This is a genomic window from Streptomyces sp. NPDC026417 (assembly GCF_055567695.1).
Genome location: NZ_JBVHPY010000002.1, coordinates 259,022 through 316,692 on the forward strand (window position 1 = coordinate 259,022; position 57,671 = coordinate 316,692).

The 57,671-nt window shown below is 72.6% G+C and carries 32 protein-coding genes and 1 pseudogene (1 of these 33 cut by a window edge); 7 read left to right on the top strand and 26 right to left on the bottom strand.

Translation table 11 applies throughout. The annotated features are described in order from the left end of the window. Positions 1-499 precede the first annotated feature (499 nt). Entirely contained in the window at positions 500-2,080 is a 1,581-nt protein-coding gene (locus tag ACZ4NT_RS03940) for a protein kinase domain-containing protein (RefSeq protein ID WP_467723191.1), read from the top strand. Positions 2,081-2,129: 49 nt separating this feature from the next. On the opposite strand, the gene ACZ4NT_RS03945 is transcribed toward ACZ4NT_RS03940, so the two are convergent. The 6 genes from ACZ4NT_RS03945 to ACZ4NT_RS03970 form a co-directional block, all read right to left on the bottom strand. Further along, complete coding sequence (locus ACZ4NT_RS03945; RefSeq protein WP_467723193.1) at positions 2,130-3,275, bottom strand: RNA polymerase sigma factor; 1,146 nt, start codon at positions 3,273-3,275, stop codon at positions 2,130-2,132. Continuing rightward, the gene (locus ACZ4NT_RS03950; protein ID WP_467723195.1) at positions 3,272-3,679 is read right to left on the bottom strand and encodes a YciI family protein; all 408 of its coding nucleotides are present in this window, start codon (positions 3,677-3,679) and stop codon (positions 3,272-3,274) included. The genes ACZ4NT_RS03945 and ACZ4NT_RS03950 overlap by 4 nt, the downstream gene beginning before the upstream one ends. Positions 3,680-3,782: 103 nt before the next feature. After that, entirely contained in the window at positions 3,783-4,280 is a 498-nt protein-coding gene (locus ACZ4NT_RS03955) for a pyridoxamine 5'-phosphate oxidase family protein (RefSeq protein WP_121409254.1), read from the bottom strand. A 151-nt stretch (positions 4,281-4,431) separates the two neighbouring features. Continuing rightward, entirely contained in the window at positions 4,432-5,382 is a 951-nt protein-coding gene (tgmB, locus tag ACZ4NT_RS03960) for an ATP-grasp ribosomal peptide maturase (protein WP_467723197.1), read from the bottom strand. Between the two features lie 11 nt (positions 5,383-5,393). Then, positions 5,394-5,588: a putative ATP-grasp-modified RiPP gene (tgmA, locus tag ACZ4NT_RS03965; protein ID WP_121409256.1), complete on the bottom strand. Its 195-nt coding sequence runs from the start codon at positions 5,586-5,588 to the stop codon at positions 5,394-5,396. 229 nt (positions 5,589-5,817) lie between these two features. Beyond that, on the bottom strand, positions 5,818-8,244 hold the full coding sequence (locus tag ACZ4NT_RS03970; protein WP_467723200.1) for a GH92 family glycosyl hydrolase: 2,427 nt from the start codon (positions 8,242-8,244) through the stop codon (positions 5,818-5,820). A 385-nt stretch (positions 8,245-8,629) separates the two neighbouring features. Here ACZ4NT_RS03970 and ACZ4NT_RS03975 point away from each other — a divergent pair. Further along, positions 8,630-9,241 (top strand): annotated as a pseudogene (locus tag ACZ4NT_RS03975) (mycothiol transferase); the annotation flags it as partial. A 71-nt stretch (positions 9,242-9,312) separates the two neighbouring features. Here the strand turns inward: ACZ4NT_RS03975 and ACZ4NT_RS03980 are convergent. The 3 genes from ACZ4NT_RS03980 to ACZ4NT_RS03990 form a co-directional block, all read right to left on the bottom strand. Then, a complete protein-coding gene (locus ACZ4NT_RS03980; RefSeq protein ID WP_121409258.1) occupies positions 9,313-10,056 on the bottom strand; it encodes an anti-sigma factor in 744 nt (247 codons plus the stop codon). Further along, complete coding sequence (gene sigK, locus ACZ4NT_RS03985; protein ID WP_121409259.1) at positions 10,053-10,619, bottom strand: ECF RNA polymerase sigma factor SigK; 567 nt, start codon at positions 10,617-10,619, stop codon at positions 10,053-10,055. Before sigK ends, ACZ4NT_RS03980 begins: the two co-directional genes overlap by 4 nt. 174 nt (positions 10,620-10,793) lie before the next feature. Beyond that, positions 10,794-11,201, bottom strand: coding sequence for an ATP-binding protein (locus ACZ4NT_RS03990; RefSeq protein WP_121409260.1), 408 nt, complete (start codon positions 11,199-11,201; stop codon positions 10,794-10,796). Between the two features lie 356 nt (positions 11,202-11,557). On the opposite strand from ACZ4NT_RS03990, the gene ACZ4NT_RS03995 reads away from it, so the two are divergent. Beyond that, positions 11,558-11,938: a hypothetical protein gene (locus tag ACZ4NT_RS03995; RefSeq protein WP_121409261.1), complete on the top strand. Its 381-nt coding sequence runs from the start codon at positions 11,558-11,560 to the stop codon at positions 11,936-11,938. 331 nt (positions 11,939-12,269) lie between these two features. Here the strand turns inward: ACZ4NT_RS03995 and ACZ4NT_RS04000 are convergent, their stop codons facing one another. The 13 genes from ACZ4NT_RS04000 to eccD form a co-directional block, all read right to left on the bottom strand. Next, entirely contained in the window at positions 12,270-12,761 is a 492-nt protein-coding gene (locus ACZ4NT_RS04000) for a hypothetical protein (protein ID WP_467723202.1), read from the bottom strand. A 332-nt stretch (positions 12,762-13,093) separates the two neighbouring features. Beyond that, positions 13,094-13,249, bottom strand: coding sequence for a hypothetical protein (locus ACZ4NT_RS04005; RefSeq protein ID WP_183117249.1), 156 nt, complete (start codon positions 13,247-13,249; stop codon positions 13,094-13,096). A gap of 329 nt (positions 13,250-13,578) precedes the next feature. Beyond that, positions 13,579-13,809 carry a DUF7489 domain-containing protein gene (locus ACZ4NT_RS04010; RefSeq protein ID WP_467723204.1) on the bottom strand — a complete coding sequence of 77 codons (231 nt, stop codon included), beginning with the start codon at positions 13,807-13,809 and terminating at the stop codon, positions 13,579-13,581. Between the two features lie 283 nt (positions 13,810-14,092). Next, positions 14,093-15,076: an aldo/keto reductase gene (locus tag ACZ4NT_RS04015; protein ID WP_467723206.1), complete on the bottom strand. Its 984-nt coding sequence runs from the start codon at positions 15,074-15,076 to the stop codon at positions 14,093-14,095. A 3,339-nt stretch (positions 15,077-18,415) separates the two neighbouring features. Next, a complete protein-coding gene (locus tag ACZ4NT_RS04020; protein WP_467723208.1) occupies positions 18,416-32,830 on the bottom strand; it encodes a WXG100-like domain-containing protein in 14,415 nt (4,804 codons plus the stop codon). Positions 32,831-32,962: 132 nt separating this feature from the next. Beyond that, positions 32,963-33,340 carry a hypothetical protein gene (locus ACZ4NT_RS04025; protein WP_121409265.1) on the bottom strand — a complete coding sequence of 126 codons (378 nt, stop codon included), beginning with the start codon at positions 33,338-33,340 and terminating at the stop codon, positions 32,963-32,965. Between the two features lie 2 nt (positions 33,341-33,342). Then, positions 33,343-33,798 carry a YbaB/EbfC family nucleoid-associated protein gene (locus ACZ4NT_RS04030; protein WP_121409508.1) on the bottom strand — a complete coding sequence of 152 codons (456 nt, stop codon included), beginning with the start codon at positions 33,796-33,798 and terminating at the stop codon, positions 33,343-33,345. Between the two features lie 223 nt (positions 33,799-34,021). Beyond that, positions 34,022-37,531 carry an AAWKG family protein gene (locus ACZ4NT_RS04035; protein ID WP_467723210.1) on the bottom strand — a complete coding sequence of 1,170 codons (3,510 nt, stop codon included), beginning with the start codon at positions 37,529-37,531 and terminating at the stop codon, positions 34,022-34,024. A gap of 123 nt (positions 37,532-37,654) precedes the next feature. Beyond that, positions 37,655-38,116: a type VII secretion system-associated protein gene (locus tag ACZ4NT_RS04040; protein ID WP_467723212.1), complete on the bottom strand. Its 462-nt coding sequence runs from the start codon at positions 38,114-38,116 to the stop codon at positions 37,655-37,657. Between the two features lie 195 nt (positions 38,117-38,311). Continuing rightward, the gene (locus ACZ4NT_RS04045; protein ID WP_121409268.1) at positions 38,312-38,620 is read right to left on the bottom strand and encodes a WXG100 family type VII secretion target; all 309 of its coding nucleotides are present in this window, start codon (positions 38,618-38,620) and stop codon (positions 38,312-38,314) included. 85 nt (positions 38,621-38,705) lie between these two features. After that, positions 38,706-39,041 (bottom strand): hypothetical protein, encoded by a 336-nt coding sequence (locus ACZ4NT_RS04050; RefSeq protein ID WP_121409269.1) that lies wholly within the window; start codon positions 39,039-39,041, stop codon positions 38,706-38,708. Between the two features lie 502 nt (positions 39,042-39,543). Continuing rightward, complete coding sequence (eccB, locus tag ACZ4NT_RS04055) at positions 39,544-41,142, bottom strand: type VII secretion protein EccB (RefSeq protein WP_467723215.1); 1,599 nt, start codon at positions 41,140-41,142, stop codon at positions 39,544-39,546. A 46-nt stretch (positions 41,143-41,188) separates the two neighbouring features. Then, on the bottom strand, positions 41,189-42,595 hold the full coding sequence (eccD, locus tag ACZ4NT_RS04060; RefSeq protein ID WP_467723217.1) for a type VII secretion integral membrane protein EccD: 1,407 nt from the start codon (positions 42,593-42,595) through the stop codon (positions 41,189-41,191). Positions 42,596-43,047: 452 nt separating this feature from the next. Between eccD and eccCa the strand changes: the two genes are divergently transcribed. Further along, positions 43,048-47,085, top strand: coding sequence for a type VII secretion protein EccCa (gene eccCa, locus ACZ4NT_RS04065; RefSeq protein WP_467723219.1), 4,038 nt, complete (start codon positions 43,048-43,050; stop codon positions 47,083-47,085). A gap of 193 nt (positions 47,086-47,278) precedes the next feature. On the opposite strand, the gene ACZ4NT_RS04070 is transcribed toward eccCa, so the two are convergent. The 4 genes from ACZ4NT_RS04070 to ACZ4NT_RS04085 form a co-directional block, all read right to left on the bottom strand. Beyond that, positions 47,279-48,541, bottom strand: coding sequence for a S8 family serine peptidase (locus ACZ4NT_RS04070; protein WP_467723220.1), 1,263 nt, complete (start codon positions 48,539-48,541; stop codon positions 47,279-47,281). Beyond that, positions 48,538-51,855, bottom strand: a complete 3,318-nt coding sequence (locus ACZ4NT_RS04075; RefSeq protein ID WP_467723222.1) for a right-handed parallel beta-helix repeat-containing protein — start codon at positions 51,853-51,855, stop codon at positions 48,538-48,540. Before ACZ4NT_RS04075 ends, ACZ4NT_RS04070 begins: the two co-directional genes overlap by 4 nt. A 140-nt stretch (positions 51,856-51,995) precedes the next feature. Further along, positions 51,996-53,279, bottom strand: a complete 1,284-nt coding sequence (locus ACZ4NT_RS04080; protein ID WP_467723224.1) for a ricin-type beta-trefoil lectin domain protein — start codon at positions 53,277-53,279, stop codon at positions 51,996-51,998. Next, positions 53,276-54,175: a type VII secretion system-associated protein gene (locus ACZ4NT_RS04085; RefSeq protein WP_467723226.1), complete on the bottom strand. Its 900-nt coding sequence runs from the start codon at positions 54,173-54,175 to the stop codon at positions 53,276-53,278. Before ACZ4NT_RS04085 ends, ACZ4NT_RS04080 begins: the two co-directional genes overlap by 4 nt. Before the next feature lie 472 nt (positions 54,176-54,647). Here ACZ4NT_RS04085 and ACZ4NT_RS04090 point away from each other — a divergent pair, with 472 nt between their 5' ends. From ACZ4NT_RS04090 to ACZ4NT_RS04100, 3 genes are all read left to right on the top strand, one after another. Next, on the top strand, positions 54,648-55,679 hold the full coding sequence (locus ACZ4NT_RS04090) for a mannose-binding protein (protein ID WP_467723228.1): 1,032 nt from the start codon (positions 54,648-54,650) through the stop codon (positions 55,677-55,679). 256 nt (positions 55,680-55,935) lie between these two features. Further along, positions 55,936-57,321 carry a ricin-type beta-trefoil lectin domain protein gene (locus tag ACZ4NT_RS04095; RefSeq protein ID WP_121409275.1) on the top strand — a complete coding sequence of 462 codons (1,386 nt, stop codon included), beginning with the start codon at positions 55,936-55,938 and terminating at the stop codon, positions 57,319-57,321. 85 nt (positions 57,322-57,406) lie between these two features. Then, positions 57,407-57,671, top strand: the 5' portion of a protein-coding gene (locus tag ACZ4NT_RS04100) for a ThuA domain-containing protein (protein ID WP_121409276.1). 1,025 nt of this gene lie beyond the right edge of the window; only the first 265 of its 1,290 coding nucleotides appear in the window; the start codon lies at positions 57,407-57,409; its stop codon lies beyond the right edge, outside the window.

The window sequence follows — 57,671 nt, forward strand, 5'->3', positions numbered from 1 at the left end:
CCCGTGCGGGAAGGGAGAAAAATACCCTTTTTCCTCCCCCCGCCCAGCCGTTGCCCTCTCCCCCGGATGGGGGGGTGGGGAGCCCCAGTCCCCCCCCCCCCCCCCCCCCCCCCCCCGCCCCGACGGGCCTGCCGGAGAAGCCGGTCAGCGGCCGGCCGCGGCCACGATGGTCCGGTGACCTCCGCCGCCGCGGCCGAGCGCATACCCGTCGTCCATCGTCGGCGCGGCTCCGGCCGGTCCGGGAGCCCTTCAGCGCGGGCGCGGCGACGGCCCGGCTCCGGTCCCCCGCGGCGGGAGCGGCCTCCGCCGAGCGCACATCGGATCACCTCACAGCGTCAACCGCTGGCCAACGCATCGTCGTCCGGGCGGGAATCGGTGCCCCGAAACGGGCGGCCGGCGAAGAACCGGCCGCCCAAATCGCTCGGTCGTTGAACACCTGCGGTCACACCCTCCGTACAACCGGGAAAGGCGAGAGACCGGTCCGTAGCGAGGGATGACCATGACCGAGGGGCAAGCCACCACGCAGGAGTTGATCGCCGGACGGTACTGGCCGCAGGAGGTCGTCCACCGGGAGGAGGGCCGGGCCGGCTGGCACGGCCAGGACGTCCGGTTCGGACGGCCGGTCTCCCTCGTGGAGTCGCGGCCGGCCGGAGGAACGGGCGCACGCCGTACGGCCGCCCGGATCCTGCGCGAGTCCGAGGCCATGCAGGCGGCCTGTCCGGGCCGGGTGGCCCCCGTCGTCGACGTCGTTGAGGAGAACGGCGTCCTGTGGACGGTCATGGAGCGGATCGACGGCAATCCCCTCAGCGACCTCCTCAGGCACGGTCCGGTCAACTACGTGCGGGCGGCCCGCATCGGGCTGGCGATCCTCGACGTCCTGGCGGCCGCCCACGGCGAGGGCATCACCCACGCCGACCTCAGTCCCGGGCAGGTGTTCGTAAGGAGGGACGGCGATGTGCTGATCGCCGGCTTCGGTCTGCTGGGGTCCGCGTCGTCCCCGCGCGTCACCGCACCGTCGTACGCCTCCCCCGAGCAGGCGCGCGGCGAGAGCACCGGACCCGCGGCGGACCTGTGGGCCCTCGGGGCGCTCCTCTACACGATGGTGGAGGGGCGGCCGCCCGTCCGGGACCGGGGGCCGGTCGAGGCGACGCTGCGGGCGGTCGACCTGCTGCCCATCCGGGCCCCGCTGAGCGCGGGACCGCTCGCCCCCGCCGTGCAGGGGCTGCTCCGCAGGGACCCCCAGGAACGTCTGCCCGAGCCGGTCGTGCGCGCCGCGCTGACCCGCATCGTGCACGAGGACCCCGAGGAGACGAAGCAGGCGGCGTCCCACCCCTGTCTGCGGGACGCGTACGCCGCCGCCTGGCGGACGGGCCGGGTGTGGGGGCGGCGGACCGTGGGCCGGCCCGTGCTGCTGGGCATGGTGGCGCTGGCCGTGGTCGGGGCCTCGCTCACCGCCCTCGCCCTGACCGGCGGCGGCCCGGACGGGAGCCCCTCCGCGTCGCGCCCCACGCCGTCCCGCCCGGCCGCCGGCGGCTCCGCCGAGGAGGAGCCGCCCTCCGCGTCGGCGTCCCCCTCGCCGTCCTCCTCCGCGCCGTCCACGCCGGCTCCCACGGCCGCGCCGGCGGGCTTCTACCGCTACAAGGCGCGGGAGGGGTTCTCGATCGATCTGCCCACCGGGTGGAAACCGCTCGACCGCGACTCCTCCGACGCGTCCTACCGCGTCACGTTCGGCGCCGACGGCGATCCCCGCACCCTGGCGATCACCTACAGCGAGCAGCTCGGGCCCGACCCCGTCCGTGTCTGGCGCGAACTGGAGCCGTCCCTGCAGCGGACGTCGGTGGACTACGAACGGGTGGGCGACATCCGCGCGGTCGACTACCGGGGCCTCGACGCGGCAGACCTCGAATGGTTCTCCGACACCGCGGGGGGCCGCTCGCGCACCCTGGGCCGCGGCTTCCTCATCGGGCCCGGCCGCGGCTTCTCCTTCCGCTGGACGACCCCGGCCGACGACTGGAACGACACCGGGAACCGGCGGGCACTGGACGTCTTCCTGCGGTCGTTCCGGGACTCCACCGGGTGAGGAACCCCGCCGCAGCCTCCGCCGCACGGCACGGGGACTGCGCCGGGGCTCACCCACGCAGTTGCTCGTTCAGCCGGGCCGCCCGACGTGTGAGGTGGTCGCGTTCGGGAAGGCTCGGCGCCGACCGGGCGGCTTCGGCGTAGAGGCGTGCCGCGGTCACCGGGTCGCCGTCCCGCTCGTGCAGATACGCCGCCACGGCGGTGTACCGCGGCAGGCCCGGGTCGAGTTCCGCCAGCGCCGCCAGCCCCGCCCTCGGGCCGTCGGCCTCGCCGACGGCGACGGCCCGGTTCAGCCGCGCCACCGGGTTGTCGGTGAGGGCGACCAACTCGTCGTACCACTCGACGATCTGCACCCAGTCCGTCTCCTCGGCGGACCGGGCGTCGGCGTGCAGCGCGGCGATGGCGGCCTGGGCCTGGAACTCGCCCAGCCGGTCGCGGGCGAGGGCCGCCTGGAGCACCTCGACGCCTTCGGCGATCAACCGGGTGTCCCACCGACCGCGGTCCTGCTCGGCGAGCGGCACCAGCCTGCCGTCGGGGCCGGTCCTGGCCGCCCGCCGTGCGTGGTGGAGCAGCATCAGCGCGAGGAGGCCCGCGACCTCCTCGTGAGGGAAACCGGCGGCCAGCCGACGCGTGAGCCGGATCGCCTCGGCGGCGAGGTCGACGTCACCGGAGTAGCCCTCGTTGAAGACCAGGTAGAGCACGCGCAGCACGGTGGCGACGTCACCGGGCCGGTCGAACCGGACGCCCGACACGGTCCGCTTGGCCCTGCTGATCCGCTGGGCCATGGTGGCCTCCGGGACGAGATAGGCCTGCGCGATCTGGCGCGTGGTCAGACCGCCGACCGCCCGCAGCGTGAGCGCCACGGCCGAGGCAGGTGTCAGGGACGGGTGCGCGCACAGGAAGTACAGCTGCAGCGTGTCGTCCACCGCGGCGGCCGGACCGGGCACCGGCTCGCCCTCGACGCGTGCCTCACGGTGCTTCCGGGAGGTCTCGGCGCGGACGGCGTCGAGGAACTTGCGCCAGGCCACCGTGACCAGCCAGGCCTTGGGATCCCGGGGCGGCCGGTCCGGCCACACGCGCACGGCTTCGACCAGGGCCTCCTGAACGGCGTCCTCCGCCGCCGCGAAATCCGCTCCGCGCCGGACGAGAACGCCGATCACCGAGGGCACCAGTTCCCGGAGCAGCGACTCGTTCACTCGGCGGCCGTGGCCTGCTCGGTGTAGAACGGGCGGACCTCCAGCCACTCGTGGATCGGCCTGCCCCCCGCCCCCGGCGCCGCGGACAACTCGGCCGCCAGCTCCAGCGCCCGTTCGTGGCTGTCGGCGTCGACGACCACCCAGCCGGCGATCAGGTCCTTGGTCTCGGCGAACGGGCCGTCGGTGACCGGCGGCCGCCCCTCGCCGTCGTAGCGGACGAACGTGCCCTCCGGGGACAGCGCCTGGCTGTCGACGAACTCACCGGTGGTCTCCAGCCGTGCGGCGAAGTCCCGCATGTACTGCACGTGTGCCGACACCTCCTCCGGCGTCCACTGCTCCATCGGGACGTCGTTGACGGCTGCGGGCGCACCCCGGTAGTGCTTGAGCAGCAGGTACTTGGCCATCGTCCACTCCTTGGTTCGGTACGCCCATTGTGGCCGCGTCCGTCCCGCGGACGGAGCCGCCACGGGGTTCTCGGCGGGCCCCGGACGGACGAACTCGCCGTGCTCAGGCGCCTTCCCGCTCGGCCCGCCGCCGGGCCAGCTCCTCCACCGCGCTGGGCAGCGTCGTCTCGAAGTCGATGAGCTTCGCCCACGTCGGGGTCACGACGATCCGGACCATGCCGTCGTACAGCGAACGCACCTCCGCCTCCCAGTGGACCCGCTGCTCGGGCGTCATCTCGTAGGTGGTGTTCGCCTCCAGGTACTCGTCCGGGATGCCGTCGACCACGTCCAGCTCGGCCCGGCCGCGGACGAGCAGGATCTTCGGGGGGTGCACCTCGGTGTCGATCGTGAGGGCGACCGCGGGATTCTCGCGCAGCGCCGGGAGCTTCGGGGCGTTCTTCGCGGTGCACATGACGATCTCCGAGCCGTTCCAGCTGAACGCGATCGGGACGTTGCGGGGAGTGCCGTCCTTGGCGACGTAGGCCAGCCTGGTCAGGTCGCGCGCCAGCAGTTCCCGGCTGAGCGGGCGGTTCAGGATCTCGGCGATCTCGTTCGGTTCCATGGGGGTCCTCCCGGGGTTCTGCGGCGGGCCCGCGGCGGCCGTCCGCCGTCGCGCCGCCCGTCGCGGCCGCTGCTGCCCCCTGGGACGGAGCCGGTTCCCCGTTCTCGACACCGGACCCGAACTCATCTTTTTCCGGCGGCGACAGCGCCGTTCAGACCGGACGGGTGTCACTCCCGGGTCTTCGGTACGCCAGCCAGAGTGCGACCGCCTCGGCGATCGGCTGGCCGGTCTCCAGTTCGACGAAGCCGAACTGCCCGCCCTGGTTGCACTCCAGGAACCACCACAGGCCCTCGTCGTCCTCCGCGAAGTCGAAGGCCGCGTAGGCGAGCCCGGTGAACGCCATGTACTCCTGGACCGACCTGGCGACCCGATCGGGCACGGCGGTGGTCTCCCAGAGGTGACCGGTGTCGCCGTAGCGGCCGTCGATCTGGCCGGGGGCCGCGGTCTTCCGGGCCGCGAACAGGCGCGCCCCGACACAGGTGAGCCGGATGTCGGCCCGCTTGGGAACGTAGCGCTGGAGCAGCGCGGGGCCCGCCGCGACGCCGGAGAAGTCCGTGCCCGGTCCGATCAGCGTGGTCGGCAGGGAGACGTAGGGATCACCGGGCGGCGGCCCCGAGGCGGACTTCACCACCACCTCCCGGTACTCCTCCACGAACTGCTGCGCCACCCGCGGGGCGGTGGTGACGATCGTGGGCGGCACGGCGAAGCCGCTGAGGTGGGCGACGCGCAGCTGCCAGGGTTTGTGCCGGGCCTGTTCGGCACTGCTCGGATGGTTCATCCAGCGGGTGACCGCCGAGTACAGCATGCCGAAGAGCGCCTGCCGGGTCTCGGCGGTGAGCCACGGCGAGGCCTGGGAGGCGTGGGCGGCCGGCTCACCCGGGCGCCGGACCCAGACCGAACGCAGGCCCGTCATGCTGAGCACATGGCCGTTCACCGACAGGTGGCCCTCGAAGTCACCGTGGGCGTAGTCGGCGGACAGGACCGCCTTGTCGGGGAGGTCCGCGGGGTCGAGGCGCACCACCGGGACACCGCGCGTGTTCAGCTCGGCCACCACCATGTCGGCGGTGACATCCTGCTCGGCGGTGAGGACCAGGACCGTCATCCGGCGGTCCGTCAGTCGTCGAAGTGCGTCTGCGAACCGGCGGTGGAGGTGGTGGTGCCCGCGGCCATGAGGAGGGCGCGGTCACTCACCGCCGGGCGGCCGTCCGGCAGCACATTCAGCTGCAGGGAGGAGTCGAAGTGGTAGGGGGGCAGGGCGGCCGCCGGTTGCCCTGTGGGCAGGGCGTAGTTGAGCGTGAACGGTCGCACGAAGAACCTCCCGCGGTCTGACGATGCCTCTGCACACCGGTACGTGTATCCCCTGTAAGGAATTCATCACTTTCCGACACATGAGCGTGAAGGCCGTCACATCGTGGGCTCGTGACGCACACCTTGCGGCGGCCTTCCCCACGTCAACGCCGCAGCGGCCGGGGAGAGTTCCCGCGTGAGGCTGCGGCTCCATGAGAACACCGTGAGTGTCCGCACGGAGCCGCAGAGGTCACCTGGGAAGGCCCGCGGGGTCGGTTCCCCAGGTGGTGTTCGGCTGCGCGGCGAGGCGGTAGTCGAGCCTGCCGCCCCCGGTCACCAGACGCGAGTCCGTCCACGAACGGGTCGTGGTCCGTCCGTCGAGGCGGACGGCGTCGACGTACGGGTGTGCGGCGTCGGCGTCGGGTGCGCTGATGGTGATGCCGGTCCCGCCGGGACGGTCGATCACCGCCGTCGGGAAGAGCGGGGTGCCCAGCAGCAGGGCGCCGCTGCCCGGCGTCTGCGGGTACAGGCCCAGGGCGGAGAAGACGTACCAGGCGGACATGGTGCCCAGGTCGTCGTTGCCCGGCAGACCGGCGGGACCCGTGCCGTACACCGTGTCGAGGATCTGCCGTACGGTCGCCTGGGTCTTCCAGGGCTGCCCGAGGGCGTTGTACAGCCACGGCGCGTGGATGCCGGGTTCGTTGGTGGGGTCGTAGCGCAGCGGGTCGCCGCCGCGCACGGACCACCCGCCGTCCGCCGTGTGGAAGAAGCCGTCGAGACGGGCCGCGGCCACGTCCCTGCCGCCCATCGCGTCGGCCAGTCCCTGGACGTCCTGCGGCACCATCCAGGTGTACGTGGCACTGGTGCCCTGCGCGAAGCCGCGGTCGCTGCCGGGGCCGAACGGTGTCACCCAGGAGCCGTCCAGGTTGCGGGCCTGGACGTATCCGGCGCCGGGGGTGGCGGCGGGGTTGAAGACGTTGCGCCAGTAGGCGCCCCGCTCGGCGAAGGCGTCCGCCTCCTCGTCGCGGCCGAGCAGCCGCGCCCACTTCGCCAGCGCCGAGTCGGCGACCGCGTCCTCCAGGGTCTCGGCGGCTCCGCCCCAGCAGTGGCAGACGTCCTGGGCCGCGTAATGGGAGCTCAGGTACTGGGCGAGGTTGGGCCGCTGGCCCACGCACTGCCCGGGGCAGCCCGCGTCGGAGAGTCCGTCGGGGTGCGGCACGGTGGCCTGCCGTGCCAGTGACGCGAACGCGCCCTCGTGGTCGAAGTTGCGCACTCCCATCGCGTAGAAGGTGGCCAGGGTGGCCGCCGACGGGTCGCCCGTCATGACGTGGGTGGCGCCGTTGACGTGCACCCAGCGGTCCCACACACCGCCGTTCTGCCGGGCGAAGTTGAAGAGGGACTGGGCGAAGTCGCCCGCGATCCGGGGCTTCAGCAGGGCGAGCAGCTGGATCTGGGCCCGGTACTGGTCCCAGCCGGAGAAGTTGCTGTACTGGGCCCGCTGGCCCGGGGCGAGACGGTGCACCGCGCCGTCCATGCCGGAGTAGCGGCCGTCGGCGTCACTGATGAGGTTCGGCTGCATGAGGGAGTGGTAGAGCGCGGTGTAGAAGGTGGCCCGCCGGGCGGTGCTGCCGCCCGCGATGCGCACCGTGCTCAGTTCGCGGTCCCAGGCGTCGGCGCCCGCGCGCGCCACATCGGCCACGCCGGCCCGCGGAGGTATCTCACCGCGCAGGTTCGCCTCGGCGCCGCCGGGACTGACGTAGGAGATGCCGATCCGCATCCGGACATCGTTGTCAACGTGGGTGTCGAAACCGACGTAGCCACCGGAGCCGCGGCCCGCGCGGTCCGCTCCCGTGGCATATCCCTCGCCTCCGGAGGCGAGGGTCGAGCCGGCCGAGAGCGTGCCGTCCTTCCAGGTGCCGACGGAGGAGAAGGAGCGGTCGAACGAGGCGCTGAAGTACAGCTTGTAGTAGCTCTTGCGGTTGTTGGTCCCGCCGTTGGCCCGGCGGCCACACGCTCCGGTGAGGACCCAGCCGGTCACCTTGCGGTGCGCGGTGTCGATGTCGACGTGCGCGTCCTCGCTGCCGTTGAGGGAGTTGGAGACCCGGAAGAGCAGATTCGCGGGACGGTCGTCGGGGAAGGTGAAGTCGGCGACGCCCGCCCGTGTGGTGACCGCCAGGTCCGCACGCGCGCCGGTGTCGAGGCCGAGCGTGTAGCGCCCGGGTACGGCCTTCTCGTCGGCGTGCGCGAAGTCGGCCGCGTAGACGGCGTCCTTGGTGTCCGCCGACGGCGAGGAGGTCACGTCGCCCACGAACGGCATGATCGGGACGTCTCCGGCGGCGCCGGGGTTGCAGCCGGCGCCGTTGACGTGGGTGAGGCTGAGCCCGCGGATCCGGGTGGTGTCGTACTGGTAGCCGTTGGCGGCCCCGGTGCTGGTCTGGTCGCCGGTGGTGCTGGTCGGCGACCAGGCGATCATGCCGTGGGGAAGGGTGGCTCCCGGGTAGGTGTTGCCGCCGTTGGCCGACCCGATCAGCGGGTCGACGAGCGAGACCGGCCTCTCGGCCGGGCGGGCCGCGGCGTGGGCGGGGGACGGGACGGCCAGAGCCAGTGCGCTGGTCACGACGAGGGCGGCGGATCGGGTACAGAACCGTCTCGCCGTGCGCAGCCTTGGTGGGCGCATGTGCGGTGTCGCCTTCCGACGGGTGGAGCGGGGCAGGACAGGTCGAACGGGGCTGCACCCGACGGCTTTTCGGGCGGCGGCCCGACGCGAGGATAGAAGGCTCCCCGGGGCGCGGGAAGGGACGGACGCGTCGGGACGATGACAGGGGGGTGAACGGTGCGGCGGGGGCCGCCCTTGTCGCGGCGGCACGCGCTTGCGGGCCCCCGGCGGGCGCCTGGGTCGCGGCGGGCGGCATGCTCGGGCGGGGGCCGGTCCCGGCGGGCGCCCGGTCGGGCGGGGGCACTTGCGGCCGTCGCCGGGGGCGGATGGGGCTCCGCGACGGCGTCGCCCTGGTGTGAGGGCGGTCCCACGACGTACCACTCCGGCAAGACGGGGGGCCGCGACAGTGACCCCGGTCAGAGGACGTTCCCGCGACAGGTCGCTGCGGCCGGACCGCGGCCCCACGGAGGCGCTGCGGTCGGACGGCGCCGCTACGACAAGTGGCCTGGCCGCTGGTACGTCCGGCGAGGGCATCGACAACCGCTCACACCCGCGAGCCACCTGCGCCGACGACGCCACGCCAGGAACGCCACCCGCGCACCGGCCCGCGCGCGGGCGGGGACGGAGGACGTGCGAGGGCCTGGACGACGAACAGGCCGCCGTCGCGTCCGTGCCGCCGTCCGGTTTCACGTTGACCGGCCTGGTCCCGTACATGGCGGAGGTGGAGGGGAACTGGTTCCGCCGCGTGTTCGCCGGAGAACGGGCCCCGCCCGTCTGCGCCCTGCAGGCCGACGTCGATGCCCCCGACGGCGGCTTCGACGTGTCTGCGGGCGCCTCCCTGAGCGACGCCCTCACCATCTGGCACGAGGAGATCGCCCGCGCCCGCGAGCACTGCGTCGACCGTGCTCCGACCGATACGGGCCGCTTCAGGGAGCAGGACGTCAGCCTCCGCTGGATCCACGTCCGCATGATCGGGGTATACGCCCGCCACAACGGCCACGCCGACCCGGTCCGGGAACGCATCGACGGCAGCACCGGCGTGCAGGTCCGGATCAGGCCGAGTCCGCCCTGCCGTGGCCGCGGAGTTCGTCACGTTCGAGAAGTGAGGGAGACGATGCCCAGAGGTTTCGTGGTGGGCTGTTCCGAGCCACCGGAGGGCTCCACCGTGATTCCGACGGCAACCGCGCCGGCAAGGGGACCTTCGAGGACGCGTGCGGCTCGCTTTCCTTCGCCGTGCAGGAGACCGGCGGGGCGCAGTGCGCCCGTGTCGGCGGCGTACCAGAGTTCGTAGACCTTGTTCCCGGTCAGGGCCGGCAGGTCCCGGGCGGTGAAGAGGGCACTGCCTTGATCCCGTGAGACGACCACCGCGGCTACGGCCCCGTCGGCCAGTTCCGCCGTGTGCAGCGTTGCGTCGGGGGCGGTGACGACGCTGGTGAGAGTGCGGTTGGTGGACTGTGCTCGGTCGGCTCGGGCTCGGGCGTCCTGGGCCTGGGAGTGCTGCCAGAGGGCGACGCCGCCGAGGGCGGAGACGGCGGCGATGCTCGCGGCGAGAACGAGGTTCAGGGCCCGGCGGCGTACCGTGCGCGCCCGGTGGCGGGGACGGTCCTGGGAAACGCGGGTGAGGGCGTCCAGGGTGCTCGCTCTCACGTGAGGCGCCACGGGCATCGCATGCATGCCGGCAATGGCGGCGGTGGCCTCCTGCAGCAGGGCGGCTTCGTGGCGGCACGTCTCGCAGCCGGCCAGATGGTTTTCGAAGGCGGCTTCCTCGGCCGGAGACAGCGCGTGCAGGACGTACGCCCCGAGCGCCAGGTGCGGATCGTCCCGGGGTGTCATGTCTTTCCTTCCAGGCAGGCACGCAACTGCCTCAGGCCTGTGCGCATACGGGACTTCACGGTGCCCGCAGGGGTTCCCAGCGCCTCGGCGACCTCCAGATGGGTCAGGCCCTGGTAGTAGGCGAGTACCAGGGGAACACGCTGGAGCCGGGCCAGGGAGGCCAGGCAGTGGTAGGTGCGCCGCTGCTCATCGTGGGTCAGGACGGTCTCGGCGACCTCGTCGAAGTCCCGCTCCGCGAGGAAGGCGGAGGCGCGCTGTTCACGCTCTTTACTGGCCTGGGCGGAGCGCACCCGGTCCACGGCACGGCGGTGGGCGAGGGTGAGCACGTAGGCTTTGGCCGTCCCTCGCCGGGGGTCGTAGCGGTCCGCGGTGCGCCAGACTTCGATCATGACGTCCTGAGTGACTTCCTCTGCCTGGGCTGCATCGCGCAGAATGCGGCAGGCCAGTCCCATGACGGTCCCGCTGAAGGCGTCGTAGATCCCCGCGAAGGCCTCCCTGTCTCCTTCGGCCACACGAGGCAGCAGTTCCTCTGCTCGTGTGCCGGGCTCTGAGCGGCGCAACAACGTCGGCTCCTCTTGTGCGTCGTGCTGCGGTCCGGGCTGCGCCCGCAGCGTGCCGGGTTCCGCGGTCCACTCTGGTGCCGGCTGCTCCACGGCGCAGGGCGGAACAGGTGTGCGGGTGACGTCGGCGGTCCGGGAACGGGGCCCGTGGCCGTGCGGAGGCCATGACGACACGGCTTACCCCGTCTCCGGGCCGAGCAGGACGTGCACCGTCTTGCCCCCGAGTGCGGGCACGATCCGCACCTGCCCGCCGAGTCGCCCGACGATCTCCAGACCGAAGCCGCCGTGATCGCCCGCGCCTGCCCGTGCGTGAAGATCCGGGAGCTCTTCGCTCTGGTCCGCAACGGCGATGTCCAGCCGTCCGTCCTGGACGGTGAGAGTCAGCGAACACGAGCCCCGGGTGTGCCGGACCGCATTGGTGATCAGCTCCGAGACGATGAGTACGGCGTCCGCGACACGATACGGCTGGTCAGCGGCTCTCAGCCACCGTTCGGTGATGCGGCGGGCCACAGCCGGTGCGTGCCGGCCGCAGGGCAGGGATACGGTGTGCCGCTGCGTGACAGGCGGCGAGGCGATCGTGGACATGTCCGCCCCCTCCGGGGCCTCAGAACTGGTCTTTCCTCTGTGCAGGTGATTCGTAGCCGGCGGCCGGACGGATGCCGTGCCGGTACGGAATCTGACCCTGGCCGGCAGTCCCGCCCCGGGCGGCTTCACTTCACGGATGCCGCACAGGGCACACCCCCGCCCACGAGATGACAGGGCGCGTTTCTTCCCGCGGTGTCATCCGCGGCCTCGTCGGCTCCGAATCCCTCATGTCCGACACAACTAGGCAGCCACCGCAGCTCGTGTCACCCATCTGCCGCATCACCTTGCGGCCGTTCACGGCAGGACAGGCACCTTCTTCGTTGTGTTCGCCATGCTCTGGCAAGGAGATTCGAGCGATGACAGTATCCATGCGTGTCCGACGACTGGTGGCGGGAACCGCGGCCACGGGACTGCTGGCCGGAGGTGCCGCGCTCGGCATGTCCACCACGGCCAACGCGGCCCCCGCCCCCTCCTCCGTCTCCACCGCGGTCGCCGACCATCACGGCCACCACGACAAGTGCACGTGGGCGAAGGGGCACTGGGAGAAGAAGTGGGTCAAGGGCCACTGGGAGAAGCGACAGGTCCACCACAAGACCTGGCACCACGGCCACCACGACAAGCACGGCACCTGGCACCAGGGTTCCTGGGAGCACCACTACACCTACAAGTGGGTCTACGTTCCCGGCCACTGGGATCACCACTGGGTCAAGGGCCACTGGGACTGCAAGCACCACTGAGCCCCACGTGAGATGAGGGCCGGGGCCGCCTGAGGCTCCGGCCCTCACCCATGCTCCGGCAGGCATCCTGCGGGCCGCCTTCCGGCCGATCGGGCCGTCGCCGATGCCCCGGATGCCGCCTGCGACCCGACCGCGCAGGTCGGGGTTGCGGCTCCCCGGTCAGTCCGGTGCCTCGGATGAGGCGGCCGACTCGGAATCGCCGGCCGGCGTGGCTCGCTCGATGGTGCCCTGGGTCGCGGCCCGGCTCGCCAGCAGGTTCAGGGGAAGACCTGGCCGATCTCGATCCACTATGGTTTCCCCCGTTCGGCCGATGAGGTACCGGCCCTCACCCTCACGCAGGTGCGGCGCTGCCACCCGCAGGGCGGCGGAGCAGGTGCAGACAGACGACCGAGGCGACGACGGTCCGCCGTTCGGAGACGTCCAGGAGCAGATTCATTTCGACCAGGTACCGCTGCAGTCCGAGCCACGGGTCAGCGGTGGTCACCGTGACCCGGCCGAGCGGCTCGGGCACCGGGTTCCCTTTCGGATCGGCCTCGGCCAGAAGCCACTCGTGGGACAGATGGCCCTGCCGCGAAAGGAGAATATGACGTCCTCGTCGTGCGCGAAGGGTCAGTCGTCGGGTCTTCATGAAGCCACGCGCAACGGCGCTGCCGGTCTCCACGCCCGCGCTGTCGGTGAAGCGGAACTGCACTGGTCCGAAGGGGCCGAATCGGGGACGCCTGTCGATACGGACGATGCACTCGCCGGACGTGTCGGCGAGGAGGGAGTGAGTGTCGTCGGCATGCGTGACCTGGGCGGTCAGGCTCCCCTCCACCGTGGACACGGACAGGGCAGGACCCACGTACCGGCGCCATCGTGAACGCGCCGGCTGCCGCACCACGACGGTATCCGGTGCGAACAGTCCGCGTTCCGCGACCGGTCTTCCCTCCCCCACCCCGACTCCCCCTCGACCGAGTACGTCCACTGTGACCGCCGAAACCGAGTGTCACCACCGGATTGGCCCAGCCGGGCTGCGATGCAACACAGGGCTGTGCTCGGTGGATGCCCGGTCGAGCAGAGGGCTGACCTGTCCCGGCGAGCCGCCGAACTCACCTGTCAACGCTCAGCAGTGCCCGCTGAACTGGGCTTGTGCCGGTAGGTGTTGCGGCGTGGAGATCAGCGTCGCCTCCTGAAGTAGCCCCTGCGGTGCAGCTTGTGGATGATCCATGGCGCAAGGGCGATCCATACGGCCAGGAACGTCCACTTGAGCCACGGAGGTCCGTCCGGCCTGCTGTCCTGGGCCAGCCCAGTCGCCACCACGAGCAAGGTCATGCTCCACCGGTGCCCGGCCTACGGAGACCCAGACCAGGGGTCCGGCATGCCGCTGCCGGCAGGCAACAGGTCAGGAAGCCTCAATGACGCCCATGTCCACTGTCGGACCCTGCCCGTACCGTGCATGCAGGCTCTGGACACACGACAGGCAAAAGGGAGCGCGAGTGGACGAGTGGGTCCGAGTGGATCGATGAGCACCAGGCAAACCTTCAGCGTCTGCGTGAAGCCTGCGGCGAGTCCTGAGGGCGGCGACGCCGATCTCTGTCATCGCCCCACGTATCCGTGAGGGCTTGGCGGAGTGGGGCCGGTCGGTCGGCGCCTGGTCATGGTCAGCGGGGTGATGCCTTGGCCGGGTCGCCACCCGGCTCCTTGGCGATGCGATCGCCGACCGCGATCGACTTCCACAACCCGCGGTCGATGCGCACCTTGATGCCCCGACCGTCCACGCACCTCACCTTGACGACGTGGTACAGGTTCGCGCCGTCGAGCATGCCCCGCGACTTGTCCTCGACGATGCCCTCCCAGGCATCGCCCGGTCCTGGTTTGCGAGATTTGAACATGCCGCAAGCCTACGGATTTCGACTCGCGTGCTGCAGTGTCGAGAGGCACAGGTACCGCAGTACAGGTGTCGCCCGAAAGGCCGGACAAATGTCCTGAGCAGGGCAACGGCGAAAGGGCGGACGCGCCGCCGCCCGCTGGGCTCAGACGCGGGAGTCGGCCCGGCGCCACCCGGCGGCCACCGTCGAGCCGGACGTCCTCCGCGTCGGCGACGACAAGGTCCCGACGGCCGCGGGCAAGGCCGCCATGGACCCGTGCCCGCCGCCCTTCACTCGGCTCCCGCCGCTACCAGCGGCCCTCCACCTCGTCCTTGATCCGCTGATCGTAGAGACGCTCGATCGCGTCGAGGGTCTCCGGTGACAGCTCCGGCATCTTCGCGGCGGCCGCGTTGGCGCGGGCCTGCTCCGGCGAGCGGGCGCCCGGGATCACCGTGGTCACACCGGGCTGCTGCACGATCCAGCGCAGCGCCAGCTGGGCCGGCGTGAAGCCTTCGGGTGCGAGGGCGGAGAACTCGGCCGCCGCCTCCACCCCGGTGGCGAAGTCGACGCCCGAGAAGGTCTCGCCCTGGTCGAAGGCCTCTCCGTGCCGGTTGAAGGTCCGGTGGTCGTTCTCGCCGAACACCGTGTCCTTCGTGTACTTGCCCGACAGAAGACCGGACGCCAGCGGGACCCGGGCGATGATGCCGACGCCCGCTTCGGCCGCGGCCGGCAGGACCTTGCGGAGCGGCTTCATGCGGAAGGGGTTGAGGATGATCTGGACACTCGCGACATGGGGCCGGGCGATCGCGGTCAGCGCCTCGTCGCACGTCTCGACACTCACCCCGTAGGCGGCGATCCGCTCCTCCTCGACCAGGGTGTCGAGGGCGTCGAACACCGCGTCGGAGGAGTACACCGCGGTCGGCGGACAGTGCAGCTGCACCAGGTCGATGCGGTCGACACCGAGGTTGCGGCGGGAACGGTCGTTCCAGGCGCGGAAGTTGTCGAGGACGTAGTTCTCCGGGATCTGGTCGACGCGGCGTCCCATCTTGGTGGCGACCAGCACGTGCAGGTCCGGCCTGCCGCGCAGGAACGTGGCGATGGTCTGCTCGCTGCGCCCGTCGCCGTACACGTCGGCCGTGTCGAAGAACGTCACGCCCGACTCCGCCGCCGCCTCCAGTACGGCCAGGGCGTCCTGATCGTCGACGTCGCCCCAGTCCGCGCCGAGCTGCCACGTGCCGAGTCCGACGACCGAAGCATGCTGTCCTGACCTGCCGAATTCACGCTCGTTCATGATGTCAGTCTGACACTTCCCCGTCCGCGTGCGGGACGGCCCTCACCGGTGCGCCGCGATGTCCGCGCACCCTACGTCGTGCCGGTCCGCTGGATGCTGTCGCCGGTGTTGCCGATCGCGATGTACGTGGCGAGGCGCCGGAAGTCGTTCATCACGCCGAACATGCTCTTGTCGGTCGGCAGGAGGGCGCGCAGGGCAGGGGCCTGCGCCAACCGGTCGTGGAACTGCTCCTTGTAGGCGTTGTAGACCCTCGCCGTGTAGCCGGGCTCCTTCGCCGCGTTCGTCCGGTGGTCGTTGGTGAGCGCGATGGAGGCGAGGTCCATCAGGTAGCAGTCGATGAGGTCGGTGACGTCCTGGGGCCTGGCCCCCTCCTCGCCCGCCTGCGCGTCCGCCGCCAGCACCGTGGCCAGGTCCACGACGATGTCGCGGTAGATGCCGTGCCGGATCGTGTGCGGGAAGGCCGCCATCACGTGGTCCTCCTGACCGGCACCCTCGGTGTTCATGAAGCGCGGCGTCTTCAGGGTCTCCAGCCCCGGCACGAGCAGGGGCATGCCCCGGTACAGCTCCTCCTCCTCGGCGATCCTCGCGTTGCGCGAGGCGAGCGGGTGCAGGCCGATCTCGTGCGCCAGCATCCCCATGATGTGACCGATGCCGTACTTCTCGAAGTAGTAACTGGCGAGGTTGATCCGGACCCCCTCGTCGCCCAGGTCCCGCACGTCGGCCGGGGGCTCGGTCGTCCGCAGGTGCAGGGTGATCCGGCAGGGGCGGCTGCCGATGTACTGCCTGATGGTGTCGTGCTTCCGCAGCAGATCGATGATGCGGATCGCCTTGTCGCGGTACCTCTCGTTCGAGTGCGCGAGGTTGGTGAACTCGAAGTTCCCCGACGAGAACGGCACGTGGGCCACTGGCGTCGGAGCCGGTGCGTCGTGCGAGTCCTGCGGCATACGGGCGGGGACTTCGCTCCCTTGGGCTCCTTGGGCCCCTTCGGTGCCTTCGGCGCGTGGGCCGTCGGCGGACCGCCGGGGCAGGGAGACCGGGTCGACCCACACGGACTCGCGGAGGACCGGGTCGGTACCGGTGCGCACCGCCTCCCAGGTCCCGTCGTCGACCTCCCCCGCGGGTGCCTCGGGCTGCCGGGTCAGGTCCCCGATCAGCGCTCCCAGCAGGGCGAGATGGCGATCCCGCAGACCGGCCGGCCGAAGCGAGGGGTGCTCCGGATCGGCGTCCAGGCCGCCGAGGAGACTGCCCGGGACGTGGGGGCGGTGGGGCGCGTCGGCATCCCGGTATTCGTCGCGCAGCCCGAGCTGATGGGTCAGCTCGTGCGCCAGCTGCACCGGATCGGCGTCCGCCCACCATGTGTTCTGGTCCATCACCCGGTCCCGTCCCGTCACATCGACGGTCAGGTGGGGGTCGTCGGCGGGGTCGACGTGTTCGACGGTCACGTGCAGCAGGTCCCCGTTGGGCAGACGGTGGCCCGGCGCGTTCAGGAACTCGTGCACCCCCAGAGCGAGTTGACGGAACGCCCGCGTGGCTTGCTCGTCGGTGCCGCGGAGCGCGATCCGGACGGTCAGGTCGGTGACCGGGTCGCCGTCGTAGGTGAACCGCCGTGCGTCGAAGCCCGAGCGCACCACGAACCGGGGACGGCTGTCCCGGTGTCCCGGACGCGCCCCTCCGGACGACCGGTCCTGGGGGGCCGTGTCCGCAGTCTCCTGCGGAAGCCGGGGACGGGCCGCACCGGAGTCGCCACCGGTCTGCGCCGGTACGGCGGTCTGGATGCTGTCGCCCTGGTTGTTGAAGGCGACGCTGCCGCCCAGTCCGAGGAAGTTGCCCGTGACGTTGTACCAGCTCTTGTCGGCCGGCAGCAGGTCCCGCACGGGGCTGTCCGGTGCCAGCCGTGCGGCGAACAGCGCCTTGTAGGCGTTGTAGACCCTCGCCGTGTACCGCGGTTCCCATGCCGCGTCCCTGCGCCTGTCATTGGTCAGCGCGATCGTGGCGAGGTCCATCAGACAGCAGTCGATCAGATCCGTGACGTCTTGCGGCCGCGCACCCTCCTGGCCCGTCCGCGCGTCCTCCGCCAGGCCCTGCGCCATGTCGAGCACGAGGTCGCGGTAGATCCGGTGCCTCGTACTGCTGGGATACGCGGCCATGATGTGGTCCGCCTGCCCGGCGCCCTCGGTGTTCATCATCCGCGGCGTCCTCAGATCGGTCAGCCCCGGCACGGTGAGCGGCATCCCCGCGAACATGCCCTCCTCGTCGGGGATGCCCGTGTCCCGGGAGGCGAGGGGGTGCAGGCCGATCTCGTGGGCCAGCATCCCCATGATGTAACCGATGTCGTACTTCTCGAAGTAGTAACTGGCGAGGTTGATGTCGACACCGTCGTCGCCGCGGTCCGTCACGTCGGCCGGGGTCTCCGTCGTCCGCACGTGCAGGGTGATCCGGACGGGGCGATCGCCGATGTACTCCCGGATCGTGTCGTGCCTCCGGAGCACGTCGATGATGCGCACCGCCTTGTCCCGGTACTTCTCCTCGGTGTGCTTCAGGTTCGTGAACGCGAAGTTGCCCGACGTGAAGGGGACGAGGACCGGCTCGGGAGCTGCCGGGGTGGTGGCGGGGCCCTGCGGCATGCGCGCCGGGACAGCGGTGGACGCCGTGCCGTCGGCGGTGCTCTGCGGCAGGCGCGGGCGTGCCTCGGCGGTGCTGTCGCCGGTCTGCGCGGGCGGGGCGGGCTGCCGGATGCTGTCGCCGCGGTTGTTGGTACCGACGGCGGCGGCGAGGGCGGCGAAGTCCCCCAGGACACCGAACCGCCCCTTGTCGGCGGGGAGCAGTGGGCGTACGGGGCTGTCCTGGGCCATGTGCTCGGCCAGTTGGGCCTTGTAGGCGTTGTAGACCTTCGCCGTGTAGTTCGGGTCCGTGATCGCCCGTGCCCGGTGGTCGTTGGTGACCGCGATGGAGGCCAGGTCCATCAGATAGGTGTCGATCAGGTCGGTGACGTCCTTGGGCCTGGCGCCCGCGACGCCGACCCGTGCGTGCCGCGCGAGCACCTCGGCCATCTCCAGGACGATGTCGCGGTAGATGCCGTGCCGGATGGTGTGCGGGAAGGCCGCCATGACGTGATCTTCCTGACCCGCACCCTCGGTGTTCATGAACCGGGGCGTCTTCAGGCTCTCCAGCCCCGGCACGAGCAGCGGCATGCCCCGGTACAGCTCCTCCTCCTCGGGAATCCTCGCGTTGCGGGACGCCAGTGGATGCAGGCCGATCTCATGGGCCAGCATCCCCATCACGTAACCGATGTCGTACTTCTCGAAGTAGTAGCTCGCCAGGTTGATGTCGACGCCGGCATCACCGCGGTCCGTCACGTCGGCCGGGGTCTCGGTCGTCCGCACGTGCAGGGTGATGCGGACGGGACGGCCGCCGACGTAGTTCCTGATGGTGTGGTGCTCGTCCAGCAGCTCGACGATGCGGACCGCCTTGTCGACGTACTTCCCGGTCTGGTTGAGGTTGGTGAACTCGTAGCTCCCCAGCTTGAAGGGAGGTACGACCGGCTCCTGCGCGGCGGGCGCGGCGCCGGACTCCTGTTGCATGTGGGCCGGGACCTCCGCGACGGCCGTGGCGTCGGCAGGCCGGGGCAGGGAGACCGGGTCCACCCAGACGGCCTCGCGGGTCTCCGCCGGGGCGGCGCTCCGGGCCGCGGCCCAGCTCCGGTCGTCCCCCGTCGCCCTGCCGGGGCGCCGGGGTCACGTCGCCGATGAGCGCTCCGAGCAGGGCCAGGTGCCGGTCGCGCAGTCCGGCGGGGGCGAGGGAGGCGTCCTCGGGAGCCTCGCCGAGGTCGCCCAGCAGGCTGCCCAGGATGTGGGGGCGGTGCGGGGAGTCGGCGTCGCGGTACTCGTCGCGCAGGCCGAGCTGGTGGGTCAGCTCGTGCACCAACTGCACCGGGGCGGCGTCGGCCCACCAGGTGAGCTGGTCCATCGCCCGGTCCCGGCCCGCGAGGTCCACGGTCAGGTGCGGGGCATCGGCGGGGTCGACCTGCTCGACGGTCACGTGCAGCCGGTCGCCGTTGAGCAGACGGTGCCCCGGGGCGTTCAGGAACTCGGCGACGCCCGACGTGAGTTGGTCGAACACGTGCGAGACCTGGTCGTCCGTGCCCCGTATCGCGATGCGGACGGTGAGGTCGGTGACCGGCTCGCCCCGGTAGGCGAACCGGCGGGCGTCGAAGCCGGAACGCACCACGAACCGGGGACGGCTGTCGCGTGGGCCACGGGTCGGCGAGGTGTCGGACGGCGCGGTCTGCGGTGCGGTGCCGGTCCCGGGAAGCCTGGGCCGTGCCTCGCCGGTGTGGTCTCCGGCAGGGTCCTGGGCGACGGGCCGCTGGATGCTGTCGCCGCGGTTGTTGGTCGCGATGCTGGTGGCGAGCTGGGTGAAGGACCGTGCCACGCCGAACAGCGTCTTGTTCGAGGGCAGGAGGTCCCGGAGAGCGGCGTGCTCCGCCAGTCGGCCGTGCAGCATCTCCTTGTAGGCGTTGTAGACCCTCGCCGTGTAGTTGGGCTCCTTGACCGCGTTCAGCCGGTAGTCGCTGGTGACCGCGATGGAGGCGAGGTCCATCAGATAGGTCTCGAACAGGTCGGTGACGTCCTGGGACTTGGCGCCGCTCACGCCGGCCCGCGCGCGCCGGGCGAGCACCTGGGCCATCTCGATGACGATGTCGCGGTAGATGCCGTGCCGGATGGTGCGCGGGTGGGCGGCCATGATGTGGTCGGCCTGACCCGCCCCCTCGGTGTTCATGGTGCGTGGCGTCGGCAGGTCGGTCAGCCCCGGCACCGGCAGGGGCATGCCCCGGTACGCCTCCTCCTGTTCGGGGATCTCCGTGTTGCGGGAGGCGAGAGGGTGCAGGCCGATCTCGTGGGCCAGCATGCCCATGAGGTAACCGGTGTCGTACTTCTCGAAGTAGTAGCTGGCGAGGTTGATCTGGACGCCGTCGTCGCCCAGGTCGCGCACGTCGGCCGGGGTCTCCGTCGTGCGCAGGTGCAGGGTGATCCGGACGGGACGGCCGCCCACGTACTCGTTGATGGTGCCGTGCTCGTCCAGCAGCTCGATGATGCGGACCGCCTTGTCGACGTACCTGTCCGTCTGGTTCAGGTTGGTGAACTCGTAGTTCCCCAGCTTGAAGGAGCGGAGGACCGGTTCGGGAGCGACGGGCGCCGGGTCCGGTACCGGGTCCGTGCGAGGGTCGGAGCCCGCCTCGGTGCCGGACAGCGTGCTCAGCTCGTACGCCTCCTCCTCGTCCTCCTCCGGGAGACCCGGGACGTCGCCGCCCGCGGGCGACGGGGGCAGCGGCAGGGCGGCCGCGTCACGGAGGACCGTGTCCGGCGGGGTGGGGTCGTGCGGGGCCGGGTCCGGCGCGATCCGGTTCTGCCGCGCCGGGGCCTTCGGCGCGGGTGCCGGGGTGAGTGGGGCCAGCGGGACGAAGTCGCCGCCCCGGCGGCGGAGGCGGAGGTGCGGACCGCTGTCGCCGGAGGGCCCGGCGAAGGTGTGGACGGTTCCGTTCTCCTCGATCAGGGTGATGGTCGTGCCGGTCGCGGCGGCGGCCCACTCGGCCATCGCACGGTCGGCCCCGGGGCCCCACGGCGCTTCGGCGAGATGCCGGCGCAGATGCCCGTCGAGGGCGTCCCGGCTCGGCGCGGGCGCGTCGGGACGGATCCGGAGGGGCGGCGGCGTGAACAGCGCATCGCGGTCGGCGCGGTCACCGGGCAGGCCGTTCAAGCGCATCAGCCGGGCAGGGGTCGCCTCGGCGCGCAGGCGCAGCCGTGCCGCCTCCCGGCGGTCGAGACCCGGCTCTTCCGCCGCCCGGCGCAGGGCCGTGGAGAGCGCGCCGAAGAAGCCGTTGCCGCGGCCGGCGGGCGTTCCTTGCCTGTAGGTGGCGCCGTCGGGTGCGGTGAGGACGCCGTCGCGGCCGAGGCGGTAGCGCGGACCGCTGCGGTCGGCGGGCGGCAGCCACGGCGCGGTGCTGTGGCTGCGGTGCGCGGGCGGCGGCTCGGTGGTCGGGCCCGTGGTGTCGGCACCCGGGGTCCCGGTGCTCGTACCGGAGACGACCGCGCCCGCGGGGGCGGGCAGCGCGGTGACGGACGGAGCCGGGGTACCGGGCGGCAGGGCCGCGTGGAAGAAGCCTCCGGTGACGAAGAGGACGGGATCGACGGCCGGGTCGACGGATGCCGGGTCGCCGCCGTGCGGGAGGAACAGCTGGTCGCGCCCCTCGCCCGTCACGACGGTGAGCGGGGTGCCCAGGACGCGGGCGGCGAGGGCGGGCAGCAGATCGGCGCCGCCGTGGTCGCCCGCGCGGCGCTCGGGCGGATCGCCGTCCGCGAGCTCCGTGCCGGCCTGGCGCGACTCGCCCGCGAACGGGCGGGACAGGGCCGCGGTGGCGAGCGCCACCCGCTGCGCGGGGGCCGGCCAGTAGGTCTGCGGCAGCCGGCCGAAGGCGTCGAACTCGGCCTGCTGTGCCGGGGTGAACACCACGTGGGCGGCGTCCAGTTCGGCTTGCGTGAAGGTGTCCGCGAGGTCCAGGGCAAGGGAGTCGAGCAGGTCCTCGTTGCCGTCCTCGCCCAGTTCCCAGGCGAGTCGGTCGCGGGCGCCGCCGATGGCCTCCGCGGTGACCGCCGGGTCGCCCGGAGCGCTGCCGAACCGGTCGGCGAGGTCGTCGCCGAGGAGGTACGGCAGCCGGCCGCGGGCCGCGGCGACGGCGAGCAGCGCGTGGAAGAACGAGGCGCCGTCGTGCGGCATCTCGTGCAGTTCGCGGACCGTGGCTCCGTCCGGGGAGGTGAGGGTGCGCGGCGCGGCACCGGTCCCCTCGTCGACCGTGTACGGCTCGGGTGCCTCGGAGCGCCATTCCGGTTCGGTGTACTCCTGCGGCCGGTCCGGCACCGTGACCGCGGCCGAACCCTGGTGGTGGGCGGTGAGGCGGGAGGCGGCCAGGTGCAGCCGATGGTGGTCCCGGGCGGCGGCGTCGGTGCGCTGCTCCCAGCGGTGGACCTCCTGACGGGCGGCCTGCCAGGCGACGACGGCCGGGGACCAGATCACGTCCTGCGGCAGGTCGGCCGGCGGGCCGGAGTTGTCGTCGCCGAGCGCCGTCCGTTCCGCCGGGCTCAGGTCGAGCCATGTCTCCCGGGCCCGTGCCCGGGCGTCGTAGTAGTGCTTCTCGGCCGTGGCGAGGTCGGCGGCCGCATTGGCCTGGCCGTCCCAGGCCGCGAGGACCTCGTCGGGGAACGTGGTGTCGTCCAGCAGCCCGTGATCGCGGGCGATGTCCTCGCGCAGCCAGACCAGAGCGGTCGTCTCGGCCTCGGCGGCACGGGGCCCGCGCTTGGCCTTGCCGAGCGCGTGCAGCGGCCGGCTGTCCGTGACCCGGTGGTCCACCTCGGCCACCGACAGCCAGGTCACCGGCAGCGCGAAGAGCATGCTCCGGTCGGTGACGACCTTGGTGTGGGTGCCGAGGGTGGTGTCCACCGCGCCCTTGAGCGCGCTGCCGTCGTTGGCGCCGGCGATGGGGACGGTGGCGCCGGGGTTGGTGACACCGGCGTTGCTGTTGCCCGCGAGCGGCGCCGTGCCCACCGCGCCCTCGACGTTGTCGGTGATGCCCGCTTCCAGCGCGTCGGAGGTCTTGGCCCGCTGCATGGCCTCCATGCGCGGCTTGTTCTCCACCGCGAGGAGCCGGGCACCGCGGCGGTGCATCTTCGCGTAGAGGCGCGAGTCCGCGGTGTGCGACTGGCCGAAGAGGTGGGCGGAGGCCTGGGCGGGCAGCGGCGTGCCGTGCGCGCCGAGCGCCTCGCGGAATCCGGCGGTGAGACCGACCTGTGCGGTTGCCTCCTGCTGGGCCTGTGCCGGTGCGGTGCCGAGGCCGGTGAGCGAGGTGAGACGGGCCGTGCGTACCTGGCCGCCGAGGCTCGTACCGGTGTGCCGTTTCCCGAGGTCGCCGTCGCCGAGTCCGTCGGCGCGGGCGGTGGCGAGCGTGAGGGCGTCCTGCACGTTGGCCGCGCCGCGGATGTCCACGGCGAGGATGCCGGAGCCGATCCGGTCGTCGAAGGGGAGGACGTCCGGGTCGGCGCCGCCCCCGGGGTCCCCGGCGGCGGCGGTACGCCAGGCGGCGATGCCCTCGGGGCGGGCCTGGGCGGCGGTCAGCATCCGCACCGCGCGCTCGGGTTCCGGCACGTCCTGCTCGGTGAGTGCGCCGTCTGCGCCGTCGCCGTCGGGGGTGAGCAGGCCGGCCGGGAGGGTCTCGTGGAGACTGCCGACGGGTACGGAGGTGACGCCGGGGGTGAGCGGGTCACCGGCCGCGTCCGTCATGGCGACGGTCAGGGTGTAGGCGGTGACGATCTCGGCGTGGACCTGGGTGGTGGCGATGTTCGGCATCGCGGTGGTGCCGGCGGTCCGGGTCAGCGCGCTCGACCGCTGTTTCGCCGCGGTGCCCTGGAGCGAGGGGTTGGCGACGAGGACGCCGTCCTCCGCGGCGCGTTGGCCGCCGCTGAGCGTCACGTCGGCGCCGCGGTCCTGGGAACTGCCGTCGGCGTCGTCGCGGGCCGTGGTCCGGTAGTCCTCCAGCTCGTAGCCGGTGCGCAGCCTGTCCACGGCGGTGGTGACCGGCGTCAGCGTGAACCGGAGCTGTCCGGGGCTGCCGCCGACCGGCAGATGGAACGGGTCGGACCAGGCGCGGTAGCGGACCGGGAGGGTCATGCCGTCGGTCGTCAGCTCGTGCAGGTGGGCGGCGAGGAAGTCCGGGGAGAGCCGCTGGAGCACCTGCTCCCGGTCGTGCGAGGGCACCCCGATCCTCTCCAGCTGCGGGAGCAGGTGCCGCGCCGCGGCGCTCGCGTCGAGTTGTCCGCCCGGATGGGAGGGGAAGCGGCGGAACCTCAGGTAGGGGGGCAGCCGGTAGCCGCCGCCGAGGTTGCGCGGGGTGCCGGTGGCCAGGCCGTCGGGGGCGAGCCCGGCCTCGATGACGTCCTGCATCGGCAGGTGGAACATCACCGCGTCGCGGATGCGCTGAACGGCGGCGGCCGCCCTGCGGGGGGCGAGGCTTGCGCCGAGGCGCGAGGAGAGCCGGCCCGCGGCGGCGCTGAGGCGGTCCCCGGCGCGGGTACCCACCGCGCCCATCGCAGCCGTCCAGCGGTCCCGTACGGCGATGGTCTCGGCGGTGTCGGCGACCACCAGGTACATGCGCCCGGCGAAGGAGAGGGTCGTGTTGCGTCCCCGGGTGAGCACCTGCGAGGCGCTGCGGCCCTTGCCCCAGGCGTACTGCAGGGCGGCCGAGTAGGAGCCGACCACCGCCTGCCGGCCGGGCGCCTGCTGGAGGGGCGTGTCGGCGCCCTGGAGACCGAGGGTGGTGCGTGTGACGGTGCTCGCGCTGCCGGCGACGCGGTGCTCGTTGCCGACGGTCGTTTCGAGGCTCGCCGGCTTCGGGTCGCTCCTGACCCGGAAGTTGCGCAGCTCGCCGCGGACCGCCGCCTTGAGGTAGTGCGTCCGGAACGGACCTGCGCCGTTGAGTCCCGCGACCCGTGAGCCGAACGGGCCCAGGTACTGGCCGAGTTGACCGGCCACGCTGAGGTTCGCCATCGCCCGGCGCAGCGCGGTGCGCACCGGGGCACCGGGTGCGCTGACGTGCCAGGTGGTGCCCGAGGCGCGGTCGGCGGTGTCCTGCATGAGCCGACCGCGTTCCGGGCCGCCCTCGGCGCTGAGCACCACGTGCGGGGCGCTCAGCAGCTTCCGGGTGAGGTGCCGGTCGGGCGACTCCGCCCCCGGGAACGGGCCTGTGCCGTCGAGGAGTTGGTCCGCCTCGGCGGAGGAGAGCTGCGTCGGCGTGCTCGCCGTCGCCGGGGCCGGGCCGGTGGGCGCCGGGTCGGCGGGGGCGAACCGGTCGGAGCCGTGCGCCGACGGCACGGCCAGCTCCACCCGGCCCACGGTCTCGTTGCCCCGCGCGAAGAGGGGCCGCTCCTCGACCTTGCTGACGAAGACGCCCGCGCCGAGCAGGCCGACCGAGGCGAGCCGGGCCCAGCCGCGGGGGCGTCGGTGGCCCTCGAAGGACGCGCTCAGCTCCACCTGGTAGCTGTAGAGGTCGGCGCCGGTCTGGAACGTCAGGTGGTCGTGGGCGACCGCGACCGTGCTCCTGGTGGCCTTCTGGTCGGTCCTGGCGTGGCGCAGTCCGATGGCCACGCTTCCGGCCTGGCGCGGCAGGCCGACGTCGGGCACCTTGTCGTGGTCGCGCGGCGCGACGCCCAGCTCGACGCCTCCGGAGAGGGTGACGGCCGCCTGCTGCCCCTGGCCCGACACCTCGGTGCCGATCACGGCGTTGCGCAGCGAACGCTCGCTCATGGTCGTCTCGAAGCGCCGGTCGGTGAGGCGCGCCCGGAGGGTGAGCGTGTGGTGGCCTCGGCGCACCTTGCCGTCCTCGGTGAGGGTGACGGGCACTCCGGTGGTGGTCAGGTCGTCGAGGCTCTGCGCCAGGGCGGGCCGGTTGAGGGCCTCGCGCACCTGGCGGTCGTTGTGCAGCGCGGTCCGCATCCGCCCGTCGCCGTACCAGTACTTGGCCAGCCGCGGGTGCCGCAGCATGAACGGCGGCACGAACAGCGACGGGTAGGACTGGTGCAGGGTGTCCAGGACGGCGTCCGTGAAGGCCCGCACGGGGTCCTGGGGGGCGGGCGGCCGCGGCACCGGGGTACGGGGCCGGGGCTGCGCATCGGGTTGCCCCGACGGCGGGTTGAGCGCTGCCGGTTGCGGCTGTGTGTCGCCCGGTGGGCGGACGGGGCGGAAGCCCTCGGCCCGGACCTGGCCGCTGAGGTGGACCGGGTCCTCCCGGGTGAGGTACCACGGCACCGGCGGCTCGGCGTCCGGGTGGGGGCCCGTCCGGCCCGGCGTGCGGCTGTCCCAGCCCGCGAGGCGCCGTGCGTCCTGGGTGGAGATCCAGTCCAGGCTGACCACGCGCACGGGACGGGCCGCGGACGACGGCTCGCCGGGCCGCCGCACCATGAGGGTGCGTTCCACCCGGTAGAGCGCCACAGGCTGGTTGCGGATGCGGCCGGTGGTCTTCCGGGCCGCGTCGACGCCGAGGTAGTGACCGCGCCCGGTGGAGAGGTCGGCACGGACCAGCGGGCCGCCCTGGAGGCGTACGTCGGTCTCCGGGTTCACGAGGGTGTGATTCGGGCCCGCGGTGACCTGGAGGCCCAGCCGGGTGTCACGGACATGGCCGCGTTCGTTCTGGTATGTGGTCTGGGTGAGGTCGCGCAACTCCGCCTTGACCGACTCGGTGACCAGGGTGGCCCGGTGCGGCACCGACCGTTCCACGATCAGGTGCCCCAGCGGATGCCGGCCGCTCCCCCGGGTCAGCTCGGGCCCGGTGACCGGCCCGGAGAGCCGGCCGAACAGGGCGAGCAGCCACCCCGGCCGGACGTACGAGACCAGCGTGCGGTGGGCCGAACTGCCGGGCCGGGCACCGGAGAGGGCGAGCGCCACGTCTTCCGGCGGGTCCGTCAGGTGCAGTCCGGTGATGTCGGTCATGCGGGGCTCGACGCCGTCCGGGAAGGTGAGCGTCCGCGGTGCCCGCCGGGGCCCCGTGTACGGCACCGTGAGGTCGTCCGGCAGCCGCCAGCTCAGGCCGTCGCGCATCGCGAACTCGGCGGTGTGCACCCTGGTGCGCCGCCAAGGGAAACCTGAGAGCGATGAGTCGGCCGTGTCTCCGCTCCTGCCGACCGCGGTGTCCGTACCGGCGTTCCTCGGAGCCTCGGTGACGCGGTCCACCCGCACCCGGTAGTGCACGTCGTCCAGATGCAGGTGCGAGCCCTCGTGGGCGCGCCACTCGGACTGGTGGTACGCCTGAGTGCCCTGCGCGTAGTCGGTCCTGCGGGTCCAGCCCAGCGAAACACCGATCTTGAGCAGCCAGTTGAGCGGCGGACCCATGCTGAGGCCCCCGGCGATGCGCCGTCCGAAGCCGACACTGCGGCCGCCTCCCGTGCCGGCCTGGCCGCGTCGCATGGTGTCCAGCCGGACAGTGGCACCGCCCACGTCGGAGAAGCGTTCCCAGCGGTGGTACGGGATCGCCTCGACCGTCATCTCGTGGCCGACCCCGGACTTCTCCCGGCCCACGAAGCGCGCGCCGCGCGGGGCGGTGAAGGCGCCGGGCTGCTGCGTGAGCAGGCGCAGCAGCTCCGCCTCGTCGAACTGGTCGCGCAGCCTCTTCGGCAGCTTGCCCAGGATCTCCTCGGCGACCTGCTCGGGAGAGCGCAGTGTGGTCCTGCCGGGCCCGGTGAGGAGCCCGGTGGGGCGGCTGCGCGCGGTTCCGTCCGTCCGTCCGCCGGGGGCGGCGTCGTCCGGGTCGGCGTCCGGGCTGATCAGGACCGTGGGCAGCCGACTGCCGTCCTCGAAGGTGACGGTGCGGGGTGCCGGTCCGGGCGGCCGGGCGTCCCGGCCGGTCAGCAGCCGGGCCGGACGGTGCCGTTCGAGCTGGGTCTCCAGCGGTACCGGGTCCCCGCGGTCGGGGTCCTCGGTGGCGCGGTCGAGGTCGGTGACCCCTCCCATGCCGCGCAGCCACTCCCCGAAGACGTCGGCACCCGCCGCTTCCTGGGGGGCCGGGTCCCGCGTCGCGTCCGTCTCGGGCATGGTGTGCCCGTCAGGTACGGGGGTGAGCGGCGCCGAGGCCGGGACCAGCGCGTCGTAGTGGTCGGTGCCGTTGTAGGACAGGTGCAGGGTGCCGCCCCGGCCGCCCGGGTTGAGGGTGTTGACGAAGGTGGTCCGCGGCAATCGGGGATCGGGCTGGACGAGCCGCAGGTCGAGGTCGAGGGTGTGCGCCAGTGCTTCCGGGAGGAGGTCGGCGAACGGGGAGGACCACAGCGCGGGCAGTTCGGCCGCCGCGGCGACGAGTCCCCTGGCGCCGAGCCGCCGCGCGTCGGCGGGGGTCGGCGCCACCGCGGCGAGCTGCGGGTAGTCGCTCTCCCGGAGGATGCGCTGCCACTCGGCGGTGTCGGCGCCGGTGACGATGTTCCGCGCGGTCCGGTTCCACCGACGTGTGAACCGGTCCCGCTCGGCGGGGTCCCGTACCCCGGCGACGGCGCGCATCCGCAGGTCGTCCACCACGGCGAACACCGGGTCCGGGATCGCGACGGACACGGTGTCGCCCAGTTCGGACCCGGTGATCCGGTCGCGCAGCAGGCCGCGCAGCCCGGCGACGTTGCGTGCGGCCCACGCCGGGGGGACGTCCCGGCTGCGCGCGCTGTCGAGCAGCGAGCGGAAGAGGCAGTTCCCGCCGCCCGGGGTCTCCAGCCGCCGGAAGGCCAGGCCGTCGGCATGGACGGCGGGCTCCGTACCGGGTGTGGCCTTGCTCAGGAGGGCCATGTCCCCGGCGAGGCTCTCCGGGCGGCTCGACGCGGGCGCCAAATCGGGTCGGCGGCGCGCGAGTTCGGCGGTGTCCTCCGAACTCAGCCGCAGCTCGGACAGCGGCAGCGGGGTACCGGAGAGTGACCACGTGATCTGCGCGGAGGGCGCATAGGCGAGCCCGCGCACGTCCTCCGGCGAGACCAGGGTGGTCGGCGGGAGAGCGGGCGGCGGCGGGGGCAGCAGGGCGTCGAGCGTGGCGTCGCGCCCCCCGGTGCTCCGCAGCTCGGCCGCGGCCCGCAGGAACCCGGTGTACTGCTCGGCGGTCGGCTCCGCGGCCGGATCGCCGAGGTCGTCGCCGGTCGCGGCACCCCGGTCGACGACCATCCGGCGCAGCAGGTCCGGGGTCATCCGACCGTCGCCGTACCGGGCCGCGGTGTCCGGGCCGAGCCAGCGCAGGTGGTCCACGAAGGCCAGACCGGCGAGCAAGTCGCGGTTCTCCGGACGCTGTTCGGCGTCCGTACCGAGGGCGGCGCGCAGCGTGCGGATCTGCTGGAGGGTGCGGGCCCGCGCGAAGGCGTCGGCAGGTCCCGGGCCCGTGTGCAGGCCGGCGTCGCGCGCCAGGTCGTCCAGCTCGGTACCGGCGGGCTCCGGAGTGAAGAGCCGCCAGCCTCCGGGCCCCGCGGGGCCCTCGGCGAGCACCGCCCGGACGTTGCCCTCTCCGTCCCGGGCCGTGCCCACCTCGGTGGTGGGCGCGTACACCTGTCGTCCGGTCCGGTTCGCCACGTGCTGCGCCACCGGCAGCCCCGCCACCTCCGGCTGACGTCCGGTCTCACAGGAGAAGAGCACCAGCGGCCGGTCCCGGTCACCGTCCTGCGCCCACGCGTTGAGCACCTCGCCGAGCTGCACGCCGCTGACCTTCACGGTGGGCCGCGCCGCGTCCTCGGTGCCGAGCGTGACGGTACGGGAGGTGCCGTGCCCCGCGAAGTAGTCGGCGCCCCGCTCCGTGCCCGAGCCGGGCAGCGGGCGGGGCGGGCCGGTGAACACCGTACGGCGGACCGGCGGGTCCGCCGCGCTTGCCGGTGTGGGGCCGGCGGACGTGGTGCGCACACCTCGGAAGGTGTCCTGGCCCCCTAGTGCGCGCCGTCCCGCGGCGTGCGGCGTTCCGTCCTCGGCAGCTCCCTGCGAGATCGTCAGCGTCTGTACGGCGCGGCCCGGTTGGGGACTGACGGTGGTGCCGGGCACGAGGCGACGCAGCTGTGCTACGGGCACGGTGTGGCCGTCCAGGGTGGTGACGACCGGCTCACCCGCGGGCCGTCCGGGGGCGGTCGAGTCGTCGGCGGTCCGGCCGCCGTCCGAGGGCCGCAGGAGGATCCGCCCCCGCGGCGGGGGCGACACGGGCGGTGACGACGGAACGTCGCCCGGCGGGGCCGGCACGGGCGAAGGCGAAGCGCCCCCGCTGCCGAGCCCGTCGACCGGCCCCCCGCGCGGATCGGAGTCACCGTTGCCGTGGCCCGATTCCAGGTGCAGGCCGGTCGCCGTCTCGGTCCAGGGGCGGGACAGGGTGGCGAACTCGGCGGTCACGGGGGCACCTGTGTCCGCTGGGTTCGGACCGAGCCCGTCGTCGTCCGGGGCCGTCTTCCCGTCCGAGACGAGTTTCGGGCGCGTGGCCGGATCGACGACCGGGTCGCCGGCAGGCGTGACGCCGCTCTGCGTGGCGGGACCGGAGGCCGCGGCGGGTGCGGGCCCCAGGGCGTCGGCGAGCGGCAGCAGCACGTCCGCGCCGGGGAAAGCCGTGTCCGGGCGGGCGGACGTTCCGTCCGGCGTCTCCGCGGCCGGGGGGCCGGTGAGCGGACGGACCCGAACCGGGGCGCCCGGGCCTTCGCGCGTCAGCTCCACCGCGGCGCGCACCGGGCGTCCCGCCCCGTCCGACGCCGGCGACGGTCCGAGGACGACGGCACGGTCGACACCGGCCCCGTCCAGGAGCTCGGCAGCCTCCGGTGCCCCCTCCCCCGGCGGCGGCCCCTCCGAGACGACGATCGTGAGCGGCTGCGCCTGAGGCGACCGGGAGTGCGTGGTGCCGGGGCCCGGCCCGGCCTTCGCGTCCGCGGGGCTGCCGCTGTCGCGTCCGTCCCCGACAGCGCGTACGTCGCCCGTGTCGTCGTGGGAACCGGTGGTGCTCACCTGCGGCGGGACGGTGGTGAGAGTGCCGTTGTTCCCGACCGGGTCGACGGTCTCCGGGGTGACGGCGGTCTCCGGGGAAGCGACGGACTCCGGGGTGACCGCGGCCTCCGGCGAGGAGGTGGTCTCCGCTGAACCGACGGTCCGCGGCGGCTGCGAGACCTTCGTGCCGTCGTCGGCCGTGGCTTGTGAGGGGTCGACCGTCGCGGCCTCTGAGGGGTCGCCGAGCGCGGCCGGTGAGGTGTCGGTCGTCGGAGTCTGCGAGCCGTCCGGCGGCCGCGGGGCGTCCGGGGTGCGGGTGCCCTGCGGCTGCGTCCCGGCGGGGGTCTGGGTGCCCCCGGGGGTGGGGACACCACTCGACCGGGCACCACCGCCCGGCCCGGGCCCGGTGCCGCTTCCGGCGGGCCCGGGAAGGGAGGTGCCCGCCGAGCCGTTGCCGAACGTCCCGGCGGTGATCGGGGCGTCCACCGTGACCGGCGTGCCGAAGGAGTCGAGGGCGCGCCGGACCAAGTCGGTGTCGATCCGGGCGGCGGGGCCGTCCCCGGCCGGTACGACCCGGACCTCGGGCAGCTGCGACAGGTGGCCGTGCAGGCTGTCGCGGACACCGATCTCGGTGCCGCCGGGCGGCTGGGAACCGCGCACGGCGGCGAGGTCGCGCAGGGCCTGCTCGCGGACGTCCGCGCTGCCGTTATGGATCTGCTGCCAGAGGTCGTGCTCGGCGGAGGTCAGGGGCAGCGGCCCGGGCGAGTACGGCGGCAGGTCCACGCTGGTGTACGGCGGCAGGTCCCCCAAGGAGGTCGAGGAAGCCGCGTCATTCCCGGTGACGTCTCCGTTGGTGGTGCCCCGCTGGGCGACGGGCGGGGGTGAGGGGCGCGCGGACCCGGCCCCGCCCGGGGAGCCCGGGGTGTCCGGGTGCGAGGGGCCGTCGATGTGCTCGGAGTCGCCGCGGGAACCCGTGGCACGGTCCGAGTCGTGTCCGTCGGCGCCGCCTGCGGCGACGGTGGGCGGCGGGTTGCGCAACTTGTCAATGGCGTGCCGCAGTTCGGCGCCGCTGTTCAGGGCGGTGTCGCTGAGCGTGGCCTCGACCTGGCTGCTGAGGCCCGCGCCGACGAAGGTGGACCAGCTGGTGGACCAGTCGCCGTCGAAGGCACCCTTGATGAGGATCTCCGCGAGCGCCTCACCCGAGCCGGCGGCGAGGAAGTCGGACGTTCCCTTGAGCCCGTAGTGGCCGGCCAGCGCGCCCGGCCGGTCGGCGTTGTTGCGCAGGATCTGGTTGTTCCGCCACAGGTTGGTGTTGTTCCGGAAGGACAGCGGGTCGTTCCGGAAGGTGACCGGTGTGTGGTCCGCGCCGTTGGGGCCGTTCCCGTTCGGGCCGGGGTCGGGGCGGTCCTTCGGCGCGTTGTCGTGGGGGCTGGGCGTGGGGCCGGGGTTCGGCTTCGGGCCGTGGTTCCCGAGGTCGAGGTCCGGGGTGTTGCGCAGGTTCGGGTTGTTCTTGAAATCGAGGTCCGGGCCGTTCTTGAGGAAGTTGTTGTCGTAGCTCCTGACGATGTTCTTCGCGAAGTCGTCCAGGATGCTGGTGAAGAGGCCGGCGGCGGCGCCGAACGCGGCCGACTTGAGGATGTCGTTCCAGTCGAAGCCGTCGGGGCGGCGGCCGTTCGGGGCGAAGTTCATCATCGCCAGCCGTACCGCGAAGGTGGTGAACGCCTCGGCGAACGCCTCGGTCAGCGAGGGCGCGATGTGCAGCCGCTGGAGCAGATGGCTGAGCGTGGTGAGGATCATGAAGCGGCTGCGCAGCTTGGCCATCATGATCTGGCTCGCCGAGGCGCCGCCGGTGAAGAAGGACATCGCCAGGTAGATGGCGATCTCGATGAGCAGCCGGATCACCTCGGCGATGACCTGCCACTTGGACTCCATGATGTCCATGGAGGTCTTGCGCCGGCCCTCGGCGATCTTGTCGAGTTGCTCGGCGAAATCGCGCAGGTAGTTCTTGCCGCCGTCGTCGATGAGCATGCCCATCGCCTTGGCGTACGACTTGGAGAGGTCGTCGGGCATGACCTCGGCGATGTCGTGGACGGACTTCTCGATCAACGACGACATCCGGTCGAGCTTGCGGCCCAGACCGGAGTAGGGCCGGCGGCTCTCATAGGCGAGATCCTCGTCGGCGTCGATGAGCTTCTCCCCGGTGAGGATGAAGATCATCGCGTTGACCTCGGGCGATGCCATCATGCTCATCGGGGGCCGCTCCGAGGGGTGTTCGGGCAGGCCGGAGCGGCCGCGTCGGTGACCCGCCGGCGAGTGGTGGCCGTACCGCGCCGCACCTTGGCCGGTCCCGGCACGGTGCGGGAGCGGCCGGCGGCGCGCGGATCAGCGGCGGCCATGCCCGCCGGGGCCGCCGTTGCCGTCCAGCCCATGGGTGTCGAGCTCCCGGTTGTTCTGCTCGATCTCCTCGATGTTGCCGTCACGGGTGGTCTTCATCAGCCGGACCTGGCTGACCGTGGCGTCCGTGATGCCCACCAGTGCGTCACGGATGGACATCATGGTGTCCTTGGTGGTCTGCCGTTCCTTCTGCTCCTGCGGTTTGGCCTTCTCGGCGAACTCGCCCTCCGTGCCGGGCCACCTGACGGTGGGGGCGAGTTCGTCGAGGAACTCCTCGGTCATGCTCCGGGCCAGGGCGCCGATCTCCTCGAGCTGCCCCGCCAGTGCCTCGATGCGCTGCGGGTCCGCGTAGTACCGCTGTCCCATCGTCAGTCCTCCCCGTCCTCGCCGAGCGCGTCCCGCCAGGCGGGTGCGGCCCGGCCGCCGCGCGTCGTGTCCTCGTCGTCCTCGCGCAGGACCTCGGGGCCGAAGATCCGCTCCCAGTCCAGCTCGAAGCCCTTCAGTTCCGGCACGTTGCTGCTGGGCTCGGTGAAGGGCGCCATCGCCTTCATCACATGCCGGTTCATCTTCAGGCGTGCCGCGTTAGCCGCCTCCAGGACACTGGCCGACAGCTCCTGGGGGGACATGTCCCGGTACTTGTTCTCCAGGAACTCGATCCCGGTCAGCTCACCCTGCGGGCCCACGCTGGCACGGACCGCGCGGTCGGAGGAGAGCACCGCGAACGACGCCTGCCGCAGCTCGCGCTCGGTCCGCGCGACCGCCTCCTGTGCGGCCCGGAGTTCGGCCATCGCCTTCTCCAGCCGCTTCTCCAGCGGTTCCGTCACGGCCGCCCCGCCCTTCTCCGTCGGTCCCCGCACACGCCCGTCGGTCCGGAACGTGTCGCGAGGTATCCCGTCCGTACCTCCCGACGGGCCCTTCGCGCGTCGTGCTCAGGTCCCGAATCCGTCAACTGCCTTGTTGATCCTCCCTGGTGAGGGGCCGTTGGCGGAAGCCGGGTCCGGGTGGGATTCGTCTCTCCCAGGTGGCCTGGCCGGGCCCGTACGGCCGTCATCGCCCGATGACGGCCGGGGTGCCGCCCTCCTCGGTGCCCCACACGTCCTCGTCCTCCTCCAGGTAGTCGGCGGAACTGGTGGACCTGCGGCCCGGTTCCGCCGCCTCCTCGGTGGAGTCGCCGCCACCGGTGGTGTTCACCCGGGAGGGGGCGAGGAAGGTGTCGCTGTCCTCCTGACGGTTCCAGGGGCTGCGCCGGCGGCGGTTGCGACGTTCGCTCTCCTCCGCCGCGTCGACCAGGACGGCGCGCACTCGCTCGCCGTTGCCCTTGTCGCCACCCGCGCCCATGCCTCCCATGCCGCCGCCCATCGGCATGCCGGGGCTGCCGGGCGTGCCCGGGGCGCCCGGCGTACCGGCCGCCGAGGAGGCGGCCCCGAGCGGCGCGCCCGTGCCGTCCGAGAGGGGACCGGCACCGGACGCGCCGAGGAGGTCCGAGGACAGGGAGTCCGATCCTGCGAGGCCCCCGCCCGAGGCCCCGCCGCCCGCGCCGCCGAGGTTCAGTGCGGAGAGCGGCACGTCGCGGGAGGTGGTTCCGCCGCTTGCGTCGAGGGCCCCGAGACCATCGAGGACATCCGACCTGCCGTTGTCCGGGGACGAGTTGAGGTCGTGCAGGTCCACGGTCTCCGTGCGGCCCTGCGGGTCGGTGACGGTCACGATGCCGGTGTCCGGGTCGACGACCTGCTTGCTGCCGTCCGGAAAGGTGGTGGTCAACTGGCCGTTGTCCAGGGTGGTGACGGAGCCGTCCGGGTTGGTCACCCTCGCACCGTGGGTGAGGTCGGTGGTCGTGGTGGTGCCGTCCGCGTCGGTGGTGGTGAGCATCCCGTCGTCCGGGTCGAACGAGGACTTGCTGCCGTCCGCGAACGTCGTGGTGAAGTCGCCGCTGTCGTCGAGCGCGGTGTGGCCCCCGGTCGGGGTCTCCAGACCGGACCGGCCGCTGTTGATGTCTCCGAGGTCACCGATCGTCTCGGTCGTCACGTCGGAGTTGATGTCGCCCAGATCGCCCGGATCACCCAGGTCGTTCAGGTTCGTCAGGTCGTTCCGGCCGTTGAGGTCGCCCAGGCTGCCCAGGTTCTCGGTGGTGGTGCTGCCGTCCGGGTCGGTGGTGACGGCCTGGCCCGTCGACGGGTCGACGGTCTGCGTGGTGCCGTCCGGGAACGTCGTCGTCAGCTTCCCGTCGTCACCGAGCGACGTCACCGAACCGTCCGGGTTCGTCACCTTCAGACCGTCGCCCAGATCCTGCGTGGTGACCGTGCCGTCCGGCGACGTAGTGGTCAGCAGGCCGCTGTCGGGATCGAAGGAGGTGCTGCTGCCGTCCGGGAAGTCGGTGGTCAGGTCACCCGCGTCGGTCAGCTGGGTGTCGGTGCCGGTCGGGCCCTGGAGCACACCGTCGCCGTTGAGGCTGCCGTTGAGGTCGGTGAGGCTGCCCAGGTCGGTCGTGGTCGTGCTGCCGTCCGGGCTGGTCGTGACGGCCTGGCCCGTCGACGGGTCGACGGTCTGCGTGGTGCCGTCCGGGAACGTCGTCGTCAGCTTCCCGTCGTCACCGAGCGACGTCACCGAACCGTCCGGGTTCGTCACCTTCAGACCGTCGCCCAGATCCTGCGTGGTGACCGTGCCGTCCGGCGACGTGGTGGTCAGCAGGCCGCTGTCCGGATCGAAGGAGGTGCTGCTGCCGTCCGGGAAATCGGTGGTGAGCTTGCCTCCGTCGGCCTGGGTGCTCCCGCCCGTCGGGGTCTTGAGCGAACCGCCCCCGGCGTTCAGCCCGCCGAGGTTGCCGAGGCCCTGAGTGACCGGTCCCAGGTCGGTCTGCGGCCCCTGGCCGGTTCCGTTGATGTCGCCCATGTCGCCGAGGCTCTCGGTGACCGGGTTGTTCCGGTTCAGCAGGTCGTCGAGGCCGTCGAGGTTCTGCTCGCCGACCGCGTTCGGATCGTTGAGGCCGCCGAGACTCTCCTGCATGGCCTTGGCCTGCTCCTCGGCCTCGCGCTTGGCCTCCTCCTGCTCCCGGCGCTGCTCCTCGCGGAGTTCGTCCTGGTACTTCTTGTCCTCGTCGCGCTGCTGGTTCTGCTCGTTGCGCAGGTCCTCCTGGAGGCGCTTGGCCTCGTCCTGCTCCTTCTTCTGCTCGTCGCGCAGCTCGTCCTGGTACTTCTTGTCCTCCTCGCGTTGGCGGTTCTGCTCCTCCCTCAGCTCGTCCTGGTACTTCTTGTTCTCCTCGTTCTGCTTCTTGATCTCGTCCTGCTCCTCCTTCAGCTTCTTCTCCTCGTACTCCTCCGACGCCGTACTGGTCGACTTCGGCTTGGGCACGTTGTCCGTGAAGTCCTCACCGAGTTCGAGGAAGTGGTTGTTCAGGGCGGACTGCACCTGGGCGGCGGGCTTCCCCAGGTACTCGTCGACCCCCTGGCTCCAGATCTTGACCGCCTTGTCGCCGACCTTCGCCCAGTTGGCGATGTCGGTCAGGTCGCCGTACTCCGGGTGCACCTGGGAGAAGCCGCCCTGCGGGCTGTGCCGGACGGTCGTGGAATAGCGGGTTGACGTCGAGGTGATGTCCGTCTTGGCGACGTTGTTCGCGTCGACCCACTGGGCGAGGTCGTCCAGGACGTACCGCAGGACCTGGTGCGGGTCGTAGTACGAGGACTTGGCCCAGGCCAGCCAGGCGTCCAGCAGCTTGGTGGCGGCGTCCTCCAGGTACCCGCGGCCCAGCGAGAGGGCGCGCGAGTACACGGTGTTGCCGGTGCCGGTCTCGTCGCCCGTGCCGGCCGAGGAGTCGAAGGTCTCGACGTAACTGTCGTAGTTCTCCCGGATCTTCTTCAGCAGGCTGCGGAAGACCTCCGCCGCCTCGCCCTTCCAGCTCGCGTCGTCCCGGCCGAAGCGGTCCTCCCAGTCCTTGAGCACCACCGCGTGGTCCCGGAAGAACTTGGCCGCGAAATCGAAGGAGTCCCCGGTGGTGTCGAAGGAGTTCAGGTCCACCACGTCGGTCCCCGGCACGCCGAGGTTGCTGAACCGGGCGTCCTGGCTGCTGCCGCCGAGGAGGGCGAGGAGCGCCGCCCGCGGCCCGTTCATGTACCGGGCGAGCGGGATGGTGGACATCTTGTCCTTGTTGTAGTCCGTGAACTCGTTGCCCTCACGGACCTGGGCGTCGTGGACGTTGTTGGAGCCGGGGCCGGCGAAGATGACCTCCTCGCCGGCCTTCACGCGCCCCTCGAAGACGATCCGCGCCTGCATGATCTTCGTCTTCTTGCCGCTGTCGAAGAACCAGATGTCGTAGTCCTCGCCCTTGTTCGTCAGGAAGCCGGAGTCCTTGACGAGCAGGCTGAGACTGCGCTCCTTGATGTCCATCCGGAACAGCTTGCCGCCGTGGTCGGAGCGGAGCGTGTCGAAGACGGTGGTGCGGTCCGGCACGGGATAGCCCGTGATGTGGGTGACCAGGGTGGCCCAGGTGTCGCTCGACGGGTCGCCGGCGTTGTCGAACTTGTCGAGGTTGGCGACGGAGTTGGGATCGTACCGATCGGCCACCGGGCGCCCTTTCTGGTCGGTTGTCGTTCGCACCGGCGCACCGTGTCTTCGGACGGGCGCGCGAGCGGGTGTCTGGTGCGGAGGCGCACCGGGCGGGGGTGTCCGCCCGCGCCCGCGCCAGGGTCAGTCCTCTTCTTCCGCACTGCCGGCGGTGAGGGTGTCGACCTCTTCGAAGGTCTGGAGCAGCGTCTGCGCGTCGATGGCCCCGAGGTTCTTGTCCTTGGTCTTGCCGGCTTCCTCGATGGTGTCGGTGAGCGCCTCCTTCAACTCCTTGAAGAGGTCCATCTGGTCGCCGAGCAGCTTGTCGATGGCCTCGGCCGCGGTGCGGAGCCCCTCGATCAGCTTCGGTCCCGAGACCAGGGGGTCGGTGACCATCTTGCCGATGCGCAGAAGCTGTTTGTCCTGGGCGAGGTTGTCCGGGGTGGTGTGTCCGTCGACGAGGTGGCCGAGCGGGCGGATGGTGGCGCCGTCGCCCTCCTCGCGGTGCTTCTTCGCGGCGGTGTAGACCGGCTGCACCTCGTTGTCCCGGAAGTTCTCCATCTGCTTGAGGTCGAAATGCTTGACGTCGGCCTTGTCACCGGCCATGGGACGATCTCCTGCTGCTGGGTGCCGGACGGGGGACGCGACGGGTGCCCGGGTGGGCTGCGCGGGACCGTTGCCCCGGCCGCCCGCATGACGCCGCCATGCGGGCGGTTCGGCGCTTCGATCGCACGCACGCGGCTTCGGGCAGCCGCCGCCGGGGCGGAGGAACGGCTCCGGGCAGGCCCCGCGGGCCAGTCCTCAACGGGCCCGTACGTTGCCCCAGTTGTCGGCGCTCCTGCGCTCGTCACGGGAGTGGTTGTCGTGGATGGTCCGGATCAGCTCGCCATTGTCACCGAGGAGCCGTGCCATGTTCTTGGTGGCGTTGTCCCACTCCGCCTGGACCTCACGGTACTTCTCCTGGTCCGCACCCTCCCAGGACGTGACGAGCGGCTTCAGCTCGTCCTCCAGGTTGTTGAGGGTGTTGATGATGACCTGGGTCTGGTCCATCAGTTCCTCGATGGCCTGCTGGACCTTGGGGTACTGCACGTCGATGATGCCGTCGGCCATGACGTCTCCTCTCGAAGGCCGGGCACGGGGCCCGGGAAGCTCACGTAGTCCGGCCGCACGCGAGGGGGCCGGTACCGCGGGTGGTTCAGCTCAGTGCTTCGAAGACGCCCTGGCTGGTCTTGCTGTTGAGAACCTCGGTCAGGTCCTGGTTCTCCTTCGCCAGCCGGTTGGCGGAGGTCACGTTCTCCTGGAGCGCGTCGATCATCGTGCTGATCTGGATGACGACCTTCTGCGCCTCGGCGTTCCAGCTGCGGAAGAGCTTCAGCAGGGCCTGGCCCTCGTCGCCGCCGACGCCGGAACGCGCGGCGATCTCGGCAACGTTGTTCTGCGTCTTCTCGACCTGGTCCCGGGCGGTCTCCAGGGAGGAGACGCCCCCCAAGCCCTTGGCATAGTCCGCTTTCCTCGCGGCGCTGTCCGCCATGTCACGCTCCCTTCGTTCAGGCGCGTCTCGTCGCACCGTTGCCAGCCGAGGCTAAAGAGAAAACAGGGTTCCGCGCAACGCGTGCCGGAGAGATGTGAGAAACGGCCGGTCGGCCGAAATCGCTTCCATGTCAACGGAGTTGTGTGAACGTTGCAGCGGGATGAACAGATACGCCGGAACTGCGGGGGAAGCCGGGCGCGAACCGCCCCGCCACGACTCCCGAAGCGGGCGGAAATCGGGCATGCGAAGAGACCGAACGGTCACGGAGAAGGGCCGCGCCCGGCAATGTGCGCGCATCCCGCGGATTCCACGAGTGCCGCCCGCCCCTGATATTTGAGCTTTCCCTGAGCTTTCCCCCGGGAACCGGCACCGGGACTCGGACCTGCACCATCGAATTCACGCCAGGCGGCGCCGATTTCGGCCCGATCCTTTCCGCCGCCGTACCCATTCCGCGTTCATTTCCCGGGCCGTTTGCGCTCCTTGCCTGCATCGGTAGGCGGTGTCAGCTCTGCGAACCGGAACCCGTCGTGACCGGTTTGCTTGCCTTGTCCGAGTCGCCTGCCCCGTTGTTCGCCCCGGCCTTCTCCGGCCGGCCTGCCGCACCGCAGTCCGGGGCCGTGACCGCGGGCTCCCTGGCACCCGTGGCGGCGTCGGCGTCGAGGTCCGCCCCGGTGGGGAACGCCGCGAGCAGGGGGGCCGGGACCGAGTCGATGTCCGAGGCCTCGTACCCGAGGGCCGCCAGCGACTCCTTGGCGGTCACGCGGTACTTCACGCCGTTCTCGGCCACCAGGTAGGTGGTCGCGGCGTGCGCGGCGCCGCTCGCGTTCAGCGCGCGGACCAGGGCTCCGTGCCCGGGCCGTACGACCGTGGCGTCCGTCGGGACGCAGGCCGGCTCCAGCGGCTGCGAGGTGCCCTGCGACACCGCGACGGGGGTGAGCCGGGCCAGCGGGACCAGCACCGACCTGATCCGTACGCCGCCGTTGTCGCCGTCCACCTGCGCGCAGAGCGCCATGCCCCGCTCCGTGGACTGCGGGAGGGGCGGCGCGTCCGGCAGCTCCGCGGACGCGGTGGCACCGGAGTCCTTCCCCCGGTGTTCGCGCAGGGCGTCCGCGCCGACCGTGCGCACCTCGGGCGACTGCCCCTCGTACGCGTCCTGCTGGGTGGCCGGGTCGCCGAGCACCAGGGCGGCGCCGAGGCGGGTCAGCGGCACCAGGCCGTCCCTGCGCAGCAGGTAGTAGGTGCTGTCGCCACCGGGGACGCCGACCTTGAACAGCTGGCCGATCCGGCTGGACTCCCCGCCGATCGTGGGGCCCTTCTCGCCGCGCCCCGGTACCGCGGGCGGCTTCAGGGCGGGGCCGGGTGCCAACGCGTCGAGGAAGGCCGCCGAGACCGGCATGGGCTTCCGGGACCCGTAGCCGAGGGCGTTGCGGGCGTCGGATTCGCGGTCCAGCGGCAGTCGGCTGCCGCGCCACACGAGGTATTCGGTGCCGTCGGTGCCGCGCACCAGCACCCCGCGGTCACGGCCGATGCCGCGGGAGTCCAGGGACGTCCCCGCAGCCACGGTGGTCGCTCCCGGCTTGTCGACCCCGCCGACCGGCACGGTGCCGGAGGTGTTGGGAAGTGCCCCGTCCGGGCCGGTGACGCACATGTGCCAGGGTTCGTCGTCGAGTTGGTCGGGCGCGGGTACGGCGTCCGGGGCTCCGGGGATGCCGACCGGGGCGCCCACCGGGACGCCCTGCAGCGAGGGGGTGCGGACGTCGGCGGTGGCCAGGTCGGAGCCGCCGATCAGCTTCGCCGAGGCGTAGTTGCGCACCGGGTGCAGGACGCCGTCGGTGCCCGTCCACAGGTACCGGGCGCCGGTGTCACGGTTGACCACGAGGTGCTCCCCGTCGCGCCAGGCATCGTTGCCTCCGGGGCGCAGCAGGCCGTAGACGGTGGCGCCCGCCCCGATGAGGACGGTGACCAGCACCCCGAAGACGACCCCGCGGGTGGTGCGCCCGAGCGGGCTCTCCGGGGCGTCCGGGTCGGCCATCAGCAGGCTCGAACTGAGCCTGCCCATCAGGAAGGTGTGGGCGTGTACCTGGTCTCTTTTGGACTGCACGGCTGGTCCTCAACTCCTTCTGCGTGCCGTGGCGTAGGGGGTGTGCTCAGCCGAACAGGCCGCGCAGCCAGCCGAAGAGGCCGGCGGCCCAGAGGCTGAGCGGCAGCAGTGCCACGGCGAAGCCGGTGTGCGCCAGTTCCGCCGCCCGGCCCCAGTACGGCAGCATCCGGCGGCCGGGTACCGTCCACGCGGCGATCACGAGGGCGGCCGCAGCGGCGAGCAGCACCGCGAAGACCACCACCCGCAGGTCGCCGTGGTCGTCCGCCGCCCAGGCGCGGGCGAGGAGGAGCAGCCCGCAGCCGCCGGGCACGGCCAGGGTCAGCCGCTGGCCGATGTGCACCAGGCCGCGGCTGTGCAGAAGCAGCAGCAGGCTCAGGCCGACCGAGGTCAGCACCTCGGGCAGGTTCGGGTGGTAGGTCAGCACGGCGAGGGCGGCCGCGACGACGACACCCGTCGAGGCGAAGAGCGCGGTGACCCAGCGCCCGGCCAGCTCGGTGCGCTGGGCGACCTCGTCGCCCGCGTAGGGCTCGATGCCCTCCTGGAGCTGGGCGGCCGAGGACGGCAGGGCGGGCAGCCGCATCCCGGCCAGTTTGAAGGCGAACGGCGCCACCGCTCCGGCGGCGAGGGCGAGCGCCGTCGCCACCAGCGCCGCCGAGGCCGGCACGTCCAGGCCGGAGTATCCCATCAGAGCGCCCGCCGCCGCGGTCGCCACCGAGACGATCGCGGTGCCGAAGAGGGCCGGGGCGGCGACCGCGGTGGCGGCCAGCGCGAGGACTGCACCGCCCGCCCCCGCGGCGCCCGCCGCGAGCAGCCGGGCGCCCACGACCTGCGCCGCGTCCGGGCCGGTGAGGTCGCCGCCGGGCAGCAGCCAGCCGGCCAGTGCCAGGCACGGGGCGACGAGCAGGGCGAGCGCGGTCGCGGAGAGACGGTCGCCGACCGCGCGGCTGGCGGAGCCCGCGCCCGCGAGGAGCAGCAGTCCGGTCACGGCCGCGTAGGCGACCTGGCGGGAGCCGGAGGCGGTCGCCCCGGGCCAGAGCACCACGGCGAGGGCGGCCGCCACCGCCGCCACCGCGGCGCCCACCAGCAGCCCGCGGGCGGCTTCGGGGTGCCAGGTGTGCAGGCGCCGGCCCGCGGTGTCCGCTATGCCGTCGACGAGGTCGTCGAGCCGGGCCTCGGGCAGCGCCTCCGTGTGCGGCCGCAGGTAGAGCACGGCGCCGTCGGCGAGTCCGGAGCGGGCGAGGGTGGTCTCCTCGTCGAGCGGCGCGTCGCCGAGTTGCTGGAGCACCCAGCCGGCGTGGTCGAGCCCGGCCTCCTCGGCCTCCTCGCCGACATAGCGCAGCAGTGTGGGCAGGAGGTCGGCGACCGGCACGTCGGCGGGCACGGCCAGATCGACGGAGACGCTCGGCGCACGTACGGTCAGGCGGCACAGTTCGGCCACAGCGCTGTCGGTCATCAGCTGAACTCTCGTCTTCGGTGGGGACTTTGACAGGAGGACTATTTCGGGAGGGGGACCTGCGAGGAGCACGGAAGGCCGGCACGGCCGGGAACGGGGTTGCCGGGCAGGGGAATTGGATCCGCACCGTCGGCGACCGCCTCTCCCGCGTGGACAGGTCGCGTTCCGTGAATGCAGACTACTGCCTACGCCCGCCGGGTCGTGCTGCGGACCGGACTCGACGTCCGGTATGGACTTGCCGCGCAAGGGAGTTGGCGAACCCGCCATCCGCTCCGGACATTCACCCCGGCGTTCACCGCCCGACGCGCCACCCGGAGAATCAGCCCGGTACGGTCTTTCCCGCCGCCGGATGCGCGGGTATTCGGTGCGGGCCGTAAAGCCAGTGAAACCGGAGGTTCTGTTCCTTGAGTGTGGTGCTGTTTCGCCGGCCGGCCCGTAGACGCGGACCGGAGATGCCCGAGGGTCAATTGACCCTGCAGGAGCCACCGGTCCTCGCCGAGACGGTGCCCGACACCTCGGCGATATGGACCTATTTGCCGATGGCCCTGATGTCGGTGTCGATGATGCTGATGTTCCTGCGCCCGGGCGGCGGGAACGGCGTCTTCATGTATCTGGCGATGGGCGTCATGGCGCTCTCCGCCGGTGCCATGCTGCTGGGGCAGCTGATGCGCCGCTCCAGCGAGCGCAAGCAGCGCCTGAAGGGTGAGCGCCGCGACTACCTCCGCTATCTGGCGCAGACCCGCAAGCGGGTGCGTTCCACCATCGTGGAGCAGCAGCGGGCGCTCGCCTGGCGCCACCCCGACCCCGCCTCGCTCCGCTCGCTGGCCCGCACCTCACGGCTGTGGGAGCGCCGCCCGGCCGACGAGGACTTCGGCGAGGCCCGGCTCGCGGTCGGCGAACAGCAGCTCGCGCTCACCCTCCAGCCGGTCTCCACCCGCCCGGTGGAGGATCTCGAACCGCTCTGCGCGCACGCCCTCCGCCGTTTCATCCGCGCCTACTCGACGGTGCCCGATCAGCCTCTCGGCCTGTATCTGCGCTCCTCGGCCCGGATCCTGATGCGTCCCGAGGGTGCCCCCGGCCAGGCATCCGCCGAGCCGGGTATCCCGCCGGAGGGCCGACTCGGCGAGGGCGGCTCCGGGGGCGACGCCCGGGCTCAGGACCCGACCGACTCCGTACGCTCCCTCGTGCGCGCCGCGCTCGGTCAGCTGGCGGTGTTCCACGCGCCCGAGGAGCTGTGGCTCGCGGTCTGTGTCAGCGACGAGCGGCGGCCCGACTGGGAGTGGGTCAAGTGGCTGCCGCACGCGCTGCATCCGCAGGAGGAGGACGGCGCGGGCCAGGTCCGCCGGATCACCGCCGACCTCACGGAGCTGGACGACCTGCTCGGCGCCGAGTTCGCCGAGCGGCCCGGTTTCGACCCGGACGCCCGACCCGGGCGTGACGAGCCCTACACGGTGGTCGTCCTGGACGGCGTGACCGTCCCCGAGGGCCACCGCTGGGAGGGGCACGGCTACCGCAATGCCGTGGTCCTCGACGTCTCCGGGGCGCTGCGCTGGCGCCCCGGCCGCAATACGCTGCGGCTGACCGTCGGTCCCGGCCGGGTGAACCTGGTGCGCACCGACCGCAGCCGCAAGGAGCGTTCCGTACCGCTCGGCCGACCGGACCGGCTCGGCCCGCTCGGTGCGGAGTCCCTGGCCCGGCTGCTGACCTCCCGCCGGATCAGCCTGGGCACCGACATCGCGCAGCCGCTGGACGCCGACGTCGAGCTGACCACCCTGCTCGGCATCCCCGACCTGCACCGCCACGACCCGGCGGCGCTCTTCGCCCGGCACACCGGTTCCGCCCGGCTGCGGGTACCGGTCGCGGTCGGCGTGGACGGCCGTCCGGTGGAACTCGACATCAAGGAGTCCGCGCAGGGCGGCATGGGCCCGCACGGCATGCTCATCGGCGCCACCGGCTCCGGCAAGAGCGAGCTGCTGCGCACCCTCGTCCTCGGACTCGCCCTGACCAACTCCTCGGAGACCCTGAACTTCGTCCTGGTCGACTTCAAGGGCGGCGCCACCTTCCTGGGCCTGGAGGAACTCCCGCACACCTCCGCCGTCATCACCAACCTTGCCGACGAGGTGGCGCTGGTGGAGCGCATGCAGGACGCGCTGCACGGTGAACTCATGCGCCGACAGGAGCTGTTGCGCGCGGCCGGCAACTACACCTCCGCCCTTGAGTACGAGCGGGCCCGTGCCGCGGGGGCCGATCTCGCCCCGCTGCCCAGCCTGTTCGTGGTGGTCGACGAGTTCAGCGAACTGCTGTCCACGCACCGGGAGTTCATGGACCTTTTCGTGATGATCGGCCGCCTCGGCCGATCCCTCGGGGTGCACCTGCTGCTCGCCTCGCAGCGCCTGGACGAGGGCCGGATGCACCAGTTGGAGAGCCATCTCTCGTACCGGATCGGCCTGCGTACCTTCTCCGCCATGGAGAGCCGCGGCGTGCTCGGCGTGCCGGACGCCTACGAACTGCCGGCCCAGCCCGGCAGCGGCTACCTGAAGTCCGGTGTGGAGTCGTTGACCCGGTTCCGTGCCGCCTACTCGTCCGGCACCTACCGTCGTCGTACCGGCGCCGTGGTCCAGGCCCGGGTGGCCAGCCAGGTGGTGCCGTGGACCAGCGGCTGGGTGGTGCCGCGCACCCTGGAGGCCGCGCCCGAGCCGGAACCGGAGACGGAGGAGGCCGAGGAGGACGAGGAGACCCTGCTCGCCGTGGCTCTCGACCGGCTGCGCGACTCGGGCCCCGCCGCCCACCAGGTGTGGCTGCCGCCCCTGGACGAGCCCGCACCGCTGGACGCCCTGCTGCCCGGCATCACTCCCGACCCCGAGCGCGGGCTCACCGCAACCGGCTGGTCCGGGACCGGGAAGCTGCGTGTTCCGGTCGGCCTGGTGGACAAGCCGTTCGAGCAGCGCCGCGACCCGCTGGTCGTGGACCTCTCCGGCGCCGGTGGCCACGTCGCCATCGCGGGAGGGTCGCAGAGCGGCAAGTCCACCCTCACCCGCACCCTGATCGGCGCCCTCGCGCTGACCCACACCCCCGCCGAGATCCAGTTCTACTGCCTCGACTTCGGCGGCGGTGGCCTCTCGCAGCTCGCCGCGCTTCCGCACGTCGGCGGTGTCGCCGCGCGGCTCAACCCGGAGCGGGTGCACCGGGCGGTCGCCGAGGTGATGACACTGCTCGCCCGGCGCGAGCAGTTCTTCGTCGACCACACCATCGACTCCATGCAGTCCTACCGCCGTCGGCGGGCCGCCGGGGAGTTTCCCGACGAGCCCTTCGGCGACGTGTTCATGGTGGTCGACGGCTGGTCCACGGTCCGCCAGGACTACGACGACCTGATCGCGAAGTTCAACGAACTCGCCGCGCGGGGCCTCAATTACGGCATCCACCTGATCATCACCACCACGCGCTGGGTGGAGCTGTCCGCGCAGGTCCGCGACCAGTCCGCCACCCGTCTCGAACTGCGGATGGGCGACCCGATGGACTCCGAGATCGACACCCGCAAGGCCCGTTCGGTGCCGCGCAGCGGTGGCCGCGGCATCACCGCCGACAGCAAGATGCACTTCCTCGCCGGCCTGCCCCGGCTGGACGGCAGCGGCTCACTCGACGACCTCGGCGACGGAGTCGGCCACCTGGTCGGCGAGGTCGCCCGGCACTGGTCCGGAGCGCCGGCCCCCCAGGTCCGGATGCTGCCGCACCGGCTGCCGGCCGCCGAGCTCCCCGCACCCGAGTCCACGGAGGGCGGCGGCATGCGCCTGCCGCTCGGCATCGACCAGGACGCCCTGGAGCCGGTCTGGCACGACTTCAGCCGTACCCCGCACCTGATCGTGGTCGGCGACACGGAGAGCGGCAAGACCAACCTCCTGCGCACCGTCGTCGCGGGCATCACCGCCCGCTACTCCCCCGCCGAGGCGAAGATCATCGTGGTGGACTACCGCCGCACCCTCGTCGACACCGTTCCCGAGGAGTACCGCATCGGGCACGTCATCTCCCTGGACAACCTCAAGGAGACCGTCGAGGGCGCGGCCCGGGCCATGAAGACCCGAGTCCCCGGCGCCGACATCGCGCCCAGCCGCATGCGCAGGTGCGACTGGTGGACCGGCCCCCGCCTGTTCATCCTGATCGACGACTACGACATGGTCTCGGGCAGCTCGTTCCAGAGCCCCATGGAGCCCCTGTTCGAGTACCTGACGCTCGGCTTCGAGATGGGTCTGCACCTGGTCGTGGCCCGCAGCGCCATGGGTGCCGGCCGCGGCCTCAGCGACGGCCTGATCCGCCGTCTCGACGAGGCCAACAACCCGGCCGTACTGCTCTCCTGCCCGCCCACGGAGGGCCGCCTCTTCGGCAACGCGAAGCCCCGCAACCTCCCTCCGGGCCGCGCACTGCACATCGCCCGCCGCCGCGCGCGGCTGATGCAGACCGCCCTGGTGGCGGACCAGGAGGGCGGGACCGCCTGACAGGGCACGACGGGAGGCGGGGGCCGCCCTTGGTGGCCCCCACCTCCGGTCGCGGCCCCGTCGCCCCGCGAGAGGCGCGCGGAACTGGGCGACGGGCCCCACCGGCTCGTACCGGCTCGCAGGCAGCGGCCCGCGCTGCCCTACGGGCGCCCTTGGGCGGTCGGCCGAGGCGCGGGCACCCTGGTCCCGCCGTTCAGTCCTCCTCCGCGGCTTCCGCTCCCGCGGGGGCACCCGCTCCCGCCGGGCGCCACCCCCGGGCGCGGGCCCTGGGAAGGACGAACACGGCCCACAGGACGGCCAGTACGCCGCCGGTGCCGAGGAGTACGAAGAGCGTGGCCCGGTCGGTGGCACGGTCCGCGGCGGCGGTGTCGCGGACGGCCACGGGATCCGCCGCCCGTCCGGTGCCGGCGGACCCGCCCGCCTCGCCGAGGACGGTGGTGACGGCCGCGTAGGGGTCGAGCTGCGGGATGTCGGCGGGGTAGGCCGTCGCGGTCAGGCGTCGCGCGACGGCGGCGGCCGAGTCGTCGGGACGCGCGGCGCGGACCACCGCGGCGGCCCCGGCGGTGTAGGCGGCGGCGACCGAGGCACCGGCGCCCAGGTAGTGGCCGTCACCCCGCGGGCCGCCGGAGACGACCCCGGCGCCGGGCGCGGCCAGGTCGATCCCGCCGGTGGCCGGCGCGTTGTCCGGGCGTGCACCGCCGGGGAGCATGTCGGCGACCGACAGGACCCCCGGCTCACCGGCCGGCCAGTAAGTGCGGGAGGGGATGTCGCCGGTGCCGCTCCGCGGTGGGTCCGGGGTGGCCGCGGCCACCACCAGCGCGCCCGCACGGCGCGCGTCGGCGACCGCCCGGGTCAACTCCGCGTCGCGACGGGGCAGGGCCACCGCGACGGCGATCACGTCGGCGTGCGCCGCGGTCGCGTCGCGTACCGCCGCCACCACCAGGTCGCTGTCCGGCAAGCCGCGGGTGTCGGTCCCGCGCAGGGCGAGGATCCTCGCGGCCGGGGCGACTCCGGTCAGGCCCGCGCCGCCTCCACCGGCCCCGGCGACCAGCCCGGCGAGGAAGGTGCCGTGCCCGACGCAGTCCTCGCCGGCCGCGCCCGGCGCGGTGACCCGGCCCCGGAGGCCGGTGGCATCCGGATCGACGCCGGTGTCGACGACGGCGACGGTCACGCCCGCACCGGTGCCGTACCCGTGCAGCCGGTCCAGGTCGAGGCGCTGGCGCGACCAGTCCTGCTTCCTGGCCTTCTCGCGTGAGGCGGGGGTGCAGTTCACCGCGTCGGCGTCCGCGGCGAGAGCGGACGGCATGGCGGGCAGCTCCTGGCCCTTCTTCCCGTCGGCGGCGGGCGGCCGGGACGGCGGCGCCGCCTGGACCGGCACCGCCGCGGGCAGCAGCAGGGCGGCGACGAGGCCGGTGCCGGACAGCATGCGTGCTGCTGCGCGGGCCGGTGTCCTCATCGGGGAGCCGCCTTCAGAGACGCGGGCGCGACGTCCTGGGGGAGCAGAATGCGCAGGTCGTCGAGCGTGGGTGTGGCGAGTGAACTGAGGCGGCCCGCCTGGCGGGTGACCATCGACTCGACCACCTGGCGGGCCAGCCGGGCGTTGCCGAAGGAGCGGTCCCGGGGCAGCGAGTCGAAGTACTCCTTCAGCAGCGGGCCGGTGCCCGGTCCGCACTCGTAGCCCATGCTCGCCGCCTGGGCGCGCACGATGGTGACAAGTTCCTCGGAGGAGTAGTCGGCGAAGGCGATCCGGCGCGGGAAGCGGGAGGACAGGCCCAGGTTGGAAGCGAGGAACCGCTCCATCTCGTCGGTGTAGCCGGCGACGATGACGACCACTTCGTCACGGTGGTCCTCCATCAGCTTCAGCAGCGTGTCCACGGCTTCCTGCCCGAAGTCGGCGCCGCCGCCGCGCGGGGTGAGGGTGTACGCCTCGTCGATGAACAGCACACCGCCACGGGCCCGTTCGAAGACCTCGCGGGTGAGCTGGGCGGTGTGCCCGATGTAGCGGCCGACGAGGTCGGCGCGGGCCGCCTCGATCAGCTGCCCCCGGTCGAGGATGCCGAGCTGGGTCAGGATCTCCCCGTACAGGCGCGCGACGGTGGTCTTGCCGGTGCCGGGTGGACCGGTGAAGACGAGATGGTTGCTCAGCGAGGGCACCGGCAGTCCGGCGGCGGCACGGTGGCGGGCGGTGGTGATGAGGTTGACGAGGTCCGCGACCTCGCGCTTCACCTCGGCGAGACCGATCATGTCGCCGAGGCGGGTCAGCGGGTCGTCGGCCGGGACGGCGGTCTCGCCGGCCCGCGCGGCGGCGGTGGCCGAGACGTCGTCCGGCAACAGGAGCCGCAGATCGTGCTCATTGACCTGCGGCAGGGCGGCCAGCCGGACGGCCTGTCTGTCCACCATCTCCTCGAACACCCCGCGTGCGGCACGGCCGTTGCCGAAACCGCCGTCCCGCGGCATCGCCTCGAAGTGCGCGGCCAGTGCGGCCGCGGTGCCCTCGCCCAGCTCGTACTGGTGCTGGGCGCACATGTTCTCCATGATCGCGACGAGTTCGGGCACCGAGTAGTTCTCGAACTCGACGGTCCGCGAGAAGCGGGACGCCAGGCCCGGGTTGGAGCCCAGGAACGACTCCATCTCGCGGGAGTACCCGGCCGCGACCACCACCACGTCGTCGCGGTGGTCCTCCATCAGCTTCAGCAGGGTGTCCACCGCCTCGCGGCCGAAGTCGGCGCCGCCGTTGCCGCTGTCCGAGGCGAGCGTGTACGCCTCGTCGATGAACAGCACACCGCCGAGGGCCCGTTGGAACGTCTCGGTGGTCTTGATCGCGGTGCCGCCGACGACCTGTGCGACCAGGTCGGCGCGCGAGACCTCCACCAGGTGCCCGCTGCGCAGCGAGCCGAGTTCGGCGAGGATCGCCCCGTAGAGGCGCGCCACGGTGGTCTTGCCCGTGCCGGGCGGCCCGGCGAAGATCAGGTGCCGGCTCATCGGCGGGGCGGACATGCCGAGTTGCTCACGGCGTTGCGCGAGCTGGGTCAGGTTGACCAGCGTCCGCACCTGCTGCTTGACGTTCTCCAGCCCGATCAGCGCGTTCAGGGCGCCGAGCGGGCCGTCGGCGCGGTCCGGCGGGGGCGCGTCGGCCGCGCCGGAGCCGGCCGGGTCGGTGTTCTCGGCGCTGCCGGAGCCCCAGGCGTCCCGCTTGCCGTTGCCGGTGCTGTTGAGTCCGTCCACGGCGAGCCGTTCTCCGGGCGCGGTCTGCACCAGGCCCCCGCCCTCGTTCTCCCGGGCGAGGCAGTTCACCAGGGACACCGGCGCGGTGGACTCCACCCGGAAGCCGTCCTGGGCGCCACCCGAGACCTCGCAGCCGCTGAGCGAGGCGAGCGCGCCCTCGCGGAGCAGGAAGCCGTGCCCCCTCGGGGCGTGCACGGCGGTGCGGTTGGCGGTGAGTTCGCCACCCGCGGCGACGACCACGCCCTCCTCGCCGGAGATCTCGACCCGGAAGTCGCGGACGGTGACGTTGCCGCCGTCCTCCACGACCAGGCCGTGGGTGGCCGTGTCCGAGACCCCGCCGCCGGCCAGGTAGAGCGTGCTGCCGGAGGCCACCCGCACGCCGGCGCCCTTCGGCCGGACGACCTCGCAGTCCTCGACCCTGCCGCGGGCGTCCCTGGCGACCGAGATGCCGTCGCCGGAGGGTTCCACCAGCCGGGCCCGGCGCAGCAGGGGGTTGGCGCCGCCGCGCACCGCGACGGCGGGCGCCCCGCCGATCACCTCCAGGTGGTCCAGCTCCGCCGCCGAGTCCTCCTCCAGCAGCAGTCCGGTCTGCTCGCAGTCGCGGACGGTCAGGCCGGTCAGCGCGGGCGAGGCGGCCCCGGCGACCCGGAGCGCCGCGCCCTGCGCGCCGTCGACCCAGCAGTCCTCGAAGGTGCCGCGCGCCCGGTCGGTGACCAGGACGCCGTGTCCTCGGGTGCGCGTGACGCGGCAGCGGCGCAGCACCGGGTCGGTGCCCTTGGCCAGAGTGATCCCGTTCCCGGACGCCCCGGTGACGCGGACGTCCTCCAGCGTCGTACGGCCCGTGCTGCTCAGGTGCACGCCGGTGCTGGTGTCGTGCACCACGGTGCGTACCACCGAGAGGGAGGAGTTCTGCTCCAGGGCGATGGAGGGTTTGTCGGTGGAGGAGATGTCGCAGTCCTCGACCGTGCCGCGGGAGTCGTCGTTGGCCAGGAGGCCGTTGCCGCGGGCGTCGCGCACCGTGCAGCCCCGGATGCGGGCCTCGCCCTGTTCCGCGAGGACCAGACCGCTGGTGCCCAGGTGCTCGAAGGTGCAGGACTCCACGGTGGTGGGCGTGGTCGAGGTGACCACGATGCCCGCGCCCTGCGCGTTGCTGACCCGGCACTCCCGCAGCGCCAGCGAGCCGGTGCCGCCGGCCAGCAACGCGGTCCAGGCGGCGCCGACGACCTCGCAGCCGTCGAGCGCGGCCTGACCGCGGCGCACGTCCACGGCGGGCAGCTCGGCGTCGCCGCCGCGCAGCGTCAGTTCGGAGAGCATCACGGCGTCGGCGCGCAGCGCGACGACGCTGCCCGAGCGCGGCCGGATCTCCACCGTTCCCCGTCCTTCGGCGGCGGTGAGGGTGACCCTGGTGTTGATCACCAGGTTCTCCGCGTACGTCCCGGGCCGGACGCTGATGAGGGCGCCGGTCCGGGCGGCCGCGAGTGCCTCACCGATGGTCCGGTAGCGGTCCCGGTCCCCCGGGCCGACCGACAGTACCTGGCGCGACACGCACCAACCTCCTTGCCACGGGGGCGTCTTGAGCGAGTGCCCCGCTCGGGGGCGTGTCGGCGAACCGACGGTGCCATCATGCCCCGCCCGCGGGGCGGACGGGTATCGGGAGGGCTGCTCCCCCTCCCCGGGCGTCCTGTTCAGACACTCCACTTCTGGTTGTCGGTCCCCGCGCAGCCCCACAGCTGCAACCAGGCGCCGCTGCCCGCGTTGTTGTCCTTGATGTCGACACACTTGCCGACGACGGTGTTGACCAGGTCGTGGCGGTCGTTCAGGACGAACTTCTGGGCGTTGTTGCCGCTGCACCAGGCGATCTGGACGGGCGTGCCGTCGTTGTAGTTCGCGTTGGCCACGTCCAGGCAGAAGCCCTTGATGCGGACGGTGCCGTCGGAGGCGAACTGCCACTTCTGTGCGGCGGCGCCGTTGCAGTCCCACACCCACAGCTTCTTGCCGTCCGCGAAGTCGCCGCCCGGGACGTCGAGGCAGCGGCCCGAGAGATGGCTGCGCAGGGACACGGGCGCGCTGAGGGTGACGCCCGAACCGGCCCTCGCCGGCTGGTCGTCACCACGGTCGGCCTTGTTCTCGCCGTCCTGCTTCTTCTGCCGGTTCTTCTCGCCGGCGTCCTTCGGCCCGCCGTTCCCGCTCTTCTCGGTGGCCGACGCCGAGGCTTCCTCGACCGGCTTCCCCTTCTTGTGGCCGGACTCCTCGGAGTCGGTGTCCGGGGAGCGGGTGGCGGGTGCGGCCGCGGCGAACTCGCCCGGATCCTCCTGGGCGTTGCCGCCGAGCACGGTTCCCGCGGACGCGGGTCCCTTGTTGTCCTTGTCGTCGTTCCCGCCGAGCATCAGCAACGGCACCGACACGAGCAGGGCGCCGGCGACGGCGGCTCCGGCCAGCACCGCCCTGCCCGGCCGTCCCACCGGCCCGGCCGCCTGGTGCGGCCGGTCGATCGCGGTCGCGGTCATGGTGCGTACGAACGCCGGCAGCCGGCTCTTGGCGGCCGCGGCGGCGCCGGGGTCGGCCTCGGTGTCGGGCTCAGCCGTCCCCTCGGGTGCGGCCGTTCCTTCGGCTTCGGCGTCGGGGCCCGGGGCACCCGCCGGGCCGGGTGTTCCTCCGGCCTCGCCGGTCCGCGGTCCGCTCTGGGAATCGGGATCGGGATCGGGGTCGTCATCGGGCTCTGCTTCCGCTGCCGCGGGCCCGGTCTCCGCTGCCGCGGGCCCGGTCTCCGCTGTCGCGGGCCCGGGCGACGACTCGGGCTCGGCGGCGTTCGTGGCGGACGCCCCTGGTCGAGCGCCGGGTCCGGCCTTCGCCGCACCGGATTCGGCGGCGGCCTCGGGAGCGGCGGTGGCGCCCGCGGCGGCCTCGTCGTCCTCCGAACCGGACGAGGCAGGCGCGGAGTCGGGGTGCTGCTGGGCCGAGGGTGTCACGTGGTCCTCCCTGTGGTGTGGGGCCAGGGGTCGGGGGTGCCGTCGGGGGGCGCGGCCGCGGGACCGGTGGGTGCCGCCGAGCCGGAGAGGTCGGCGGAGTCCGGGAGGTCGCCGGAGACACCGGGGAGACCGCCGGAGACTCCGGGGGCGTCGGAGGGTCCGGAGAGGCCGCCGGGGTGTTCCACCTCCTGGGCCTCCGCTGCGGGCATGTGCTCGCCGTCCGGCGCCGGTACGGGATCGAGGAGACTGTCCGCCGGTACGAGCAAGGGTGCCGCGGCCCCCGCGTTGGCGAGCAGCCGGGTGCCCGAACCGCTCAGTGAACGGGCCAGGTCCCGGGCCGGAAGGGTGCCATGGCGAAGTGCCGGGGACATGAACTCGTGCACCGGTGAGGTGAACAACAGCACCACCGGCGCCCCGTCCTGACCGGCGGCCGTGAGGGGCCCGCCGTCCGCCCCGCGCACCACGGTGACGTCCGCCTCCGCGAGAGCCGCGATCGCCTCGTCCACGGAGCCGTAACCGGTGGCGGCGCGCTGGGCCGCCGCGTCCACCGGATCGGTGGGCTCCGGCCAGCCGAGCACGCGCGCCGAGGGCCGGTAGGCGGGGTTGGCGCGATAGGCCCCCACGCCGCCGCTCTCGTCCGACTGCCACTCCCCCAGCACCGCCCACTCCGGCGGTGTCCGCTCGTCGGTCCACTCCGGGTCGACCACGCCGATCCAGTGCCCCGGGGCCTGACGGGCGGCGGCCCGCACGGCCTCGGGTATCTCGGACACCTCGGTGCTCTGCCCCAGGTCGGGGGCGACGGTCACGGGCGGCTCGGGGGCAGCGGCCGGGCCGGAGCCGGCACGCGCCACGGACAGGGCGTCCTGCCTGCCCTCCTGCCGTTCTAAGGGCCGCATCTCCACCTGAACTCTTCGGTCCGTACGCGTTCTTGGGGGTGCCGCACCGGATGCGCGCACGCCGATGTTGATCGGATCGGGAAGCCAACAGGATGCCACACACACCCTTTCCGTGGGCGGCACGGCCGGGCCCGTATGGGGTGGCCCACGTGCCCGTTTGCTGCCCGATCCGAGGACCAATGGGGATCAGTGAGGCGCGGGGGGACAAAGCGCCGGGGCGGTCGGGGCCGCCGGTGCTGCTGTCGCCGCCGGGACGGGCTAGGTTGGGTACGCCATCGGACCCCGTCGAGGGCCCAAGCGCCTTCCACCCGGGCGTCCAACCCGGTCCCGTACGGGGGCAGTTCGCAGCTCGGAAGGCATCGGGCCGGTCGGCGGCCGCCACCGCGGCAGGCCCCGCGGACCCGGCGGCCCGGACCGGGCCGACCGGGCGCACCTCGACGCGGCACTTGACCAACGCCCGGCGGGCCGGCCGGTGTTCGCCGATCCGTCCGCCGCGGCGGGCCGCGTCCACCACGACGGCTCCGCCACCGAGGAGGAGTACCGCATGTCCCCCCAGCCCCAGACCCCCGGCGCGAGCGCGGAGGCGGCCGCCGCCCGCGCGGCGGAGGCCGGGTCCTCACCCGCGCCCTCGGCACCGGACGAGCAGGCCCCGGCCGGGGCCGCGGCTCCGGCGGCGGGGTCCGGCACCGCCCCGGAGACCGCGGAGGTCGCCGCCGCACCGCCCGCGCCCCCGGCGGCCGCCGAACCCGCGGAGGAGTCCGAGGAGGGCGCCGCCGTGGCGGTGGCCGCCGCGGCAGCGCCCCCGGAGGTCACATCCGACACCGGCGTGGGCACCGGCCGCCCCCGCAAGCCGATCCTGGCGGGTGCCGCGATCGCCGGCGCGATTCTGGTCGCGATACCCCTGCTGTTGGCCGGAAGCGCGAACGACGAGCGCCCCGACTCGGCCAAGGGCCTGGCCGCGGACTCCGACACCGTCCTCAACGCGAGCACCGCCCCCGCCGTGCTCGACGACTACGTGGCCGAGAAGCCCAGTGCGTCACCGAGCGCGAAGAAGCCGAGGAAGAGCGCGGTGCCGAAGGCCGCCGTCACCCCGCCCGCCCCGCCGGCGCCGGTGAAGCCGAGCACGTCGCCGGGGAAGAAGCCGAAGGCCGAGACCAGGCCCAAGGCGGACCCGAAGCCGAACTGGGGCACCAGGACCGTCTACGCGACCAGCGTCCTGCGGGCCGGACAGTCCTGGTCCACCAACCGCATCCGCATGACCATGCAGACCGACGGCAACCTCGTCGTCTACAACGAGCACGACAAGGCCATCTGGGCGTCCATGACCTTCGGGGCCGACCACCGGGCCATCTTCCAGCAGGACGGCAACCTCGTCATCCACAACGGTGACGACCGCCCCATCTGGGCCTCCCGCAGCCACGGCCACGAGAACGCCCAGCTGGTCCTGCGCGCGGACGGCAAGGTGGTCGTCCTGCACAACGGCGGGGTCGTCTGGTCGACCTGACCCTCCCCCTCCACGGCGTTCCCCCGGCCGAGGTTCTGCCCGTGCAGAGCCTCGGCCGCTCGTCGTCGTGGGCGCCCCGCGCCTTCAACTCATCGCTTCCGGAGGCCAATTCACCCGAGTGCTCGCTTCATCTCTTGACGTCTCTGGTTCAGACCTTTAGGTTCACCGATCACCAAGCCTCCACGCATGCGCTCGATGTTCACCTATGTGAACAAACCCCCCACCATCGACCACTTGTGAAGGGCCGTGATCCCCCGTGGCCGGACGATCCCGTGCGCGTTCCACCGCGCTCCGCGTCACCCTCTCGACAGCCGCGCTGACTCTCTCGGCCGGCGCTCTCACCGCCTCCCCCGCGGCAGCCGCCACCGGCACCGTCACCGGACTCGGAGGCACGTGCCTGGACGTCGCCGGAGCAAGTCCGGCCAACGGCACCCCCGTTCAGATCCACGACTGCAACGGGACGGCCGCCCAGCAGTGGACGGTCGGCTCCGACCAGACCATCCGGGCGCTGGGCAAGTGCCTGGACGTCACCGGCAACTCGACCGCCGACGGGGCCAAGCTCCAGCTGTGGGACTGCACCGGTGGCGCCAACCAGAAATGGACGGTCTCCGCGGCCCGCGACATCGTCAACCCGCAGGCCGACAAGTGTCTGGACGTCACCGGCAACACCTCCGCGAACGGAACGGCCGTGCAGCTGTGGAGCTGCACCGGCGCCGCCAATCAGAAGTGGACCGCGCCCGCCGCCGGTGGCGGCACGACCCCCTCCGCCCCGATGGCCGTCGCCCCGTACCTCTACAACGGCTGGGGCAGCCCGCCCAGCCCCGCCACCGTCATGAACGCCACCGGCGTCAAGTGGTTCACACTCGCCTTCGTCCTGAGCAACGGGTACTGCAACCCGCAATGGGACGGCAGCCGTCCGCTGACCGGCGGCGCCGACCAGCAGACCGTCTCCACCGTGCGGGCCAACGGCGGCGACGTCATCCCGTCCTTCGGCGGCTACAGCGGCAACAAGCTGGAGAGCTCCTGCTCCAGCGCGAGCGCACTCGCGGCGGCCTACCAGAAGGTCATCGACGCCTACGGGCTGAAGGCCATCGACATCGACCTGGAGGCCGACGCCTACACCAACGGCACCGTGCAGCAGCGGACCGTCGACGCGCTGAAGACCGTCAAGGCCGCAAACCCCGGTCTCAAGGTGTACGTCACCATCGGCACGGGCCAGAGCGGGCCCGACACCAGTCTCATCAAGCGGGCCGCGGCATCCGGGCTGACCGTGGACAGCTGGACCATCATGCCGTTCGACTTCGGCGGCGCCGGACAGAACATGGGGACGCTCACCCTGCGGGCGGCCGAGGGCCTGAAGTCGGCGCTCAAGAGCGCGTACGGCTACAGCGACGACCAGGCGTACCGCGGCATGGGCATCTCCTCCATGAACGGCATCACCGACGTCGGCGAGACCGTCACCCCGGCCGACTTCCGGACCATCCTCGGCTACGCGCAGCAACACCACCTGGCGCGGCTGACGTTCTGGTCCGTGAACCGCGACCGGCCCTGCCCCGGCGGCTACCCGAACGACGACACCTGCTCGGGTGTGGCCCAGACCCCCTGGCAGTTCACCGGCATCCTCGCCCAGTACACCGGCTGAGGCCCCTCTCTCCCTCACCCCCCACCTCTCCGGAGAAGCCGTGGCCCGGTTTCCCGCGAGACGCGCAGAAGGGACCGAGATCCGTATGCACACGAACAGATCCGCACCGGCGCGCATCACCCTGCGGGTGCTCCTCCTCCTGGCCACGCTGCTGGGGCCGGCGGTGACCCCCGCACACGCGGCCCCCGCGGCGACCCCGTTCAAGGTGCTGGCTCTCTACAACGGCACGTGGGACGCGGCGCACATCGACTTCGTCAAGGAGGCGAACGACTGGTTCCCCGCGCAGGCCGCCGCGAACGGCTTCACCTACACCGCCAGCAGCAACTGGGACCTGCTGAGCAACGGTGGAG

Excerpts from the sequence above, each read along its gene's own strand:
- ACZ4NT_RS03940 (WP_467723191.1), top strand. The coding sequence starts at position 500 with ATGACCGAGGGGCAAGCCACCACGCAGGAGTTGATCGCCGGACGGTAC.
- ACZ4NT_RS03950 (WP_467723195.1), bottom strand. The coding sequence starts at position 3,679 with ATGGCCAAGTACCTGCTGCTCAAGCACTACCGGGGTGCGCCCGCAGCC.
- ACZ4NT_RS03955 (WP_121409254.1), bottom strand. The coding sequence starts at position 4,280 with ATGGAACCGAACGAGATCGCCGAGATCCTGAACCGCCCGCTCAGCCGG.
- tgmB (WP_467723197.1), bottom strand. The coding sequence starts at position 5,382 with ATGACGGTCCTGGTCCTCACCGCCGAGCAGGATGTCACCGCCGACATG.
- ACZ4NT_RS03970 (WP_467723200.1), bottom strand. The coding sequence starts at position 8,244 with ATGCGCCCACCAAGGCTGCGCACGGCGAGACGGTTCTGTACCCGATCC.
- ACZ4NT_RS03980 (WP_121409258.1), bottom strand. The coding sequence starts at position 10,056 with ATGACACCCCGGGACGATCCGCACCTGGCGCTCGGGGCGTACGTCCTG.
- ACZ4NT_RS03990 (WP_121409260.1), bottom strand. The coding sequence starts at position 11,201 with ATGTCCACGATCGCCTCGCCGCCTGTCACGCAGCGGCACACCGTATCC.
- ACZ4NT_RS03995 (WP_121409261.1), top strand. The coding sequence starts at position 11,558 with ATGACAGTATCCATGCGTGTCCGACGACTGGTGGCGGGAACCGCGGCC.
- ACZ4NT_RS04005 (WP_183117249.1), bottom strand. The coding sequence starts at position 13,249 with ATGACCTTGCTCGTGGTGGCGACTGGGCTGGCCCAGGACAGCAGGCCG.
- ACZ4NT_RS04010 (WP_467723204.1), bottom strand. The coding sequence starts at position 13,809 with ATGTTCAAATCTCGCAAACCAGGACCGGGCGATGCCTGGGAGGGCATC.
- ACZ4NT_RS04015 (WP_467723206.1), bottom strand. The coding sequence starts at position 15,076 with ATGAACGAGCGTGAATTCGGCAGGTCAGGACAGCATGCTTCGGTCGTC.
- ACZ4NT_RS04020 (WP_467723208.1), bottom strand. The coding sequence starts at position 32,830 with ATGAGCATGATGGCATCGCCCGAGGTCAACGCGATGATCTTCATCCTC.
- ACZ4NT_RS04025 (WP_121409265.1), bottom strand. The coding sequence starts at position 33,340 with ATGGGACAGCGGTACTACGCGGACCCGCAGCGCATCGAGGCACTGGCG.
- ACZ4NT_RS04040 (WP_467723212.1), bottom strand. The coding sequence starts at position 38,116 with ATGGCCGGTGACAAGGCCGACGTCAAGCATTTCGACCTCAAGCAGATG.
- ACZ4NT_RS04045 (WP_121409268.1), bottom strand. The coding sequence starts at position 38,620 with ATGGCCGACGGCATCATCGACGTGCAGTACCCCAAGGTCCAGCAGGCC.
- ACZ4NT_RS04050 (WP_121409269.1), bottom strand. The coding sequence starts at position 39,041 with ATGGCGGACAGCGCCGCGAGGAAAGCGGACTATGCCAAGGGCTTGGGG.
- eccD (WP_467723217.1), bottom strand. The coding sequence starts at position 42,595 with ATGACCGACAGCGCTGTGGCCGAACTGTGCCGCCTGACCGTACGTGCG.
- eccCa (WP_467723219.1), top strand. The coding sequence starts at position 43,048 with ATGCCCGAGGGTCAATTGACCCTGCAGGAGCCACCGGTCCTCGCCGAG.
- ACZ4NT_RS04070 (WP_467723220.1), bottom strand. The coding sequence starts at position 48,541 with ATGAGGACACCGGCCCGCGCAGCAGCACGCATGCTGTCCGGCACCGGC.
- ACZ4NT_RS04085 (WP_467723226.1), bottom strand. The coding sequence starts at position 54,175 with ATGCGGCCCTTAGAACGGCAGGAGGGCAGGCAGGACGCCCTGTCCGTG.